The following is a 57,671-nucleotide window of genomic DNA, read 5'->3' on the forward strand; positions in this document are numbered from 1 at the left end:
TATTGCGGACCCGTCCTCGCGATTGGGTTCGCGGCCCAGTTTCTTCGACTTCCGGATCTTAGATGGGCGCGCGTGCTGAAAATGGCCCTGTGGACTATCGGTTGGCTGGCGTGGTTCGGCGGGGGCATCTTGTCTTTCGGGCACGCCCTGTCATAGATTGAAGGGCGCCTTCCTCCACCTGTCAGCAAAGGATTACTTTCATGGGCGCCATCTCGCCAGTCCCAACAGCATTCCGCAGGTGCGCCGTCGCGCTTTTTCTGACCTTCTTCGCCGCGCCGACCCACGCCCAGATCACCTCGGGCGTGGGCGAGGCGGGCGGCGCTCCGGTGCTGATGATCAACGGCGCGGCCCATCCCGGCGCTTCGTACATGACCTATGTGGGCGTGGGCGATCCGGCGAAACCGAGCGCGCAGTTGACGCGCTATGTGAACGGCTTCGGCGGCGCGGGCTGTGATTTCTTCACCTTCGTGATCGACCTTGGCGGACTCTATGGCTATACCCCCACGGTGTGGCCGGAGCCGGATCGCTTCGATTTCACCTACTTGGATGCGTCCGCGCGGGCGGTGTTGGCGGCGGGCGGGCCGGAGGCGAAGTTGATGATCCAGTTGTACATGGACACGCCGGCGTGGTGGTCCGCGCAACACCCGGAGGAGCTGCTGCGCCTGAGCAATGGCGAGACGACCTTCGGCGAGAAGCTCTTCGCCCTGCCGCGCCCGGGGGAGCTGCCCTCCATCGCGTCGGACGTGTGGCGTGCCGACATGAAGCGGGTCATCGAGGTGCTCATCGATCACGTGGCGCAGTCCGACTATGGCGCGCGGGTCATCGGCTATCAAGTGACGGGGCAGAAGACGCAGGAGTGGTATCACTGGAGCATGAACACGCCCGAGCTGGGGGATTACTCCGCGCCGATGGTGAAGGCGTGGCGCGGGTGGCTCCGGGCCCGCTATGGCACGGACGAGGCCCTGCACGCCGCGTGGCACCAACCCGATGCGACGCTGGACACGGCGGCCATCCCCACGAAGGAGGAGCGCTACGGCGCGGCGGACGCGACGTTCCGCGATCCGGTGAAGGAGGCCCATGTCATCGATTTCCACCGATTCTGGTCGGACATCATGGCGGACACCATCGCGTACTTTGCGGGGGTGGTGAAAGAGAAGACGGGTCACACAAAAGTGGTCGGGGGCTTCTACGCCTATTCCTTCGAATTTGCCGAGCTCGCGGAAGACGCGGGGCACCTGGCCCTGGGCAGGCTGATGGAATGCCCGGACCTCGATTTCATCATGGCGCCCGCGAGCTACCACCGGCGCAACCTGAAAGGTGGCCAGAGCTGCTTCCGCGCGCCGCTGCTCTCGCTGCGCCAGCACGGGAAACTCTTCTGGAACGACTTTGACCCGGCGAGCTTCAAGATCCTCGACAAGGACAAGGCCGCGCTGGCCCCGTGGATCGATGTGCTCGCGGTGACGGACACAGCGGAGGAGTTCACATGGATGATGGGCCGGGAGCTGGGCAATGCCCTGGCCAACGGCGTGAACATGGCCTGGTTCGACCTTCACGGCGGCTACTACGACGACCCGACGATCCTGGCGCACGTGGCCAAGCAGCGGAAGATCCGCGAGGCGGCCCTCGGGCGGGATCGGCGATCCACCGCGCAGATCCTCGTGGTCTTCGATGAAGACTCCATGCACTACCTGAAGTTTCGCGATCCACTCGTGCGCAAGGTGCTCATCGAGCAGCTCGCCGAACTGCCCTTCGTCGCGCCTTATGATTCCATGCTCCTTTCCGATCTCGGGCGCGTGGACCCGGCGCAATACAAGCTCGTGATCATGGCCAATACCTTCAAGCTCGACCGCCCCCAGCGCGATGTGCTGTCCCAGACGATTCTTCGCGATGGGCGAACAGTGCTGTGGCTCTATGCGCCGGGTTATTTCGCCGAGCCGGGCACACCGGGAAGCGCAGCGGCGATGGAGGCCCTCACGGGCATCCCGATAGTATCCGTCACCGCCGATCAGGTCGTCGCGGCGCCCCTTCTGGCCAGCGGCGCCTCGGTGGAGATTCCGCCCATGCAGGGCCAGCAATTCGCGGCGCAGGCAGCCGACGGTACCGTGGCCGTGGTGGGTAACGCGGGCCGGGAAGGCTGGCGCTCGGTCTATTCGAGTCGCGTCCCTCTGCCCGCGACCTACCTGCGCGAAATCGCCTCGGCGGCCGGAGTACACCTCTACAGCGACAACCCGAAGGATCAGGTCTACGCCAGCGGCGCGTGGCTGACCCTGGCTGCAAGCGGGGATGCCGGGCCGAGAACCATTCGCCTCCGCACACCGGCCACGGTGCGCGATGCCTATACTGGCGCGGAGATCGCGACGGGCGCCAGCGAGTTCACGGCGGACTTCAAGCCCTGGGAAGTGCGGTTGTTTGAGCTGGAGTAGGAGCGTACCCTGCGGCGATACACTCTCAATTACCTCAAGCCAGTCCTCGAGGATCTTTGTTTGAGCGTGGTTCAGGGGAAAAAGTTATTTAACCTCAAAGGACGCAAACAGAACGATAATAAGTCCTCCTTTGCACCCTCTAAGTTCTTTGTGGTTCAGGTTTTCGTATTGCCGCGAACAACGCTTGGAAGAATTCTCCGGTAAAGCCGAAAAGAACGCTCGAACCAGGTGACTCGAATCTCAACGATGCAGGGTCCGCGCTACCCTATTCCGGCAGCGACTTGAAACCCACATACCATACCAGAACCGCGACAAGCTGCCACGAAACAAAAAGTATTCCCCACAACGCAAGTATTCCCCCAACTCGCTCAAAGATGTCCGGTGACGGTAGGCCGAGTAACAGCAACAATAGATCGTTGGCGGCCGCCGATATGAGCAGGATAATGGACAGGTAAAAACCAATGCGAGATTGGCGGTACGCCCACGCCACACCAAGCAGGGGAACTTGGATCAGGGGGAGAATTGATGCCCCCGCGCCACCACCCCAACCGTGGCCAGCCCCGGTCAATCCAGCCCCCATCAGACCCAGGACACAGCTATACGTGAAGCCAACCACGGCTAGTATCAGGGCGCGGGGCCAGATGGCTCCCGGCCAGACTTTGTATTCATCGGGATTGTAGGCTGCGTTTTTTGCCGGGGAATCTAATTCGGGGGCCTCATCATTCGCAGGATTCATATTATCGCGTGCCTTCATAAAGTATGGTGGGGGCCTTTTGTCGCTTATCAAATGATAGTTGAAATTGCTCCGGCAATTCGAGCATTCGAGTTGGTACCGCATTCGAAAACATCCTCACCCCTGCGTTATCCTGTTGCCCGGCACGATACCGCGTCACCAGGCGGCTCGAGTTACCCTGAGCACCGTACCCCGTCGCTTAACGTGACCAGGAAAATCCGCATGCAGAAGATCGCTCGCCCCCGTATGGACCGCCGCCAATTTTTTGCTTACGCCGCCCTGGCCTCGGCGGGGCTTGTAACCGTTTCGGCCCGCGCCGATGCCCGGTCGAATATGCTCATCATCCCCACCGACCAGTAGTGGGCGGGGGACTCGTCGGGCAGCAGGGCGGCGTGTACAGTTCACATTTGTAGGCATGGTGGAGAATCGGCTACTCTAAAACCGCACGGGCGAGCGGCTCGCCCGGAGTATGACCGCTTCAACCAACAAAAGGGGTATTCCCATGGCTGACAAAGAACTCGAAAAGGAAATGAAGGCGCTCGCGAAGGAGATTATGGACTACACGAATAAGAAGCTTGCCCAGATGGAAAAGAATCTGGTTGCCTATATCGACAAGAAGGCCGATGGCAAGTAAGGGACGCGTCGATCCATCGTTGCTCACGACGGCTTCACGTTGGCGTCGCGCCATGCGTGCAGGCGGAGGCCGCTGTCCCGAAATCTAGATCGAAAGGCATTGTGATGGCCAACAAAGAACTGGAAAAAGAGCTCAAAGAATTGTTTAAAGAGATCATGGATATGGTCAACACCAAGTCCGCCACGTTAGAGAAGAGTATCGTCAAGTACGCAGACAAAAAGCTCGGCAAATAGGAAACGCTGGGCGCACAGCCCACAGATCCGTACTTTTCGGCAACGGACTCACGCGCGCCTCCCCCTGGGCGAAGTATGCTTTTCGTGTCCGGCTGTCGGACGTGTCCCCGGAAGTTTGTTTCATGCTGGCGGCAAACGAAGATTTCCCAGTTCCGGCGGGCGAGGCCCTCTTTCCTTGCCGGGCCCAATTCTTGATTCCCAGTGCCATTTCTGGCAAAGTATGGCGGTTTTCCCGCCGTGACTGGCGAGCTATACGTGGGCCCAACCACGGTGAAGCGGCGGGTCCTTTCCCAATGCCGTTCGCCTGGGCGCCCTGAACATTTGCTGATTTGATCCCTTTTTTTACCGTGGGATGGCAATCAGGCGGCCCCCCTGCCGCCCGTGCGCCCTCCCGGAGGCCGTGACCCATGCAACAGACGCCCCTGCACGACAGCTACGCCCAGTATGGCGCGAAGGTCGTGGATTTCCACGGCTGGGCGCTCCCGGTCCAATTTGCGGGCATCATCGAAGAACACCTCCACACCCGCTCGAAAGCCGGGCTTTTCGACTGTTCCCACATGGGCGAATTCGTCTTGAAGGGGGCTGAGGCGATCGCCGCCTTCGACCGCTTTGTGTTCAGCGATATGATCAACCTCCGCCTCGGTCTCTGCCGCTACAGCGCGATTTTGAACGAACAAGGCGGTGTAATCGACGACTGCGTGGGCCTGAAACTGGCCGATGACGAACTTTACCTCGTGACCAATGCCGGCCCCCTCGATGAGGTCCACGCCCTTATCGGTTCCATTCCGGGCGTGGAAAACGTGAGCGACGCTACGGCGAAAATCGACATTCAGGGCCCCCTGGCGCGGGATATCATGCTCGCGAGCGGCTTTGAGGCCGTCGGCCCCCTGAAATACTGGAACGGCGCCCGCATGACCTGGGAAGGCCAGGAGATCGTGGTCACCCGTGCGGGCTACACCGGCGAAGTGGGCTATGAGATCTTCGTACCCAATGCCCTGGCCGTGCCGCTCTGGGAGCGCCTGGCCGCCCACCCCGACGTGGCCTGCTGCGGCCTGGGCGCGCGCGACACCCTGCGCACCGAGGTGGGCTACCCCCTCAATGGCGAAGATCTGGCTCCGGACAAGTCCCCCCTGGAGTCCGGCATGGACCGTATGGTCAAGTGGGACAAAGACTTCGTGGGCAAGGCCGCCCTGGAAGCCCAGCGGGACAAGGGCGATCACACGGTGCTGACCGCCATCAAATCAATGGACCGCCGCGCCCCGCGTCATGGCTTCGAGATCAAGCACAACGGCGAAGTCGTCGGCAAGGTCACCAGCGGCACCTTCGGCCCCAGTGTGGGTGTCGGCGTGGGCCTCGCGGATCTCCCGAAGTCCCTGTCGGAGCCCGGAATCGCCCTGACGGCGGGCCCGCGCGACCTGCCCATTGAGACGGCCCCCCTGCCGATTTACGCCGCGGGAACGTGCCGGAAAGTATTTTAAGAGCGAACCATGAAAAATGCGCTTGCCAAGGGGGAATAGCGCCATGGTAGTATCCAAGCACCGAATGCATTCAACGGCCCCGGTCGGGTTCTCGCACCCGGCCCTGCCTGAAATATCGTCGAAAAGCGGAGAATGAATGACCATGAACCCAGAAAACCTCAGGTACACCGAAGAGCACGAATGGATTGCCGAACTGAACGGCCAGTATGTGGTCGGCATCACGGACTTTGCCCAGTCCCAGTTGGGCGACATCACCTATGTGGAACTCCCTGAGGTCGGGCGGGTTATCGAGGCCAGCGAAGAAGCCGCCGTGGTGGAATCCGTCAAGGCCGCGAGCGATATCTATGCGCCCGTGTCCGGTCGGATTTCCGAGGTAAACGACGCTCTGGAATCCCGCCCCGAGCTGGTCAACAAAGACCCCTACGGCGAAGGCTGGTTCTTCAAGCTCAACGAAGTCGATATCATCGAGTTCGACGCGCTGATGGATATCTCCGCCTACCGGACCTACGTGGAATCCTGCTCCTGATAAAGCGGGACTTTCTCCCCGAGTACCTTCCCATCCCTATTGTTCACGGCACAGGCGCGCTGCGGCGCCTGACCGTATCACCCACCCGCCGTCCTGCTGGACGGCTGCGGCCCGCTCCCCTGGACCGGCCCGCGCAGGAGCTTGTAATTTCATGAGTTGGATCCCCGCAACCGAAGCCGACCAGCGGGAAATGCTGGCGGCCATCGGGGTTGATTCCGTCGAGGCGCTCTTTGGCAGCATTCCCGCAGCCCTGCGCATGAAGTCCTGGGATATCCCCGCGGGCATGTCGGAAATGGCGGTGCGCAATCACGTCGCGTCGCTGGCCGGTCAAAACCGCGTGGACCACACCTCCTTTCTCGGCGGTGGCTACTATGACCACTATATCCCGGCGGCGGTGGATGCCCTTTCGGGCCGTAGCGAGTTCTACACAGCCTACACGCCCTACCAGCCTGAAACTTCTCAGGGGACGCTCCAGAGCATCTATGAGTACCAATCGGCCATGTGTCGCCTGACGGGTATGGAATTCGCCAACGCGTCGTTGTACGACGGCGGCACGGCGGTATTCGAAGCGGCGACGATGTCGGTCCGCATCGCTCGGAAAAACAAGATCGTGGTTCATCCCTCGTTGAACCCGGTCTACCGGAAAATGCTTGAAACCCACGCCGCCAATCTGGAACTCGACATCGTCACCGGCGACGACCCGACGGACGCCGCCTGTGTGATCGTGCAGAATCCCAGCTTCCTCGGCACCGTGGCGGATTTCACCGATCTGGCGGCAAAATGCCACGCCGCCGGTGCGTTGCTCGTGGTTTCTTTCTACCCGGTTTCTCTGGGCCTGCTGAAGACACCGGGCGAGATGGGCGCGGATATCGCCATCGCCGAAGGCCAGTCCCTCGGCTTGCCCCTCGGTTTCGGCGGCCCCTACCTCGGCATCATGGCGACGCGCAAGGATCACGTGCGCAAGATGCCCGGACGTATTGCGGGCGAGACCCAGGATAAGGACGGACGGCGCGGTTTCGTGCTCACCTTGCAGGCGCGCGAACAGCACATCCGCCGCACCAAGGCCATGTCCAACATTTGCTCGAACCAGGCCCTGTGTGCGCTCCGCGCCCTGATTCACCTCTCCCTCTGGGGCAAAGAAGGCTTCAAAGACGTGGCCATCGCGTGTCATTCCAAGGCGGAGTACCTGAAGAAGCAGCTTGGCTTCGCCACGATTCTCAACGAGGGCCCGACCTTCAACGAGTTCGCCGTACGCCTTCCGAAGAGCGCCCGCACGGTTGCCGCTGCGATGCTCGACGCCGGTTTTGTCGCCGGTCTGCCTCTGGCCGATGTAGGCGCGGGTGAAGAGAACGACCTGCTCATCGCGGTCACCGAAAAGCGCACGAAAGAAGAAATAGACGCCTTCGCCAAGGCGCTGGAGACCGCGTCATGCAGTTGATTTACGAAAAGTCCAAGCCCGGTCGCCGCGCCATCACGCTGGACGCGCTGGACGTGCCCCAGAGCAGTCTTCCCGCCGATCTCTGCCGCAAGGAAGACGCCGCACTCCCGGAAATGGCCGAAATCGATGTGGTGCGTCACTTCACCCACCTGTCCCAGCGCAACGTGGGCATCGACGACACCTTTTACCCGCTCGGCTCGTGCACGATGAAGTACAACCCGAAGATTGCCGAAGTGGCGGCTGCCGAACCGGGCATGGCGCGTCTCCACCCCCACTTTTCGTCTAGCTCGGTCTATGAAGGCAACGTCCAGGGCGCCTATGCGCTGATCTATGAGCTGGAGCGCCAGCTCGCGGAAGTCGCGGGCATGAAGGCCGCCAGCCTCCAGCCCATCGCGGGGGCCCACGGCGAATTGACCGGCACGCTGCTCATGGCGGCCTATCACAAGGACAAGGGCAACGCCCACAAAGACACGATCATCATCCCCGACAACGCCCACGGCACCAATCCCGCCAGCGCGGTGATGGCGGGTTTCAAAGTCGTTGAAATCCCGTCGGACGTGGACGGCACGATCCACTTGGACACCTTTGAAAAGGCCCTTACGGACAACGTGGCCGGCATCATGATGACCTGCCCGAATACCCACGGCCTCTTTGAGAAAGATGTAGCCAGGATCGCGGCCCTCGCCCACTCGAAGGACGCCCTGCTCTACTACGACGGCGCAAACCTGAACGCAATCGTGGGCCAGTGTCGCCCTGGCGATCTCGGCTTCGACGTAATGCACTACAATCTGCACAAGACCTTCGCCACACCCCATGGCATGGGCGGACCCGGCTGCGGACCCGTGGGCGTGGGTGAGCGCCTCCTGCCCTACCTCCCCGGACCTCGGGTCGTGAAGGCGGAGGGGGGCTTCACGCTGGCCGCGCCGGAAAAGAGTATCGGACGCGTGGCCGCCTTCTTTGGCAACTTCCTTATCGCCGTGCGCGCCTATGCCTACCTGCGCCACTACGGCGATGCGGGCCTCAAGGAAGTCAGCCGCAACGCCGTGCTCAATGCCAACTACATCTACGCGAAGCTGAAGCACGCCTACAAGCCCGCCTTCCCCGGCAATTTCATGCACGAGTGCATCTTCAGCGCCACGCCCCAGGCCGATTTGGGCGTTCACGCCATCGACATCGCGAAAGCCCTCCTCGACATGGGCTACCACGCGCCCACGATTTATTTCCCGCTTACGGTCAAAGAGTGCATCATGATCGAGCCCACGGAAACAGAGTCGAAGGAAACGCTGGACGCCTTCTGCGACGCCATGCTGCTGATCGCGGAAAAGGCCAAGAGCGATCCCGAAAGCCTGAACGCCGCCCCGGTGACGACGCCCGTGGGTCGCCTGGACGAGGTAAAGGCCGCAAAAGACCTGAACTGCGCGTGTTTGTAAGAAGAAGATTGGACGGATAGGACCGATAGGACCGATTTTATCGCCCCCATCAGTCCTATCCGTCGTATCGGTCCTGGAAGTCCCGCCCATGCGCCTGATCCACTACAGCCACCCCGACCCCGCAACGAACCTTGCGCTCGAAGAGGTGCTGCTGGACGAAGTTGAGCAGGGGCGCCAGCCCGACACGCTGCGCTTCTGGGAGAGCCCCGTCCCTTTCGTGGTATTGGGAACGGCCCAGGTGCTCGCGGAGGAGGTCAACGAGCCCCACTGCGTGGCCGATGGCGTGCCCATCATGCGGCGCTGTACGGCGGGCGGCTGCGTGCTCCAGGGGCCCGGCTCCTTCAACTACGCGTTATTCCTGACCTACGAGTCCTTTCCCGAGGTGGCCTCCCTCCACGCCTCCTACCGCTTCATCCTGGGCAAGGTCTGCGCCGCCCTGGCCACGCTGGGCATCGAAGCATCCCACCAGGGCATTTCCGATATCGCCATCGGCGGCTTGAAGGTTTCGGGCAACGCCCAGCGTCGTCGTCGCCGCGCCCTGCTCCACCACGGCACCCTCCTCTACCGTGCCGATGCCGCCGCCATCAGCCGCTACATCCGCGAACCCGCCGATCGCCCCGACTACCGGGGCGCCCGGCGTCATGACGAATTCGTGACGTCGCTGCCCACCCAGCCGGAGCCCCTGGCACGGGCCTTGAGCGCGACCTGCGGCCCCGTGGAGACTTCCACCCTCACACCGGATGAAATGAGTCGAGGGGAAGCCCTGGCACGGGAAAAATACGGCCAAGTTCATTGGATCCGGCGTCGCTAATCGGGCTTTTCCCGCAGGATTGCCCAGGAAGTTTCAGGACCGCTCAGAATTCGTCTTTATCGCATTTGATTGACGGATTGCCCCCCCCTTTGCTACCATCCCTATGTGGCAAAATCTGCATACAGTCCAGCAAAACGATTCGCCGCCGCCCTCATTGTCGGGGCGGTTCTTGGCGCCGTTTCCGGGACCGTGATCAAGAGCACGACCGCCCTGCGGGAAGCCCCATCGACACCGCCCGGCGACACCGAAAATCCTGAAACGGGGGGCGCCCCGGCGGCTCCCGAATCGGTCGAGAGCGGGGCGGCCTGGCAGTATGCACTGGCCTGCCGCGAAGGAAACTGGGCGAAGGTGGTGGAGTTGACCTACTGGATGAAAGATCGCCTGAACTTTGTGCTCGAAACCGACGGCGCCGGCGCGGTGCCCGCCGAGAAAGACCGGCTCATGGATGAGTTGGGATTGCGCACGGTCGCGGACAATCGCCTGGTGGACGAGGGCGTGGAAGATCAGTACGTATTCTCGCCGGGCTCCGAGATCGCCTATGAATCGGTGGATTCGGGGCGGGACGATCTGGATGGGCCCGTGGCGCGCCGCACCTGGCTTAAGGTGACTTACCCCGCGCGGGAGAAGGCGCTGCTGGACAAGGACGGCCTGCCCATCCGTTCGCTGCGGGTGGGAATTAACGTGTCCACCGATGGGCACGTCCTTAAAGGGAACGTTATTGGCAATCTGGACATTGATTGGGAGTCCATCATGTACGATTGGCCGCTACGATAAGGAAAACTGCCATGCCCCTAGCAAGCTGTGGACGATGCGGAAAAATGTTCAATAAGGTCACGGCCAACGTGTGCTCCGCCTGTGTGGAGGCCGAGGAACTGGACTACGAGAAGATCCGCGATGTCATCGCCCAGAACGAGAACATGAACGCCGAACAGGTCGCCGAAGCCGCGGAGGTGGACGTAGCCGTGGTGCGCCGCATCATCGGCGAAGGCCGCGTCGCCATGGTCAGCCTGGGCGAAGTGCCCAAGTGCGGCAAGTGTGGCGCGCCCGCCATCAGTATCACCAAGAAGCTCTGCCAGGCCTGCCTGGAGCGCCTGAATGCGGAAGTGTCCAAGGCCCAGTCCCAGATCAAGCTCGACAAGAAAAAAGAGGTCCAGATCGGCGCATACGACAACAGCGCGCGCAAGGCCTTCGAGGCCAAGCGCAAGTAGCCTGCGTTGCGCATGGCGACGCCGTCATGCTCCGGTTGTGAGCCTGTTGGAAGGTAGCATAGCATGACAAATAGAGATAAGGTTGGCGCGGCTGTTATGATTGGGCTGTTCGCGATTTTTTTCGCGGTACTCTACTGGACCATCAAGCCGCCCGCGAGCAGCCCCGGTAGCTTCAAGAACAATGTCATTATCGAGCAGCGCGTCAAGAATCTGAATAAATAGCCGGTAACCTCCCCAAATGCCCCTGAAACCCTACGCCATAGCCGGGCGATTTATCGCGCTGGCCCTGTTTTCCTGCCTGCTTTGCGCCCGAATGGCCTGGGGCGATGAGCAGAAGATCGACGTGACCCGAAACGGCGTCACGACCACGCTCGTGCTCCCGGAGTATACGAGCCAGGGCGTTCCCTATGCCTCGCTCGCCGATCTGGCGCGGCAATTGGGCGGCACGACGGAGGTGGACGCGGCCCGCGCAGCCATGCAACTGGGCGAGACCCGGGCGGAAGTGGGTCTGAACGACGTGGCCGTCCAGCGCGGTGGCGAGTCCTTTTCCCTCATTCATCCCGTCCTTCCCTATCAAAACGACGCCCTCATCGCCATGTCCGATGTGGTCCGTTTCCTTCGGGAAGGTTACGGCATGGGTACGCCCGAGAATCCGCCCGCGACTTCGGCCCTCGCCATGCCCGCCGAGGAAGCGCCCCTCGATTCGGTGGCCCCCGAAGCCCCCTCGACATCCCCCCTGCCCGAATCCGAACTCATGGAGGCGGCGGACCTGGAATCCATCGCCCCCGCGTCCGACACCCTGGAAGACGCCCCCCTGGAGTCGGTGGCGCCCGTCGCCGCCGCGCCCGAGCCCATGCCCAGCGGGATTGCCGTCGTGGCGATTGATCCGGGCCACGGCGGTGAAGACACGGGCGTCGTCGGCGCCACGGGGTTGACCGAGAAGGATGTGTGCCTCGCCATCGCTTCCGGCGTCAGCCGCATCCTGGTTGAAAAATATGGCCTCGCCACCGTGCTCACCCGGGAGGGCGACGAGGTGCGCACCGCACAGAATCGCGCCGACACGCTGGGCAGCCGCCGAGCGGGACTGGTCGTGAGTATCCATGTCGGCGCGAGCTACGCGGCGGAGGCGGTGGGACCGGCGCTGTTCGCACACTCGGCGGCGGGCGCGTCCCGAGCCTCCCTCGGTGTGGCCCGCACCCTTTCCGAAACCGTCGCGGGCGTCTCCGCCCCTTCTACCCCGATCGTCCATGAGGCGGCGCTGGGCCTCCTTCGCGGAAGCACCATTCCCGGCGTGCTGGTGGAGGTCGGCAACCTGGCGAATCCGATTGAGGAAGCCCGCCTGGCCGACCCCCAATACCAGGAACAACTGGCGGCGGCCCTGGCCGCCGGCATCAACCAGGCCCTTGGACGGCCCGAACCCGGGGGAGCCGCGCAATGAGCCGGAACTTTCGCATGACCGTCATTCAGAAATTCGTCCTCTCGATTTGGGCGATAGGCACGTTGATATTGCTCTTCGTGGTTGTATTGCTGGTGCGGGAAATTGCCGCGAACGGCCGCGACCCCATCGGGGCCTTCCAACTGGCCGAAGAACCCCAGGCCGAGCGGGCCCCCGCCGCGCGGACAACCTCCGTGGGAACACGCGAGGTGAGCCTTTATTTTTCGTCGCCGGATGGGCGCAGCCTCACCACGGAAAAACGGGTGCTGGCTTTTTCAAACGCCACGGTGGAGAACTGCAAGGCCGTGCTGGACGCCCTCATTGAGGGACCCCAGACCGGCGGAAGCCCGATCCTCCCGAAGACGGTCAAGGTCAAGTCCCTCTTTCTGCTCGAAGGGGGCGAACTGGTCATCAATTTCTCCCGCGAACTCCAGTCCGAGCATGCGCGATTCAGCAGCGCCGCCCTGGAAAGTCTGATGGTCCAGGGAATAGTTCAGTCCGTGGCGCAGGCCGCGGTACACGAAGGAGAAGGGCCCCGGGTCAGCCGGGTCCGCTTCCTGATCGAGGATGCCCCGCCCACCGAGGCCTTTCCCGCCCACATTGATTTGGACGAGCCCGTGGCGCCCGACGCGCGCTGGCTCACCGCCCAGAATTGAGTGCAAACCATGGTTGAACATCAGGCGGCTGTGGGGGTTTTCGATTCCGGCGTGGGCGGACTTACCGTGGTGCGGCAGATTGAAGCGCGTCTGCCCCGGGAGTCTATTTTCTACCTTGGCGACACCGCGCGGGTGCCCTATGGCACCAAGTCACCCGATACGGTGGTGCGCTATGCCCGTTCCTGCGCCCACATACTGGTGTCGCGCGAGATCAAACTGCTTGTCGTGGCCTGCAATACCGCCTCGGCCTTCGCCCTGGATGTGCTGCGCGAGGACCTCGACATCCCCGTTCTCGGCGTCATCGAGCCCGGCGCGCTCGCGGCGGTCCGCGCCACGCGGAACGGCCGTATCGGCGTAATCGGTACCGCGGGCACGGTGCGCAGCGGTCGCTATGCCGAAACCATCCACGCACTGGATGGGGACCTCGTTGTCGTCAGTCAACCCTGCCCCCTCTTCGTGCCCCTCGCCGAGGAAGGCTGGACCCATGGCGACATTCCCCTTTCCATCGCCCGCGCCTACCTGGAGCCACTCTTGCAGCAGGGGATCGACACCCTCGTCCTCGGATGTACCCACTATCCCCTCTTGAAGGACGTCATCGCCCAGGCCGCGGGGGACGGAATCACGCTCGTGGACAGCGCGGATGAAACCGCCGCCGTCGTCCAGCACACCCTCGACGGAATGGGACGGCTCGGGACCACGCCCCTCATTCCCCAATTCCGATACTTTGTTACCGACGCGCCGGAGATGTTCATGCTGGTTGGGCAGCGATTCCTGGGCCACGCGCTCCAGGAAACCGAATGGGTGGATTTCTGATGGCCGCGAAATCCACACCTTCGTTCATGTACTACATCGTCTCGGTGCTCGCCCTGTCCTCACTGCTGGCAATCACCGGACTCCTTGCCGTGAACTTCTGGCTCTCGCGGCCCGTCAACCTGGAGGGAGAGACCGACCGGCTGGCCGATGTGCTGGAGGACGCCCTCCAGGATAATTTCGTGCCCAGCAGGAATATTGCCCGTGACGCGGCCCTGCCGGAGTTTCTGGAGCGCGACGGGACGGAAACCCACTGGAGCTTTCACAGCTTCAATGTCACCTTGCCGCCCCACGTAAAGAGTGAAACGCTGCGGGACGAGTTGCGCAAGAAGATGAGCGAGTACTTCGTGAAACTTGTCGAGGAGGAGAAGCAGGAGGTGACGGATTACGAACGCTTCTCGCTCTATTTCGACAATTTCGCCTTCGCAACGGTCACGCTGATTCCCGAGAAGCCGAACACCGCGAGCTCTTACCGCAGCGACCTGCGCAACAGCAGCCAGCAACTGGCCGATCTGGTGGAGGGCGAGCTGGCGAGCTTGAGCCTGAATCCGCCCCACACCCGCGCGGACGCCATGGAGCAGCAGGACCTGAACTCCCAGTGGCTCTACACCTATTTCAACGCCCAACTCCCCCCTGGAATGACCCTGGGCGAGCTCAAGGAGCGCCTGGAGTCGCGCATGACCCTGCCCGACGTGCTCTTCAGCACGGACGTGCCGCGCGACCCGCCGGTCAACCTGCTGCTCAGTATCGGCGGCAAACCCTGTGTCGGAATCGCCTGTACCCTGGTCCCCGCCCCGGAGAAGCCCGCGGCCCCCGAGTCCGTCTCGCTGGAGGGCGTGCTGGACGACGGTATAACCGGCAGTGAGCCGGACGAGTCGCTGGATGAGCCCTCGGGCACACCCGATATGGTGGTCAGCCCTGTGGTAGTCCCGCCCGCACCGGCACCCGCCACAACACCCCCGCCGGAGACGCCCGCGCCGGTGCCGCCGACCAAAGAGGCCCCCGCGCCAAAAGCTGTCGCGCCTGTAGCGTCTCCCGAGCCCCAGCCCAGCGCGTCCCTGTTGCCCGGCGCGTCGGTCCGGCTGGCGATCCTCATCGATGATGGAGGGAACAACCGGTCCCATGGCGACCGCATACTGGCGCTGGACAATCGGCTGACGCTGGCCATTCTGCCGAACACGCCCTTCGCGGCGGAGATCGCGGAAGAAGGGGCCCAGAAGGGCTTCGAGATCATGCTCCACATGCCCATGGAAACGGACAGCCCGACGGTCCAGTCCGTTCCCGGCACGGTGTTTACCCGGATGGAAAAGGAAGAGATCCAGAAACTGACCAATGCCGCGATCGACCAGATCCCTCACGTGGTGGGCATCAACAATCACACCGGTTCCAAGTTCACTTCGGACCGGGAAAAAATGGGCTACGTGCTGGAAGTCCTGCAAAGTCGAGGACTATATTTCATCGACAGCGTTACCATCCATACGACCGTGGCCTTTGACGTCGCCCGGGAAATGGGCGTGCCCTCGGGAAGGCGCGATGTTTTTCTGGACGATTCAACCGACCTGGCCAGTGTGCGCCGACAATTTGCCATCCTGCTGGAGACAGCCCAGGAAGAGGGGACGGCCATCGGCATCGGCCATTTTCAATGTCCCGCCACCGCAAAAGTACTGGCGGAGGAAATACCCAAACTTGCGGAAGCCGGCATCGAGCTGGTCCACGCTTCGGAACTGATGCAATGAGTGTTATCCTCGGAATCGAATCCTCCTGCGACGAGACGGGCATCGCCATCGTGCGGGACGGCCGGGAAGTCCTGGCCAACGTAATTGCCTCCCAAATCGACATCCACAAAGTCTTCGGTGGCGTCGTGCCCGAAATCGCTTCGCGCCAGCACACCAAAGTCATTTCTCAGTTGGTGAAACAGGTGATGGACGAGGCCGGGGTCCCGATTGATGCCATCGCGGCGACTCAGGGCCCCGGCCTGATGGGCTCGCTGCTGGTCGGCCTGAGCTTTGCCAAGGCGCTGGCTTATAGCTGGAAGCTGCCCTTCATTCCCGTGCACCATATCGAAGGCCACCTCTTCTCGGCCTTCCTGGGCGAGAAGGCGCCGGAGTTTCCCTTTCTGGCCCTGGTGGTCAGCGGCGGGCACACCCAGATCATCCAGTGCGACCGCCCCCACCACTATCGCATCCTCGGCACGACGCGCGACGACGCCGTGGGCGAATCCTTCGACAAGGTGGCGCGCCTCCTCGACCTGCCCTACCCCGGCGGGCCCAGCATTCAGAAAGCCGCCGCCCAGGGCGACCCGACCGCGTACGATTTCCCCCGGGCCATGCGCAACAAGGCCGGGTTGGAATTCAGCTACAGCGGCCTCAAGACGGCGGTGCTCTACGCCATGCAGGACGGCGCGGCCAATGTCGCCGACATCGCGGCAAGCTTCCAGGCCGCGGCCATCGACATTCTACTGATTAAGGTGAAGCAGGCGATCCAGCAGACCAACGCCCAGCGCCTGGTCGTGGCGGGCGGTGTGGCGGCGAACCAGTTGCTCCGCGAACGGGTAACGGCGGAGCTGGGTATCGAAGTGTTCATGCCCCCCTTCAAGTACTGCATCGACAACGGCGCCATGATCGCCGCCGCCGGTGACAGCCTGTTCAAACACGGTAAATTCGGCGATTTCACCATGACCCCGAGCCCGAGCCTCGCACTGTAGTGCCTCCGCTACAATAAGAAGCGCGCCAGCACGGTCACGGGGACTGTACTGGCGCGATTTTGTTTCTTCATCCAGAAGGCTTAGAAATACACCACCGTCGACATGTAGATCGTGTGCTGCTCCACATCCGCGTCGGTACCGAAGAGCCCGAAGGTGTCGTCGCGTGCGTTGTCGCCGAATCGGTAGACGTACGCCAGGTCGAGGTTGATCCGGTCTTTCACCAGCACGCCCGCGCCAAGGGAGAAGCCAAAGAAATCGTTCGGATCGCCATCGCCCTTCTTACTCTTCCCGTTGACGCCCACGCCGTACCAGAGGTCCTTGCGGCCGCCGGAAGGCTCGGGATCATAGAAGAGACCGGCGCGCAAGCTGGGCAGGAAATCCTGCTTGGGCTTGGCGTCATTCACGAACACATATTCCGCGCCGAGGCGCACGGTGTAGGTGGGGTCGATCTCGCTGAGGTTCTTGTTCAGACCTGTGACGCCGGAAGTGCGGCGGAAGGCCCGGCGCGTGCTTTCGGGATCGAGCACTTCAAACTGATCCCAGTCGCGCCGCGTTATGTCGAAGGAGACGGTCAACTTGTCGTTTGGGAAGCGGTAGGCCGCGCCCAGACCGAAGGCGCTGGGAAAGGTGTACTCCTTCTTTCGCTTGTCGCCGCCGGTCCCGATGAGGGAGCCGCTGGCCAGGCGCACGCCCTGCTCGTAGTTCACATCCGCGCTCCACTTGGTGTGGTACACGGCACCCACGCTCCAGCGTTCGCTGGGCTTGTATAGCAGGCCGATGGTGAAGTTGTGTCCTTTGAAATCCGTGAAGTCCTCGTCGATCTGGGTCACACTGAAGGGAAGCGCGGAACTGTTGAAGAAGGTCCGCTGCCGGATGTTGTTCCGGGTCTTCCATTCGTTGTCCGGGAGGATGTCCTGGTCGTAGATGTTGGCCACGACCCCCATGGAGAGTTTGTCGGTGATTTCAAAACCGAAGGCGGGCGAGAGCGAACTCAGGCCGCCGCGCTGGCTGTAGTCGTATTTCGCGGCGAGGTTGACGATGCCGCCGGCCGCCGCACCCACGTCCGTGTAGCGGAAGTCGAGGTCGCGGTCGAAATCGTACTGCTTCAAGATATTGAGGCTCACCACCAGATTCCGGCCCGCGATGGTGCGGGGGATCGGGTAGACAAAGCTCCCGTAGTTGATCTCGTTGAAGTTGACCGTGTTCTCGAAGTTCAGTCCGCGGTGGGACGAGGAACTGAAGTCCTCCGTGTTGCTCTTGAAGCTGTACACGAGGGACAGTTCGGGCCGCTCCAACTGGGTCAGACCGCCGGGATTCCACGAGGCCGCCGTGGCGTCGTCCGCGATGGCGATGAACGCGCTGCCCATGCCGAGTGCGCGGGCGCCGCTGCCGACCACGTTGGGCGACGAGTTGATTTCCAACTGGGCCCAGGCCGCACACGGCGCCAGGCTCAACGCCAGGCTACATAGTAATTGCAGGCATGCCTTGTTCAATCGTGGCACCCTCCTCTCCGGTTTGAACCTGCTGCGCCTTGACGCCGCTGCCCAGGAAACTCAAGATGCGACCGCGACCGACCGGCACGAACTCGCCGGGCTCAAGCACTTCGCCCGTGGTTTCGTCTTTCCAGGGTTCTTCTTCCTTCACGAAGAGGAAATAGGCCCCTTCCTGAACCTCGTCTTCCTTGGTCCAGTTTACGAGCACATCGGTGCCGCGCACCGAGGTGACTTCGCCGGAAAGGCGCGGGTAGCGGGCGGACAACTGCTCGGAAAGGGCCTTGCAGGCCGCTTCGATCTTCGCGGTATCGTTCTTGTCGTCGATGAAGGAGTCGAGCGTGGCGATCAGGTCGGAAGTCTCCGCGTCGATCAGCCGCGCCTTGATTTCCAGGCCGGCCTGGTCGTGGGGGAAGACGTCGGCCACGAGGAACACGAAGGCGTTCGTCAGCTTGCCCAGCGCCAGCGCTTCATTTGGATCGGCCAGGGCCGCCGAAAGCTGCTGCTCGGTGAGCACGTCCTGCAGGCGCGTGCGATCCACCACGCGGAAGCGATCCGCCGCCAGAATCTGGGCTTCGGTCGTAAGGCGCAGGTTGTCGGTCACACCCGCGTCGAGATTGGCGCCTGCAAAGGCCAGCACCGCCACGGGCATGCGCGATTCCTTGGAGCTCAGCTCCACGGGGCGCACGTCCACGTCGAAGGTCTGGGTATATTTCTTTCCGCTCTCGTCGGTCGCTTCGATGTTCACCGCGACTTTGGATTCACCCTCGGCGCTGGTCTCGATGGGCAGGCGGCGGTTGAAGCTTTCCTTCGGCGCGCCCGTGAGTTCGTCGACCGGCGTGCCGTTGATGGAGAGCGAGGTCACTTTGGACTGGGTCACCACTTCGCCGGAAACGCGCAGGGTCCGGTTGTGGCGGTAGGGCTGATCGGGCTTGGGCGACTTGAGGCGAATCTCGCCACCTTCGGCGGGCGCGGGTTCGTCCACGGCGAAGGTTAAATCCAGCAGCGGCAAACCGGCGGCGCTGGCGTATTGCAGCAGTTCCGGGTGCTTCTGCTTCAGAAGCCACAGCTTGGCTTCGGCGGATTCCGGGTCACCCTGGAAAACCTTGATGGCGGAGCGGGTTTCGTTGCCCGCCACGTCGCGCGCCGCCAGGACGAAGGTGTTTTCACCGGCGGCCAGGGGAAGCTCGGAATTGAAGTCCACCTTCGGGGAGCCGGGGGCCTCCTTAACGACCTTCTGGTCGACCGCCACGGAAACCACGCCGTTCTTGTCGACGGTGGATCCCTCCAGAATAACGGTGCCGTGGTCGGTGACGGTAGGTTCGATAGGTGAGAAGACGCCGATGGTCGGTCCGGTCAGGTCAACCGTGACCTCCACTTCTTTCTTCACTTCCTTCTCGGAAAGGTCTTTCGCGGCAACTTCGATTTTGTGGGTGCCTTCGTCCAGCACCACTTCCTTCTTCGCCGCCAGGGTTTCTCCGGACTCCGTTGCGCCGCGCTGGTAGACCTTTTCGGCGTTTACAGTCACTTCCGAGACGCCGGTGTCGTCTTTCGTGTCCACTTCAAAGGTCAACTCGCGCGTCGAGATAACGGCGCCTTTTTCAGCGATGGGTGCGGGCGCGGGCTTCGCAGGTGCGGGGGCCGGAGCTTCGGGCTTGGCGGGTTCAGGCGATGCGGGGGCTTCGGGCTTGGCGGGTTCGGGGGCCGGTGCCGGCGCCGGCAACGCCGCCTGGGCAATCTGCGCGGGGGCAACCACCATGGCCAACTCGGGCTCGGTGCTGTCCGTTACCGCGCCCTTGGCGATCTTCTCGCGCCGTACCAGATCCAGATAGTAGTGGGCGCGTTCGGTGTCCACTTGATCCAGGGAGGTCTTCAGGGCGGCTTCAGCAGCCTCGAGGTTGCCCAGGTGGAATTCGACGATACCCAACTCGCGGTTGGGGAAATATTCCACGAAGTGCAGGCCGTAGGTGCGGGCGCGCCAACTGTCCTCCGAGCGGCCCTCCAGCGCCTTCTCCAGGTCAGCTTTCGCCTCGGCGTAGAACTTGCCCGCGAGGTAGGAACTGCCCCGCTCGGCATAGCCCCACCAGGTGCTGCGGAAATTGCCCTTCGTCGTGCCGTAGGTTTCGCCGTCTTCGCCTTGGCGGGCGCTCTGCTCCGCCGCGCAGCCGCCGAGGATCAATCCCACTACGAGGGTAGCCAGTAATTTCTTAGCCATGCATCATCCCACCTTCCCGAATAAGGTTAATCCTAGCATAAGCAGGAATCCTTGTAAACTAATTAACACCCTGCTGCGCTGCCTTACACCACGGATAGTGTACCGCACGAAGGTCCATTTCGGCGACATACAATTTAGTCTGGAGTCTGGAGTCTGGAGTCTGGAGTCTGGAGTCTGGAGTCTGGAGTCTGGAGTCTGGAGTCTGGAGTCTGGAGGGTGAACCCAGCAGGGTGTCAACTATCAACTTTCAACTATCAATTGTCAACTGTCAACTATCAACTATCAACCGCCCATTGTCAACTATTGACTTGCGCACCGTAACTGCCCCAAAATCAACATGGAGAAACCGTCTGCCATTTCCCACGCCAATCTTCAGGAGACTTTCATCGTGAAAAAGGACCGAAACCTGCTTTTCGGCATGCTGGCCGTATCCATGAAGAAGGTCCGTCCCGATAAACTTGCGGAATTGGCCCGCCAGACCCAGTCCGGCGAGGAAGGAGACCTGGGCCAGAGCCTGGTGGACGCCGGACTCATTTCGCGCGCGGACAAAGAGCAATTGGACAGTCTGGTGGAGATGTCCCTGAAGGAACACGACGGGGACGCCTCGGCGACCATTCAGGATTTCGGGAAGAATCCAGAGAAGATAACCACCATGGTGGACTCGCTGGACGACTTTCTGGACGCTTTTGATCGCAATGCGGCGAAGCAGGCCGGCGCCAGCCGGGGCGAAACGCCCCCCGATTCCCTTCTGGGCGACGTGGCGACCGACGGCTCGGCGACCGCGAACCTCCCCGTAGAGTTGGACTCCCTGCTCGAACCGGGCGATGTGGCCCGGACCCGTATCACCCACTCCGGCAACACCGGTGACCGGGGCAGTGTGGGCGATATCGCCCGGGGCGACGCGCCCGACTCCTTTTTTGAGTCCCTGGGCAGCCCGGCGACCCAGATTATGTCTCCCGTTCAGGCGGCGGCGGAGTTGGACGAGTCCCAGATTGTGCCCGCCGTCGCGGAACATCGGGGCCGCTATGAAACCATCCGCGAATTCGCCAAGGGCGGCATGGGCCAGATTACACTGGTGCACGACACCCATCTGGGGCGCGATGTGGCGCTGAAGCAGTTGCTCCAGCGCAATATCCTCCCCGAGACCCGGCCGGGCGCGCCCACCACAGCGATTTTGACCATCCCTATCATCGCGCGCTTCCTGCAGGAAGCCCGAATCACCGGCCAGTTGGAGCATCCGTCGATCATTCCGGTCTACGAGCTCGGCTATCGCGCCGACGGCAGCCTCTATTACACCATGAAGCTGATCCGCGGCCAGTCCATGCACGATTTCCTGAAGGATGCCAAGGATATCCGGGATCGCATGACCTTGCTCCCCCACTTCCTGAACCTGTGCCAGGCCATCAGCTACGCCCACAGCCGGGGCGTGATCCATCGCGACCTGAAGCCCATGAACATCATGATCGGCGAGTTCGGTGAAACCGTGCTCATCGACTGGGGCATTGCCAAGGTCAAGGGCGAAGACGACATCCACGCGAAAGGCATGCAAGAAACCTTCCACGCCATGCGCGTGAGCAGCACGGAAGCCACGGCCAAGACCATGTACGGCCAGACCATCGGCTCACCCTATTTCATGCCCGCCGAACAGGCCATGGGCCGCACCGACCTCATCGACGAGCGCTCCGACATCTACTCCCTCGGGGCGGTGCTCTACGTGATCCTCACGGGCCAGATGCCCTACGCGGGCAACAACGTTCGCGAGTTCATGGGCAAAGTCGGCCAGATGGAGCCGCGCCCCGTGCGCGAACTCGAGCCCATGGCGCCGCCGGAACTTGCCGCCGTGGTAAAGAGGGCCATGGCGCTGGTGCCGGAGAACCGATATCAGTCCGCCAAGGAACTGACCTCGGAAATTGAAAAGTTCATTTCGGGTGGCCAGGTCAGCGCCTACGACTACAGCATGGTGGAAATTGCCAAACGCTATTACAAGAAGCACAAGACGAGGATCAATACGCTCGCGGGTGCGGCCGTGGTGCTGCTTGCGTTGGGCGTCTGGTCATATTTCAGCATTCGGGCCCAGAAGAACATTGCGCAGGCGAACGAAATTGAAGCCAAGAGACAAGAAGGCATTGCAAAGGAAAACGAAGCAGAGGCCGTCAAACAGACTGAAATAGCCGTATCCGAAAAGGAACGGGCCCAGCAACAGCTCTACTACGCCAACATCGCCAACACGAAGTTCAACATCAACGAACAGCAGATGGCCAAGGCCCGCGAGCTTCTGGCAAGCTGCGAGCCCGCCAGCCTCCGTCAGTGGGAATGGGGCCACCTCCAGGCCGAAACCCACGCCGACCTCATGACCCTGAACCGTGGCGGGCGCTTTACCGCCTTTACCGCCGACGGAGCGGGGCTGCTCACCGCCACGCCGCGCGGCACGTTGTCCCTCCATGACGTGGCCACGGGCGAAATACTCCATGAGTTCGTGAATCGCGCGGGGAACGGTACCGCCGTGGCCGCCAGCGCCGATGTCTCCCGCATCGCCATCCGCGGCGACAAGGCCGTCCAAGTTTGGGACGTGAACTCAAGAGAGGAAATCCTCCGCTACGACGAAGTTCGGGAAACGTCGGACCGTCATCACCTGGCCCTTTCCGCCAATGGCAAATACGTGGCCGCGCTGAACGCAACCGACTCCAACCGGGCCTTCACCGCCCGCGTGTGGGATGTGGACAACAAGGCGGTCGTGCTGGAAGTGGAAGGATGTCAACTCGCCGGGTTCAGCACCTTCTTCAGCCCCGACGGTTCGCTGCTCTTCATAGCGCGGCACTTTATGACCGAAGATCTGAAGCGAGAGCGCCTCTTCGAGGTCTACAGCATCCCCTCGGGCGAAGTGGAGGGCACCTACAAAATCCCCGCCGAGAGCGCGGTCTCCTACCACACGGGCGCCTTCAGTCCGGACAATTCGATCCTGGCCCTGGGCACGGAAGATCAACTGGAACTGTGGGACCCAGCGTCTCTCAAGTCGCCAAAGAGCACCTATTCGGATCTGCGCTTCTACTCGCCCGATCTGATCACCTTCAGCCCCGATGGCAAGTACCTGGCGGGCTGCACCAACGACGGACATCTGGTCGTGGTCGAGGCCGCAACGGCCAAGGAATACCGGCTGGAAAAAGCGCACGAAGATATCATCCGCAGCGTCCGCTTCAGCCCCGATGGCAAACGACTGGCCAGTGTCTCGGATGATCGTACCCTGCGCCTTTGGTCCGTGCCCGAACTGCGGCCCATCCGCACCTTCCGCGGCCATGACAATTCAATCTACACCCTGGGCTTCAGCGCGGACGGTCTCCGCCTGGCCACTTCTTCGCCCCAGGACAGCATCGCGAAGATCTGGGACCTTAGCGCCGACCTGGAATTTGCCCCGTCGGAAATTCCCGCGTTCGCCACCGTAACCTACCACGCTGGCACGGGGCTGGTAGCGGGCAGTGGTCAGACCGAAATCTTCGTGTGGGACGCGCGCACCGGACACCGACGCCACTCCCTGGCCGCCCACGGCGACCCCGCAAAAGCCATCGAATTCAACACCGCCGGTACGCTCCTCGCCTCCGCCGGTAGAGAGGGTGATGGCGATACCCTCCGCGTGTGGGATCTGGCAACGGGCGAATTGAAGTATACCGTGCCGACGGCCCAGACCAAGAGCGACGCCATCTGGTTTACGGCGGGCGATACGCAGATGCTGCTGAAGTCCGGCACGACCCTGGCGCGGGTGGACCTCGCTTCGGGGACCACCACGCCGCTCTTCGCCGAGGGTTCGCCTCTGGCGGGAAAAGCCTTCCAGATTGTGGAGGTGAACAACGCTGGCACACACCTCGCGGCAACGTTCAAGGCTGAGGCCGGGAACACGCAGACGGCCGTCTACGCGGCCCTCACGGGAGATGACGCGCCGGTGACCCTGGACATTCCGGACACGATTGGCGCGCGAGCCTTTTTCACCCCCACGGAGGGCGAGTTGCTTATCAGTCAGGTCGATCCGAAATCTGAGGGGGAAGGCGGTGGGCCCGGAATCGGATCGAGCAGCCTCAGCCGCTGGAAAGTCTCCGACAATTCCCGCACCGAACCGGTGCGCGCCCATGCCGACCGCGTCAACGCGCTCGCCTTTTCGCCGAGTGGCTCTCAGTTTGCCACAGCAAGCCAGGACGGGACCGCCGTCGTGTGGAAAAGTAGTGATCTGACTCCGTCGGCCACGCTTCGGGGACACTCGGGCGCCGTGCAGGCGGTCGCCTTCAGCCCGGACGGCAACCGCGTTGTAACCGGGGGTTTTGACAGGACCTTCAAAATCTTTGACGTGACCACCGGTGTGCAGATATTGACCCTGAACAATGCGGGCGTAACGGCGAACATCCAGGTGGGCCAGCCCCAGCAGATCGCCTTCAGCGCCGACGGACTGCAACTGGCCACCATCACGAAACCGCCGGTCTCCCCCATGATTTTGCACGCATTCTCCACGAACATGGCGGACTACCCGACCGTCGAGGGGAAAACGACTGACGCGGAGTCGAATTCCGCCGCAACCGACGCCAAGTTGGATTCGGCGCTGAGTTCAACCGACATCACGATTCGCACGGCTGCGGAAAGCGCGATAGAGACCGCGCAACTCGAAAAACAAATGGAAGCCTATAAGCGCCAATACTGGCGCAAGTAGTGGCCTCACGGGGCCGCATGGACACAGCCGGGGCGTGCGCCGCGGCGCAAGGAGGATTACCCCATGATTAAGGATCGAATGGTACGCGTGAAGCTCAAGAAGAGCTTCCACGAGCAGCGCCCCCTGTCGTATGTGGGCAAGGTTACCGCGTTCAACGACTACTGGGTCGCCATGGAGGCCACGGGCATCATGGTGGCGCGCAACCAGCCAAACAATATCCAGATCGACAAGCACAGGAACGCGGCGATCATCCCGCGCGACAACATTGAATCCATCATAATCCTGCCCGACAATTTCGACGTGAAGAATATTAAAATCACGACCGAGGGGCAGCAGATGCAGATGGTGGTGCCTGGCGCCGCGAACGTGTACATTGGCGAGATGGGCGAAGGCTGAGCCTTCGGGCCCGGCAGACCGGAGGATTGTTACCCCATGAAGCGAATCTTGAATCAACCGATCGCCCGCGTCGCATGCGCTTTGCTGGTGACCCTGTACCTCGGCGGCTGCGGGGAGTCCGTGATGGAGGAAGTCACGGAGACCGCAATCGAGGCCGGCATGCCCGATGGCTCCAATGTGGAAATTAACAAGGACGGGGGCAATATCAAGATTGATACCCCCGATGGTTCGGTAAACATGCAGACGGGTGAGTCGGTGGCCCTGCCGGCGAACTTCCCCCCGGACCTGCCCGTGCCGGAAGGCATCACCTGGCAGATGGTCCAGTCCTCGCAGGCGGACGGAAAGGACATGCTCATTGTCCAGGGCTCCGTCCCGTCACCTCTGGACACCGTGGCCTCCTCGGTGCGGGCGAAACTGGCGGAACAGAGCTGGGAAACCGTGAGTACCTTCAGTGAGGCGGGCAAGATGGAGATGCTCTCCTTCAAGAAGGGTGAACGCGTGTTGAGCGTGTCCATCTCGACGGACGGCGATGCGACCCAGGTGTTGTATTCCGTGCAGTAGGGTTTGATTTTGATAACGCCGCCCCGTGGCTGTCACGGGGCGGCTTTTTTGTTTATGGGTCTTATGGGTCTTATGGGTCTTATGGGACTTATGGGACTTATGGGACTTATCGGTTCTATGGGTCCTTTGGGTCCTATGGGTCCTATGGGTCCTTTGGGTGTTATTGTCCCTGATCGGCTGTGCCCATTCGTTATAGAGGAAACCCCTGGCGGGCTTGGGGTATTACACCTCGATAGCCTCGGTGTCGGCGGCGCGCATCCGCCCGTCGGCAACCTTGCCGAGCCTGACATAGAGGCCGAGGCCATGTGTATATACCAGAAAGTACTGCGGCGTATGCGGTGGCAGAATATGCATGGGCCGGGTATGAGCAGTTCAGAATAACCTTTTTAGAAAGTAAGTGAATACCATGTTAGCCGTACAGAAAGACACCCGAAGATTCACTCGTATCGCCTTTAGCCTGCCGGTCCGGTTCCACGATGGAACGGGAACGTTGAGTGAGGCGACCGTAACCAACGTGAGCTATGGCGGGCTTACCATGACGCTGGGCCGCTATCTCAAGCCCCAGACCGTCGTACGTATCCCCGTGTCCCTGGGCGACCGGCAGATCTCCTTTCCCGCCACGGTGGCGTGGTGCCTGCCCGATCCAAGCAGCGAGACGTTTCGCGCGGGTCTCCACGCCGATCACGGCGGGAAGCACACGATGGCCATCCTGTCGAGCTGGGTGCTTGACGCCTTCAAGGAAGACGCCGGAGATTTCGAATAGGGTCGGCCTTGCGCAGCCCGGATAACAAACGCCCGGCCGCCTCGCAGTGAGGCGACCGGGCGATTTCTTTGAACACAGGCGTGGCGCGGTTCAGGCGCTACCGGCAACGGGATTGGTGCTTAACTGGGCGATCTCGCCGCCGGACTCGAAGTCCCACAGGACCACACTGCCCGTCCAGGTGCCGCCGACGACCTTCTTGTTCTGGCCAAAACAGGCGGCGTAGACCCAGTCGCCGGGCCCGGCGAAGGATTTCTGCTCTTTGCCGTCCTGCGACCAGACTTTGGTGGTCTGGTCGGCGCCGGCGGTAATGATCAGGCCATCGGCGTTGATGTCCACATAGAGCGCGGCCTTGGAATGGGCCGCGAAGCTGCGGATGCGGGTGTATTTCCACGTGTCCCAGAGCTGCACCGTGCCATCGTCGCCTACGGAGGCCATGATCGCGGAATCGGCGGTGTAGGCCAGGGCGTTGATCCCGCCTTCATGGCCGCGGAGCTGTTCCACTTCGCGCCCGTTGGCCGCCTGCCACACGTACATGCCGCCCGCCCGATCCGCGGTCGTAAGAATCTCGCCATCGGGCGTGAACTTCACGGCCTGGATCCAGTCGTTGTGCTTCTCCATGGCGAAGAGCTCTTCGCGCGTTTCGGTGGAATAGACGCGCACCTTCTTATTCGGGCCGCCCAGCGCAATCATCCGGTGATCCGGGCTGATGTCCGCCGCGAGCACGGTGTCGTAGTACTCGCCGTAGGTGCCGACGCGTTCGCCGGTCTTAATGTTCCACAGCACGGCGATGCCCGTGTCACCCTCTTGACCACCGGCGGCGAGCAGCATCTCGCCGTTGACGCTGAAAGTCAGGGTAAAAACGTCACCTTCCGGGAAGGGCAGCGCGCCCAGCAAGGCGTTGGTGTCGGTCTGGTAGAGAAGGACCTGGCGATCACCCCCCACCGCCATCAGGGGCGAGCGGGGGCTCGTGTCCACGGCCCGGGCCACCACACCGCGACCAGGCAGGGCATGGGGCGCGGCCAGGGCCACTTCGGGCATGGGCGGAGGGCCGTCGAAACTCGCGGCCACGAAGGCCTCGCCCGCCGCCTTGGCTTCTTCTTTCTTCGCCATGCGCTTGGCCGTGCCGTCGGCGGGTGCGCCATCGGCAATCCACTTGCGCAGCACTTCGATCTGCTCGGGGGTAAGGGGATCGCCGGAAGGCGGCATGATCGGCTCTTCGGACTGCATGACCAGGTTGATCAGGCGGCTGGCGCCGGGATCTCCCGCCGTCAAGATGGGGCCGGAACTACCGCCAGCCATGGTGGTGGCGTGGGATGCGAGGTTGAGCCCGCCCTTGGAGGTATCGGCGTTGTGGCATTTGAAACAGCGGGCTTCCAGAATGGGTTTGACGTGCTCCGCGTAGCTCGTCACGGGGGAGGTGTCCTCCGCGGGCGCGGCGGCCATCATGGCCTCGCCTTCGGCCGGTGCCGGGGCGGGCGCGGGGGCTGCGGCCATGGCCTCGGTCGGCGCGGCGGCGGGGTCCATATTGAACTTATCGGCCAGGGCCTTGGCCTGCACCAGAATGGCGTTGACGCGCGACTCCAGATCGGCCGCCTGGGCGGTGAGCGCTTCGGATTTCTTGCGCAGTTCGGCGGCTTCCTGGTCCTGCTGGGCCGAGGTGGCCTTCATGGCCTGAATGTAGTTGGCCAGGGCGGCGGGATCCTGCGCGAGCAGTTGATCCAGCACGGCGTCAATGGACGGGGCCGCTTCCTGGGCGCGGGCGGCGGGTACGGAAACCAGGGACAGCGCGGCGCAAAGCACCAGGCGGAGCCCCAGGTTTAGTCGCGTGATTTTCATCGGTACATCCTGTTCATTACATCGTTCAAGGTCGAAGATTCCTGAAAGAATTCAGCGTCAGCCCGCCGGGGCCGCTTCCGGCGCCGGGGCGGGCGCCGCTTCCGCCGCGGGTGCGGGCGCGGCCTCCGCAGGGGCCGGGGCCATCGCCTGGGCCAGGGTGCCGATGAATTTCTCAATGGTCTCGACGCGCGTCTTCACGGCGGCGGATTGGGCTTCGAGCTCCGCCGCACGGGCCGTAGCGGCTTCCGCCTCAGCCTTCAGCGCGCCGATCTGGGCCTTGAGCTGCTCCACATGGGCAATCAACTGGTCCGGCCCGATTTTGGCCAGATCGGCGAGGACCGTTTCCACGCTGGGCGCGGGCGGCGCCGCGGCTTCGGGAGCCGGAGCCGCTTCCGGCGCGGGTGCGGGCGCCGGCGCGGCGGCGTCTTCCGCCATCACGGGCAGGACCATCAGGCCGAGGCCGAGGGCCGCAATCGCGATATATCGTGTCTTCATTGCGTGTACTCCTTAAAATCAGTCGGGACATTTCCCAACAAGCATCAACCTGATTCAGGCTCAGTTACGGTCACCCAAGCTCTTCGGAATTCGAAGATTCATGGGTTTCGGTCGGCCCTAGTGATTAAAGATAAATTCCTTCGAGTTCAACATGCTCCAGAACACGTCTTCCAGGGCTTCGCGCTTGTTCTCGGCATTGCCCACGTAGGTATTCAGCGTGGCCTTTTCCTCTTCCGTGGGGGTGCGGGATACCGCCGCCATGTAGAGCTTGTCGATAATCTGGTCCGGGGGCGTTTCCGCCGCCAGCAGAGAATCCAGCAAGCCGCCCTGACCCTTGATGGCGCTGTTGATGGTATCGCCATTGATCAGGTGAAGGGACTGGGCCAGATTGGGTTCGCCGCGACGCTCGCAGGTGCACACGGTCTCGCGCAGCGGCCGGCCGAATACTTCGAGGAAGTACACGCCGCTGTTGCCGCCGGCAACCTGGACGGCGCGGGCGCCCTTGGGCAGATTGGCGAACTTCACATCATTTCCGGTGACCTTTACGATGGCGTCCAGCATCTGCTCGGAAGTCAAACGGCGCACCTGCGCGTGGGAGAAATTCCGGGCGTCATTGTTTTCCGGCTCACGGGGCTGGGTGGACATCTGGTAGGTGTAGGAGTTGCAGATGTCGCGCACCAACTGGCGGAGATCGTACTTGTAGGCGATCATCTTTGTGCCGAGCTCTTCCAGGAGCTTCGGGTTCGTCGGCGGGTTGGTCACGCGCACGTCGTCCGGTGGATCGATGATGCCCGCGCCGAGGAAATGGGCCCACACGCGGTTTGCGAGATTCTTGGCGAACCAGGGATTCTCGGGCGAGGTGATCCACTCGGCCAGCACGGCGCGTCGGTCGCGACCGGCGATGTCGGGCACGGCGCCGCCGAGGAACTTGGGCGCCATGTTCTGCTTCGTGTTCAGGTGCTGCACTTCGCCGCCGCCCCGGTTGAAGATGATGGATTCCCGGGGATCGCTGGAAGCCTTCCGGCCCACCTGCGCGAAGAAGGCGGAGAAGGAATAGTAGTCGTCCATGGTCCACCGTTCGAAGGGGTGGTTATGGCACTGGGCGCACTTGAGCTGGATGCCCAGGAAGACCTGGGAAACGTTTTCCGCGATTACGAGGGGATCCTGCTCGATGACGTAGAAATTGGCGGCGGGATTGGTGAAATTACCGCCTTCGGCGCTGAGCAGTTCGCGGACGAGCTCGTCCATTGGCGTGTTCGACATGATGGCCTGGCGCAGCCAGTCGTTGTAGCGGTGCATGCCTTTCCGGTCGAGCACGTTGGGGATCTCGGCTACCCGCAACACTTCGGCCCACTTCATGGCCCAGAGCTCTGAGAATTCAGGGCGTTCCAGCAGGGTATCGATCAACTTTGCCCGTTTCGCGGGGTCGGCATCGGCGAGGAACGCCTGGGTCTCGTCCAGCGTGGGAATCGTACCGAGGATATCGACATAGGCCCGACGCACAAAGACTTCATCGCTGCAAAGTTCCGCCGGGGGAATGCGGAGCTTCTTGAGCTTATCAAAGACGAAGGTGTCCACGTAGTTGTGCTCGGCCACGTCGGGCCAGTTCACCGTGGCGCCCTGATCGACCACGATGGCCTTGGACACGACGGCGAAGGTGCCGTAGCGCGCCATGACGTAGACCTCGCCCTTGTTTCCGGCCGTGGAGAGACCGGCGGGATTCACCGCGAGGGTGAGTTCGTCGCTGGAGCTGATGACGGCGGAATCCGTGACGTCGCGGGTGGAGCCGTCGTTGTAGTCGGCCATGACCACGAAGCGCTGATTGGATCCGGCGCCTTCGAGCACGGCCTCACTGGGGTAGATTTGGATGTTGGCCAGCTTTGGCAGTTCCTGGGGATCGGGCAGAGTGCCTTCTTTGATCCACTGGAGCATGGGCTCGTAAAGGCCGTCGCCCGGCTTGATGGCCGTGCCGCCTTCATGATCCACCGCGCCCATGGGCTTGAGGAGCATGAGGCTTTCTTCAGGCAGCGCGGCGTTGATACGGCGGCTGCTCTGGGCGCGGGTCAGGCTGATGTAATCGTATTGGGGATCGAAGCCGAAAAGGCTCAGGCGGAATCCGTTCTTGCCGGAGGCGCTGCCGTGGCAGCCGCCGGAGTTGCAGCCGGCGCGCATGAGCGCCGGCATGACATCGTTTCCGAAGGTGGTCGCGGGAACAAGCGCGGCATTCTTGACCTTTACCGGCACCTGCACGCTCTGGTCACCGTGGGTCACGGTGATGGTCGTCTCGCCATCGCCGAGGGCCCGCAGCTTGAGGTTTTCACCCCAGGCCGCGATATTCTCCGCGCCGAAGGTGACCTGAATCTGGGGGGTCACGTCCAGAGTCACGCCGTCGGGCCGTGTCACCACGGCAACAAGTCGCTCGAAATCGTGGGCGTTGTCCAGCGAAACCTGGCTGGGATACACCGCCAACTGCTGGGCCGCCGCCGCCAGGGGCATCGCGAAGGCCGCGCCGCACCAGAGGATCCAATTCTTGCGCATCATATCCATTCGATTCCTGTCTGATTTTTCACTACCGTACTGAATTTCATGACCGCGTGCTTCGCCGATCACGTGGCCGGGAAGCGCGTCTTTCGCACGGGGGCGGCCGGTGCGCCTTCAACGGGCGGGGGTGGCGGCGGTGCGGCGGCCTGGAGTGTGGCGGGCAGTGGCTCATAGACCTTCAGGGCTCCGGCCCCGCCGCGGTGAATCACTTCACCCGCGCCGTTGTTGATGATGGTATCCACCAGAAGCCCTTCAAATTTTCCGACGGGCGCTTCGGGGGTAACGTTGATGGTGAACTTGAGTTCGGTCGTGTCTTTGGTAAAGGGCAGCGGATCCACCGTGATGCCGTTGGGCAGGCCAAGAATCTGCGCCTGGAAGGTGCCCTCGTAGGGCACTTTCTGCTCGACGGTCACAATCATCTCCACGGGCTTGCCTTTTTCCGTCTCCACGGAGGCTACGTTGAAGTTCACCCAGGGGTCCTGCACTTCCACGGGCGCGGGCGCCGTGCACAACTCGTATCCGCCACCGACGGCCGCCACGAAGAGTTCGTGGACCTGGATCGCCGTGCCGGGGCGCACTTCAAGCCGGATCTGGGTCTCGGTCTGGTCCGGAGCAATCTGGGCGGTGCCGCCGCCCATGCCGCCGGGCAGCCAGGGGAAGCGCAGGTCGATGGGACCATTGAATCCCTCGGCCCGCGTGGCCTTGACCGTGAGCATGCGGTAGGTGTTGATAACGGTGGGGACCGGCGGCGGAACCAGCTCCACGCTGAAGGGGGCGGGCTCGCTCACCGCGACGGCGAGTTTGTCCACCATGCGACCAAAGAAGGTCGTGTCGTTGTTGCCCTGAATCAAGCGCACTTCCTGCTCCAGTCCGCCATTGAGGGTACTGCCCTCCTGCTGGAGCGTTCCGCGCACATCCACGAGGGAACCGGCGGTCGCCGCTTCGGGGGTGGCGTGTAGAATGATGGGGAGCAGCGATTGGCCCGCGGGAATGACGGGCGTGCTGGCGGTGACGCCCTCGGGCAGCCCGAGCAACTCCACCTTGATGGGGCCGTCGAAGTCCTGCCGGGACACGTTGGCCAGGAGATAGGCGTGGTTGTTTTTCGGGACAACGGAGCTGACCGGTCGATTTTCCAGGAGACTCAAGGTCAGCGCGGGCTCCACGGCGGTGGCTTCGATCCGATAGGAGAAGGTGTCGCCGCCACGGTTCAAGTGATCGCGCACGGAGACCAGATAGGCGCCATCGGCGGGCAGGGTAACGCGCACCTTGCTGTCCACGGCGGCCGCGTCATCATCCGCGGCGAGGGTGCCCCCGTCGGGGTTGTGTACCACGAGGACACTGTCCAGGGGAGAGCCCAGGGCGCGCGCCCAGGTGCGTACGTCCAGCACTTGACCGGCCTTGCCGTCGAACTTGAAGAAGTCCACATCGCCTTCGGCGCCGATGACGCCGTCAAAAGCCCCGGCGGCTGTGCCGGGGGTGGCCTCGGCCACGGCGTTGTTCGGCTCGACTTCCACCACCCCCGGGAGGGTGGTCGCCCTGAAGGGCAGGCTGGTGGGGGCGATGCCGGCCTCCGTCATGGCGGCAAGCTGGATCACGCCATGGGTGTTTTCAGGCACTTTGACGGTCTGGGGCGCCGTTCCCGAATCACCCAGCCAGGTAAGCTGCACTTCGGAGCCGGGCGCGCCGCCCAGCGGGGAAACGGCGAGGGGCCGGGGAAATTGGCCTATGTGGAGCCGGTAATAGAAATTGCCGCCGCCGCCGTAGGCCGCTTCGCTCACCACGATCTGGTGTTTGCCGGTCTCGGTCGAGGTATAGACGAAACCCGCATCCTGCTTGAAGAGCTGGGTATCGTCCGCCGATACCCGTTCGTGGCCCTCGGGTCCGAAGAGGCGCAGCTTGGGATCAAACAACGTATCGCCGAGGCGGAGGGCCTCGACTTCCACGGCGATGCGATCACCGGGGTTGAGCGTTACGGCGAAGTAATCCACGTCTTCCGAGGTAACCACGCCATTGATGGTGGTGCCCATGGCGATATCGGCGGACTCTTCCGGCTTGTTGTTCGGCTCGGCCTCCTGAATTTCCTTCAGGGCGCCGACGCTGATCACCTTGAGAATGGACACGCCGGTTTTCGTGCGGACCCGGATTCCGTGGGAACCCACGGGGCAATCGGGCGCGACGCGCAGCACGGCTTTGGCGGCTTTGCCATCTTCCTGGGGCGTTATGGACACCATCTCGATACCCGTGTCGTGAAACAGGATATCGACGGCGTCCGCCAGGCTGTCGCCGACGAGCGTCACCTCCGTTTCCGCGCCGCGGGGAATACCGCGCGGCATGATGGTGACGAGATTGGGCGCGATGGCGCCCGCCACGAAACTGAACAGGATACTGCCCAGAATCGCGAGGATATGGAATTGATGCTTGCGCATATCAGTACTTCCGATCGGCACGGGCCGTTACTTCCTCAGACGATATTCTGGATGACGCTGCCGCCCCGGATAATATCGATGGGGCGGTTGCCGGCGCTCATGAGGCGCTCGCTGGGATCGATGCCGAGCTGGGTGTATATGGTGGCGCCGAGATCATTGGGCGTCACAATGTTGTCGGTGGGCTCGGTGCCCTGGGCATTGGTGGCGCCGTGGATAATGCCGCCCTTGATGCCGCCGCCGGCGAGGGCCACGCTGAAGGCCTTTGGCCAGTGATCGCGGCCGCCGTCCTTGTTCAACTTGGCCGTGCGGCCGAATTCCGTGGCCAGAATGACCATCGTGGACTGGAGCAGGCCGCGGCGATCAAGATCCCGAATAAGGGTGGAAAGTCCCTGGTCGATGGAGGGGAACTGACCTTCCATGGCCCGCTTGATCCCGATGTGCATGTCCCATCCGCCGTCGCTGACGGTGATGAAACGCGCGCCGCCCTCGACGAGACGGCGGGCCAGCAACAGGCGCTGGCCGAAAGCGTGGCGACCGTATTCATCGCGGATCTCCGCCGGTTCGGCATCGATATTGAAAGCCTCGCGGGCATCCTGGGAACTGATGAGGGAGTAGGCGCGCTGGTAGTAGGAGTTCATGGCCTCCAGGGCGTCGCTCTTTTCGAGGGCGTTGAAGTGGCTGTCCACGGACGCCAGCAGGCTCTTGCGCTTTTCCATGCGCTCGGGGGTCACGCCCTCGGGCAGATTCAGGTCGCGCACTTTGAAGCCGTTGGTGGCCGGTTCGCCGCCCACGGAAAAGGCGCCATAGGCCGAGCTCAGGTAACCCGTGCCGTAGTAGGGAATGTCCGCCATGGGGATACTGACATAGGGGGGGATGTTGTTTCTGGAGCCCAGCTTGTGGGAGATGACGGAGCCAAAGCTGGGGTACTGGATGGCGGGGCTGGGGCGGTAGCCCGTGAGCATGTTGTGCTGGCCGCGCTCGTGGGCCGCTTCGCCATGGCTCATGGAACGAATGACGGTCATCTTGTCCGCCACCTGCGCCAGGCGCTGGAGCTGGCCGCCAAAGTACTCGCCGGTATTCGTTTGAACCGATCCCAGCTCGCCCCGATATTCGATGGGGGCGTAGGGTTTGGGATCAAAAGTATCGATATGGGTCATGCCGCCCGACAGGAAGATGAAGATGGCGGATTGGGCTTTGGGCACGATACCCGCCGCGGCTTCCTGGGCCTGAAGCTGGAAATAGTCGCCCAGAGTAAGCCCCAGTCCACCCAGGACGCCCACCTTCAGGAAGGCACGGCGGCTCGGACCAGCGCAGGGTTGGGTGACGGGTGTTTCACTGCTTGTCCGGAGAATGTTGGGGGAAAACTGCTTAATCATGAAAGTATCATCCTCATAAAAACCGTTGGGGGTAGGACACTTAACTCACATTTGATCCGAAACGGAACGTTCCAAACATCCGGACCTTGACATGCCATCCACAGTCCGCAGACTTCCCGATTGCGGGCCCGATCAACATCGAACCAAGCCTGCGCGCACTTAAAGTACGACGGGCGTTGCACTTGCAACACCTACACCACGCCTGTGTCTGGGTTATAGTCTCGCCATATCGTATGTTTATCCCCGCAACAGGCAAAAAGTTTCCTGCGGGAGAAAAAAATGATGGGTGGATTCCCGGGTCCCCCGACTCGGCGCGGAAATCCCACTGGAGGTTAAAGCAGTTCCCGAATCGCGTCCAGGAGCTCTTCGCACCGGAATGGCTTGCGAAAGGTGCGACTTGCGCCCAGCTTGAGGGCTGCGGGCAGAAAATCGGTGCCGATGGTCCGGGACCCTCCGGATACCGCGATGATCTTGGGGGGATCTTTCTCCTTGCGAAAGGCCATGAGGGTTTCCAGGCCCTCTTTTCCGGGCATGAGGAGGTCCAGAATGATCAGATCCACTTTGATGGATCGCGTAACTTGTAGCGCGGCCTCTCCCTCTTCCGCTTCAGAGACCAGATAGCCATTCTGTTGCAACTTGGCAGTGAGCATGGCCCGGACTTGGGGCTCGTCGTCAACAACGAGTATATGACTCATTCCTCGATCCAATCTCTCAATATTTTGTGCCCCGGGAACAGCGGCGCGAATTCAATCGCCCACCCCCAAGTCGCATTGCCCATCGTAGTGAGTATACCATGAATTCTGTTCCATTCGAAAAATTTCCGGTCCCGAATCCGGGGACCTACGTGCCAAACTCAGAACCAGGCGGTCCATTGCCGGATATGGAGGGCTTCCACGACCCCCGGCGTGGCCAGCGCGGCGGCAAAACCGGTGGGCACTTCGAGGGGATAGAGGCGCCAGGGTGTCCGGGCCCATTCGGGCAGATCGATCTGGATCACCTCCGCCTTTCCCGGGGCCACGACCACGGAGAACTTGTCCAGCGGCGTGGCCAGCCCGGTGCCCCACGCTTTGAGGAGCGCCTCTTTGCTGGACCAGCACTGGTAAAAGGCGGGACATTGCTGTGCTTCGGGGAGGGCCATTAATTGCGCCCGCTCGGCTTCCGAGAAAAAGCGTCGGGCGATAGGCAGTAGATCGCGGGACTCCTTAACGGCTTCAAGATCGACCCCAACGGTGTCGAAGCCCGCGACGGCGCAGAGCGCCCTTGAGGCGCTGTGCGACAGATTGAACGCGAAGGGTGTCGCCGCCGCGCAGGGGGCCAGGGCCGGTTTCCCCTGGGTGCAGTAAGTAAATTCAATGGACTCGGGCGCCTGAGAAAGATAGCGCCCCAGCAATAAGCGCAGCCGCGCACGGCCGACGATGAAGCGTTCGCGGTGGATCTCGCGAATGAGGCGTGCGGCACGCTTCTGTTCCTCCCGGTTCAGCAGCGCACGGTAGCGGTCCATGTCCTCCGCCGGGGCATCCAGGTCGAAGTGCCAGAGGTGTACCTCGCCGGGGCCCGGGCGCGTCAGTGTACTGCGGTCCTGGTACTCACTCACGATGGGCAACCTCGGAAACCGCACGCTCTGTCAGGGTCTGGAGGGCATCGGAGTCGTGAAAGCCGAAGGTGCGGCTGAGGACGCGCCCGCGCGGGTCCAATATCACGAATGCCGGCACGGCCGCAACGTCGTAGCGCTGGCCGACCCAGGGGAACTGGTCGATATCGACCTTCACTGGAACAAGGCTTTCCAGGGCAGATGCGAGATTGGGGTCTCCGAAGCTGTCCCGCTCTACTCGCCGACAGATGTTGCACCAGGCGGCTGTGACATAAAGAAAGACGGGCTTCTCCTCACGGCGTGCGGCTTCGAGCGCGAGCGGCAGGGAGTCTCGCCAGGGGATGGGTGGACCCGGCTCGGGACGGCATGCCGTCGCGAGGACCAGCATGGCGAGGGCCGCCATGGTGTTGCGGTGGTGGTGTCCCATAAACCGCGTGTTTTCCTGCCCGTGGGGCTGATGCGGGTGCATTACAGAAAGGCCCGCCCCCCGGACTGGGGAGCGGACCTCGGATTTCTACGCTACATTGCGGGGCCGGTCATCCCGTGTAGGGATTGGCCGTAAACGGCGAGGTGCCGTAGATACGGCCCATGTAGTCCGCAAAAAGAAGAGTAATGAAAATGACCAGCCACAGGAAGCCGGCACTCGCGAAGATGCGCGTCAGGTTGGTGCCGTATTTCACGTGCATGAAGAACATGACGATCAGGGACACCTTCGTGAAGGCGATCATGAGGGCGATGATCAGGTTCGCGAGGGGATTGATGTGCATGTAGTATGCGGCAATCGTCAGGAACATGAAGGCCATCAGGGCGATAAGGACCTGCGAGTAGGTGCGCGGCGTTACGATGTGGTGTTGGGACATGCTCTTAATACTTTCCTTGGTGGTTCAAGCCGGCGATCAGGTGACGAGATAGAACATGGGGAACAGGAAAACCCAGACGATATCGACAAAGTGCCAGTACAAGCCGAAGAAGAGGATCGGCATGTAGCGCTTGGGACCGAACTTGTTCATCTTCGCCATGACCATGAGTACGGCGAGGATGCCGAAGCCGATGATCATGTGGAAGGCGTGCATTCCGGTCATGACGTAATAGAGGAAGAAGAACAACTCCGAGTGGCCCTGTTCCGGGAAGGAAGCCAAGGTCGGGTAGTGATGAGGATCGGGATGCCAGAGCGAGCCCGGGAAGACCCCGTACGCGATCTTGGGACCCCACTCAAACTGGAGCTTGATGGCCACGAAGGCGAGACCGAGCACCATGGTGGCGCCGAGGCACCGGAAGAGCCACTTGCTGTTGCCCACCTGGCAATAGTACACGCCCATGGCCATGGTGAAACTGCTCAGGAGCAGGATGATGGTATTGATCGCGCCGATACCCCAGCTCAACTGGGCGCTTCCATTCACGAAGGCGTCGAAGTACATGTACCGATAGACGGAGTAGGCCATGAAGAGCCCGCCGAAGAACATGACTTCCTGGGCCAGGAAGAGCCACATGCCCAGCGTGCAGGATTCTTCCTGCTGCTCGATGGTCTCAAAATGGTGCGCCAAATACGGATTGTGTTCGGCGTTCGCGTGTGCACTAGACACTGAGCGTTTCCTCCCCGGTGTAGGCGTAGGCGCCCTTGGTTACGACCGGCGTTTCATGAAAGTTATGGGCATCCGGCGGCGAGGTGCATACCTCCCACTCCAATCCGCGGGCGCCCCAGGGATTGCTTCCGGCGTCCTTGCCGTAGAGCAGGGACCAGCCGAAATAGAATACAGGAATTACGAAGCCGAGGCCGAGGACGCTGGCGCCGGCGGTCGAGAGTACGTTGAGCACTTGGAAGTCCGGGTGGTAGGAGTGGTAGCGACGGGGCATGCCCAGCCAGCCGACCAGGAACTGGGGGAAGAAGGTGCAGTTGAAACCGACGAAGACCAGGATCGCGCAGAGGCTCGCAATGGTCTGGGGATACATCTTGCCGGTAATCTTCGGCCAGTAGAAGTGCAGGCCGGACAGGTAGGCCATGGTCATGCCGCCCACCATCACGTAGTGGAAGTGGGCAACCACGAAGTAGGTGTCGTGCAGGGGCACGTCCATGCCGGTGGAGCCGAGGAAGAGTCCGGTGCCGCCGCCGATGGCGAAGAGGCCGATGAAGCCGATGGCGTAGATCATGGGGGTCGCCCAGACGACGTTGCCCTTGTAGAGGGTCGCCGTCCAGTTGAAGATCTTGATGGCCGACGGCACGGCGACCAGCATGGTCAGAAGGGAGAAGACCAGGTTGGAGTACATGGCCTGGCCGCTGACGTACATGTGGTGACCCCAGACGAGGAAACCGATGATGGCGATGGCCACGCTGGAGAAGGCGATGAACTCATAGCCAAACACGCGGTTGCGGGAGAAGCAGGCGATGATTTCGCTGATGACGCCCATGCCGGGGAGGATCATGATATACACGGCCGGATGGGAGTAGAACCAGAACATGTGCTGGAAGAGCACCGGGTCGCCGCCGAGGGCCGGATCGAAGATACCGACGCCCCAGATGCGCTCGACGCCCGCCAGGAAGACGGTGATGGCGAGGACCGGCGTGCCGAGAATCTGAATCACGCTGGTCGCGTAGTGGGCCCAGATGAAAAGGGGCAGACGGAACCAGGTGAGTCCGGGCGCGCGCATCTTGTGAATGGTCACGATGAAGTTCAGACCGGTGAGAATCGAGGAGAAACCGGTGATGAAAACCAGCATGGCCGCGAGGAACACATGGGTGTTCGCGTAGGACGTACTGAGGGGGGTGTAGAAGGTCCAGCCCGTGTCCAGACCGCCGAGCACGATGATGATCACGCCCAGTGTTCCGCCGCACATGAAGATGTACCAGCTTGCCAGGTTCAGCTTCGGAAAGGCCACGTCTTTCGCGCCTATCTGAAGCGGAATCAAGAAGTTGCCCAACACCGCCGGAATGGACGGAATCAGGAAGAAGAAGATCATCACCACCCCATGGAGCGTGAAGAACTTGTTGTAGGTGTCGGCCTGGAGAAAATCCCCTTCCGGTGTGAGGAGCTCGATGCGGAAAATGGTCGCAAAGGCGCCGCCGACCAGGAAGAAGATACTGATGGAAATCAGATACATGATACCGATGCGCTTGTGGTCCACGGAGAGGAGCCATGAAGCGACGGTCTGCTTCCAGTTAAGGTAGTTTATTTCCGGGCGCGAATGATCCCGTGGGGGGATTTCCGCGCCATCAACCACGATGTGTTCCATGTTGGCCATTCCGTTACTGTTGTTCGTCGCTTAGGGACTTGATATACGCAATAAGGTTAAGAATGTCTTCGTCGTTCAGGTTCGGGAAGCTCGGCATGAGGGGCGCGAAGCCGTCCACAACCTTCTTCGACGGGGACATAATGGATTCACGCAGGTACTCTTCGTCGGCGATCTGAGTTTCTCCGCCGCGGAGCTTGACCTCGTGTCCGTAGACGTTGGTCAGGAGCGGGCCCCGGCTGGCTGCGCCGGCGTCGTGGCAGGTAATGCAGCCCATCTGCTGGAACAGCGTTTCCCCGGCCTGAACCGGGGTAACCGGCGGGCCGCCCTGGAGCCATTCCTGGTAATCATCCTGCGACATGACCGTGACGGTTCCGCCCATGAGGGAGTGCTCGGTGCCGCAGTACTCGGCGCAGAAGATGGGGAAGGTGCCGATCTTGGTGGCTTCAAACCACATATCCGTGTACTTCGCGGGGAGGGCGTCCTGCTTCACGCGGAATGCGGGGATGTAGAAGTCGTGAAGCACGTCCTGGGAAGTCATGGTGATCTTCACCGGCTTGCCGACCGGAACGTGGAGTTCGTTGACCTCGCGACGCCCGTTGGAGTGCTGGATTTTCCACATCCACTGCTTGCCCATGACGTTGATGTCGAGGGTGTTCTCGGGAATGTTTCGATAGTCGAAATAGAGGATGGCGCCCCAGGCGAAGATCACGAGGGCGAGCACGGCGGGGATGGCGCTCCAGAGGAGCTCCAGCTTCATGTTCTCCACGTGCTCCGACTTGCGACCCGGTTCAGCCTTGAACTTGATGCCCAGGAGGATCAGTACGGCCGTGACACCCACGGTGAAAATACTCACGAAGGCGGCCAGCGAGTAGAACAAGAGGTCTACATTGGGAGCGAAGGTCGATGCTTGCTCTGGTATTATGGAAAAATTCATGGCTAACCTGTTATCACCCTAACGGTTTTTGGGTTTCTGACACTTTATACGCTACCAGACAACCCCGCGGGGGTCGGCGTCTGGGCATCTAATCCCATGCTGAGTTTCCGGGCACGGCCCGCGCGAACATAGTTCACCACCCAGAAGGCCACGAGGGCGGCGACGGTGGCCATTCCTCCGAGGCGCACGGCGCTCATGATCATGAGCCCGTAGGTACCATGGGTGGGGTCGTAGTAGTAGCAGAGCAGCGAGGGCTGCTTCAGGTACTGTCCGATGGTCTCCACGCCGGCGATTTCCAGGGCGGTCCGCAGATTCTGCGGGATATATTCGATGCCGAGATAGTAGCTGGAAACTTTCCCCTTCGGGGTCAGGATCATGATGCCGCTATCGTGGGCGTATTGTTTCGTCGTCTCGTCGTAGTAATAGCGGAAGCCCACGGTCTCCGCCAGCGTTTCGATCTGCTCTTTGTCGCCGGTGAGGAAGCGCCAGTGTTCCGGCGCATTCTCCTGCTGGAGCATATCGAGATAGTTCGTCTTCTTCTCCGTCGCCAGGTCGCCCCGCTCGTTGGGGTCGATGCTTACCGTAATGACCTTGTAGTCTCTTCCGAGCTGAAAATCCTCGGGCTGACCGTCTATGCCGGATACCATTCCGTTGAGCACTAGCGTGCACAGCATCGGGCAACCGTAGTAAACCAGCGACAGTACCACGGGCTCGCCGCCGAAGAGATCGCCCAGTCGGACTGGCTGATCCTTCTCGTCGCGGAACATGAGGTCCATGGGGACCTGCATTCCGAGGTTCTGCTGTATCTTGATGTCCTCGAAGCGGCCTGCGGGGTTGGGCCCCCGAAATCCGATGGGATCGAGTTCGTAATCCTTTACTTCCCCCTTTGCGGCTTCCTGGGCCGACGCGCCCGCACCGGTTCCCAGGGCGATGGCGAGGGCCATCAGGCTCCGCATGGCCACGCGCCGCAAGGCGGCTGGCCCACTATGTCCGGCGGGGGCGCTCATGGCTGCGCGGGCGCGGCCGGGGCGGCCGGAGCCTCCGCAGCAACCTGCGGGGTCTGGCGGTAGGGCACTTTGCCCTCGGCCACCAGCGCCATGGCGCGATCAACGGGAATGTGAACCCGCTCCATGCCTGGCTCGGCGCTGAGTACGCCATAGGACGCTACCTGATGCTGGTTCTGCTCGTCGATCTTTATGCGGTCCGCGACGGGGTCGCCCTGGAGGTGGGGCTCCGCGGGAACCTGCACGCCGGGCGTGGCCAGATTCGACGCGGGGGTGGTATCCAGGGGCTGCCGGGACTGGTTAAAGCCGCGGATGACCATGACGATCACAACGCAAGCTCCGAACATGAGGATCATGAGGGCGATGAATGCCGTCACGATAATGCGGGCGTGCATATCGGTGACTTCATAGCCTTCTTTGATACTCGCTTCGTTATTCTGGGGCGCGGCATTATGCATGGCTGTGGGCCTTATCTTTGAGGAACATCAGTTCTTCGCGCGGATCCTGCTGGGGCAGGATGGGGCGCTTCTTAAGTTCGTTGAAGAACACCCAGAGCCAGAGGCCGCCGATACCGGCAACCGCGCCCAGGGAGCAAATGATGGTGAAGACATTCAAGGTGCTGTGATTGTTCTCGAAGGACGGCGCGATGTTCCAGTACATGTCCACGAAGCGGGTGGCCAGCACGTAGATTGCGATTCTGCGCAGCGTCACCGGGTTGGTCTTGTTCTGGCGCATGAGGAGCCGCCACATGGGGGTGAACCACACGAAGGCGATCAGGAAAACCGTCATGGCGGTAAGTCCGCCGCCGGAACGGTCGATGTACCAGCGAATTTCTTCGGGCAGGTTGCCGTTCCAGATGATGAGGAAGGGCGAGAACGACAGGTAGGACCAGAAGATGGTGAAGCCGAGCATGAAGTTGCCGAAGTGGTGGTAGATCTTCGAGCTGATCTTGTGGCTCAGGGGGCCTTCGTTGGACAGGAAGGTCAGCATGATGACGCAGAAGCACATCATGCTCAGGGCGTACCCGGCGATCATCCACGCACCGTATATGGTGGAGAAAAAGGTCGGGTCGGTGGACATGCCCCAGTGCGTGGCGGCAAAGGTCATGGAGACCACGTAGATCACGCATCCGAAGCCGGCGACGACCTTCTGCTTCTTGATCAATCCGGGGTCGCCCGTGCGATCAAGATCCAGGGACCACTTGTTGTAAAGCGTCGCCAGGGTCAGCCAGAGACCGAAGTAAATGAAGTAGCAGAGCACGAACATGTTGAAGTTCAGGAAGCCGTGCTTCAGGTGCGACATGTGGGCGATGTATTCATTTTCCGGCAGCGCCAGGAAGGCCTCGTTCGCCCAGGGGAAAATGGTGGAGAACTTCGCCCCGCCGAACAGGATGGGCATGCCGATGAAGAACAGGAACCACAGGGTCCGCGAGCAGGCCTCGGCGATGCGCTGGGCGACAAAGCTCCAACTGCCGCCGCAGAGGTGGTGCAGCATGACGAGCCCGAGGCCGCTGATGCCCAGGCCGAAGACGAGCAGATAGCCGATGAGCAAGCCCTGGAAGACGGCGCCCGAGAAGAGGCCGAGGAGGAGCGTGACCGCGAAACCTCCCGCGGCGACCACGAGGGCCTTCCCCTGGATGGTCTTGATTTTAGCGAGTTGTGCGTCAGTGAGCATTGGATTCCGCCGTGTGGTGTTCTACTGCTTCCGGCTGGGGTTGCAGTGCCTTTTCCAATTCCAGTTGATCCGCCTGCTCCAGACTGCCCTTGGGCACGTTCTGGCTGTATTGCAGGGCCCGGATGTAGGCAACGATGGCCCAGCGATCTTCCGCGGATACGCGCGCATTATAGCTGTACATGCGGCCAAAACCGTTCTTGATCACGTCGACGATGTAGCCGTCTTCCACTTCGCGCAGGCGATCAATGTGGTAGGAGGCCGCCGCCGGGAAGCCGCGCTGGGTGACGACGCCGTTGCCGTAGCCGCCTTCGCCGTGACAGGGGGTGCAGATGGCGTCGTAACGCTCCCGGCCACGCTTGAGCAGCTCCAGGTCAACTTTGAAGTAGTTGTCCGCCTTGAGGACGCCGCCTTCCTTGCCGGTCCAGAAGGCTTCGTCCAGCACGCCGGGCACGTGCTCCTGGCCGGTGAGGGCCGCGAACACGGGGGCGTTCCACTTGCGGAGCTTGCCTTCATAGGGCACCGTGTTTTCCACGGGCATCCGGTCGGCGGCGTTGTCGGCGAAGAAATCGTTCTTCTGCAGCGCGGTGAACTTGGGCTGGTTCCACATGTCCGGGTGGCAGCCCAGCAGGGCAAAGCTGTAAACCGCGGCCAGAGCCAGCATGGCTTTGCCTGGAACCCAGAAGCGGGGCGCCGTGATGTTCTTGGATGGTTTCATCAGTTCCAACTTATGTGTCCGCAACCGGCCTATCCGGTTGCCGTGGTTCAGGGTTATTATTCCATGACTTCCGACACTTCCACGGGGCCGAGGCCCTGAAGGAAGGTCTTGGTCTGGACAGCGTCGTACTGGGCGTCGGCCCGCTCGATGCAAAGGAAGAATCCGTCGCTCGATGCGCGCTCGAAACGCTTCGCATTAAAGATCGGGTGATGGGGGCGCGGCAGGCCGTTGAGCAGCAGCATGCTGCCCAGGGCCGAGAAGCCCGCGAACAGAATGGTCAGCTCGAAAGTAATGGGCATGAAGGACGGCCAGCTCAGGTCGGGCTTGCCGCCGATGCTGTAGGGGTAGTGGAGCACCGAGGCGATGTACTGCATGCCGAAGCCGGTGCAGGTGCCGGTGAGTCCGCCGCAAAGGGTGAAGAAGGAGACGGCGGTCTTCCGCACGCCCATGGCCTCGGCCAGGCCGTGGATGGGGTAGGGAGAATAGGCGTCCATGGTGCGGTATCCCGCTTCATGGGCCTTGGTCGTCGCCTTCAACAACGTATCGGGATCGTCAAATTCCGCGATCAGGCCGTAGACTTCCGGCGCGTTGTTTTCGTGTCCGTGTGCTGACATATCGTATGTTCGTCCTAAATTTTATACGTGGAAGAATCGGTATCGTGGAGGGCGTCTATCGAATCTCGCCCTTGTCAAGCTGGTGCTGCTGCACGCGCAATTCGAAGATGGTGATCATGGGCAGGAACTTCACAAAGAGGCTCAGCATGAAGAGGAAGAGCCCGATGGAGCCCACATAAGCGGCCCAGTCGAATACCGTGCCGGCGTACTCGCCCCAGGCCGCAGGCAGGTAGTCGCGCGTAAGGCTGGTGACGACGATAACGTAGCGTTCGAGCCACATGCCGATGTTCACGATGATCGTCACGACAAAGAGCGGTGCCGGGTTGGTGCGGACCCACTTGAACCACAGGAACTGGGGGGTGAGCGCGTTGCAGAAGAGCAGCGCGGTGTAGGCCCACCAGTAGGGACCGAAGGCGCGGTTGTACATCATGAAGCGTTCGTAGTCGCTGCCGGAGTACCAGGCGAAGAAGGCTTCGCAGCAGTAGCCGTAGAACACCACCAGGCCGGTGGCCAGCATGACCTTGGCCATGTTGTCCAGGTGGCGCGTGGTGATGAAATCCGTCATGCCGAACCAGATGCGGACCGGAATCATGATGGTAAGCACCATGGCGAAGCCGGAATAGATGGCGCCGGCCACGAAGTAGGGCGGGAAGATGGTGGTGTGCCAGCCCGGAATCACGGACACGGCGAAGTCGAAGGATACGATGGTGTGCACCGAGACCACCAGCGGGGCGGACATGCCGCCGAGGAGGAGGTAGGCCGCCTCATAGCGGAACCAGTGCCGGGCGGAGCCGCGCCAGCCCAGGGCGAAGAGGCCGTAGATCATGCGGCCGAGGCCGGGCTTGCTGCGATCGCGCAGGGTGGCCAGATCGGGGATGAGGCCCGTGAACCAGAAGAGAAGGGACACGGTGAAGTAGGTGGAGATGGCGAACACGTCCCACAGCAGGGGGCTGCGGAACTGGGGCCACAGCGCCATGGTGTTGGGCAGGGGGAAGATGAAGAAAATGGCCCAGGGCCGGCCCACGTGAATCAGGGGGAAGATGCCCGCGCACATAACGGCGAAAAGGGTCATGGCTTCCGCGAAGCGGTTGATGGCGGTTCGCCAGTCCTGATTAAAGAGGAGCAGGATGGCGGAGATGAGGGTTCCGGCGTGGCCGATACCGATCCACCAGACGAGGTTCACGATGGCGAAACCCCAGCCTACCGGGTTGTTGATGCCCCAGAGGCCCAAGCCCTCCCAGAAGAGGTAGGCGGTGCTTGCGCCGAGGATACTGAGGAGCGCCAGACCCAGCGTAATAACGCCGTACCACGGCTTGGGCATGGGCTTCTCAAGAATCACATCGGAAATGGCGGCCGATATGGATTCAAAGGTGTGGCCCGGCTGCGCCAGCGGCGCAACCACCTGGAGGGCGGGCGGTATGTGCTTTGCTTCAACACTCATGATTCTGATTAGTGCTCCGCGGTATGGGCTTCTGGTTTTGCCAGATTGGGGTGTACGTTTTTCAGTTGCGCCAGATAGGTGGTGCGGGGGCGCGTCCCGATATCGGCGAGCAGGCCGTAGTCACGGGGATTCTGCTTGCGCAGCGACACACGGCTCTGGGGATCATTGATGTTGCCGAAGTCGATGGCCTGCGAGGGGCACGCGGACTGGCACGCGGTCTGGAATTCGCCGTCTTTGATCTGGCGGCCTTCGCGCTTGGCTTCGATACGCGCCTTGTTGATGCGCTGCACGCAGAAGGTGCACTTTTCCATGACGCCGCGGCTGCGGACGGTCACGTTGGGGTTGCGCATCATCTTGAGCTGGGGCGCGTCCTGGCCTTCGCGGATCTGATAGTGGAAGAAGTTGAAGCGGCGCACCTTGTAGGGGCAGTTGTTCGCGCAGTAACGGGTGCCCACGCAGCGGTTGTAGGCCATGTCGTTCAGGCCTTCCTTGCTGTGCTGGGTCGCGCCCACGGGGCAGACCGGCTCGCAGGGCGCGTTTTCGCACTGCATGCAGGGAATGGGCTGGTGCACCACTTCCACGGCCGGGCTGGCGACGTCGCCTTTGAAGTAGCGGTCGACGCGGATCCAGTGCATCTCGCGGCCGTTGCTCACTTCCTTCTTGCCGACGATGGGGATATTGTTCTCGGCCTGGCAGGCGATGGTGCAGACCGCGCAACCGTTGCAGCGGTTCAGGTCGATCGTCATGCCCCAGGCATACCCCGCCCAATCCTTTTCATCGGGATTGTACAGCGTGATTTCGCGGCCGGGCGCTTCGTGGCCCAGCTTCTTGGCGAACTCGGGATCGTGCTTGAACGCTTCAAGCGTGGTGGCGCGGATCAGGTGACGGTCTTCCGCCTTCTGCGCCTGCTCGATGTGGCTCTGCTCGATGTTGTTGTGCTCTTCGGTGCGCGCCAGCACGTAGGTGCGGCCCGTGGCGTTCAGGCTGGCGCCGGTCACGAACCAGGGCGACGCGGCGGTCTGGAGCGCGTAGGCGTTGAAGCCGCGATCCTTGCCGATGGCGCCGACGGTCTGGCGGCCATAACCCAGGTGCACCGTGGCCACATCTTCGGGCTGGCCGTAGAGCAGGGTGACGGCCGCGCGCACTTCCGTGCTCAGGCCTTCATACTGGATGAGAACCACATCTTCCTGCTTCAGTTTCAGCTTGGAGGCCGTTTTCGGGTGCAGGTGGACGGCGTTGTCCCAGGTCAGATTGGTGAGGGGTTTCGGAAGCTCCTGAAGCCAGCCGTTGTTCGCGTGGCGGCCGTCGCCCGCGCGGGCATCGAGGCGGAACACGAGATCCAGCCCCTTCTGGGCGGGAATGGCGGCTTCTTCGCCGAAGGCGAGTTTGTGGGTGACGGCTTTGGGCGCGTAGGCGGAACCTTCCACGAGGCCCTTGGCCAGCGCGGCCTTCCAGGCGGTTTCCGAATCCACGCCGTTGGCGTTGATCCATGCGCCGTGGACGAGGTCATAGTCCGTGGATGCTTCATCGCCCAGCAGGAGCGAAAGTATCTCCACCGCGCTCTTGCTGTTGTACAGCGGGCGAATCAGGGGCTGGACCACGGACATGGTGCCGTCGAAGGCCCGGAGATCGCCCCAGGCTTCAAGGTAGTGGGACTCGGGGACGACCCAGTGGCAGTGGTCGGATGTTTCGTTCTGCTGGGAGGCAAGATGGACGCGAAGGGTCGCCTTTTCCAAGGCCTCGCCAAACTTCAGATCCGCCGGGGTGCTGTAGATCGGGTTGCCGCCCAGAATGACCAACAGCGCAATGCCGCCGGCGTTCAGGGACTCCACAAGCTTGGCCACGGACTGGCGCTGGTCGACCGGGCGCGCCTCGGGGGAGGCGATATAGGTCACCAGGCCGGATTCAACGGCGCCCAGGGCGGCGTTGATGGCGTGGGCCAGCGAGTGAACCACGGGAGGCTGGGCGTCGCCCGCAACGACCACCGCGCCGCCTTTGTGGGCGGCGAGATCTTCGAGCACGGCGGCAAGCCACTCGGCGGGGAGGGCCGCGACATTGTCACCATTGGCGACGACACCGGCAACCCCCAGGTTCTGGGCGATTGCGCGGGCCAGGGTTTCCACATGGGGGTAGCGCAGGCGGATGGCGTGGTCGGCCGCGGAGCCCGTCAGGGTCGGCGTACATTCGGCCACGTAGAGACGACTCATTTCGTCGTGGGCGAAGCCTTCACGGGCTTCATAATCCGGGGCATCGGCCGTCGCGGAGGCCGCGCGGGTGATGGAGAAGTCGCGGGAATAACGAACGTGCGCCGGCCCCTCTTCCAGGAAATTGGCGTCCAGGGAGAGCACGACTTTGGCTTTCTTGAAGTTGATCACCGGTGTGACAAACTCGCCGAAGGCGTCGAAGGCGCCGACCCGGGCGTTGTTGCCGCCCATGGGATCGTGCTGGAACCACTGGGCGCTCGGATAGATGGCCAGCAGCTTCTCCATCTGCTTGGCGATGGTGGGCGACGTGATTGTCTCCGTCAGGATGGCCAGACTGGCGCCCTGAACGGCGTCCACGCCCTGCATGGCCTTGCCGATTTCCGCGACGAACTGGTTCCACGTGGCCATGGTGCCGACGTGAGCAATGCTCTCCAGGCGATCGGGGGAGTACAAATCCAGAATGGAGGCCTGGGCGTAGATGCTGGAGGAACCCAGCGAAGCCGGGTGCCCGACCAACCCTTCAATTTTCGTGGGGCGGCCTTCGTAGCTCGTGGCCACGGCGCCCAGGGCAAAACCCGCCTCGGGCACGGCGGTCGCATAGTACCCGAATTGACCCGCCACCGCGTCTTCCGGCGGCTTGACGTAGGGGACGATCTTTTCTTCCGGCTGGCGCGCGCAGCTTGTGAGGCCGGCCATCATCATGGACGCACCCATGACCTTCATGAAATTGCGGCGACCGGTGGCATCGAGGGTGCCGGCGTCTTCAGACGGGAACTCACGGTGCTTTTCGGAATCCAGGGCGATAGCACCGTTGAATTCGGCAGCATGCCGCCAGTAGGCCGGAGCGCTGTGTCCCGGCGTGGAAGCGTTGGCCTCCCGGCCGCTCAAAGTAGCGTTTAAGTGCTTTGGGCTCATGATGTTTCCCATAATTAACGGTGACAGATGGAACAGTTGCTGAGCTGTTCGACGTTGATCTTGTACTCTTCCACCAGGGCTTTGCCCGCTTCGAGCTGATCGTGGGGCGCGGCCCAGTCGACGTCGAAGACCTTGTCTTTCGGGCGGATAAACTTCTCCGGCGCCCGGTGGCACTCAAGGCACCACGACATGTGGAGCGTCTTCACCTTGCGGGTCAACCGCTGCTCCTGGATATCACCGTGGCAGGTTGTGCACCCCATGCCCTTGGCCACGTGAATAGAGTGGTCGAAGTAGACGAAATCGGGAAGGTCATAGACGCGCGTCCACTCCAGAGGCTTGCCGGTCTTCCAGCTTTCATGAACCGGCTGGAGCATGGGCGCATCCGCGAGCACCTGCGAGTGACAGGTCATGCAGGTTTCCGTGGGGGGCACGTTGGCCACGCCGCTCTTCTCCACCGTCGTGTGGCAGTAACGGCAATCAATGCCGTTGGCGCCCACGTGTCGCTGGTGACTGAAGGGAATGGGCTGCTCCTTGTTTATGTTCACCTGCGTGACGACGGGAGACCGGTACAGTGCGGAGGCGAGAAGCGTTATGACAACCGCCCCCAGTACACCGCCAACAATACTGGCTCGGGCAAGCACATTGGCGCTGCGATGAAAAACTTGAGCCACGAAAACATTCCTTTTCTACCGTGGGCCTGAAGGACGGCGCTACACCCGTGGTCAACTCCGTCCATCCTGGGCTCGTGGTTGGTTAAGAACCAAAAATAAGTCTGGTTATGCGTCCGGAATAAATTACGTTCCAGTGTTTGTTTCTGTCCTCCGGTATGGGGAGGAGGACGGGCGCGAAATAAAAAAAGAAGCCCACTCGCGGGAGGTCGGCGCAGAAACGCCGCCCGAAACGAAACAGGGATCCCTTAATTCTCAACTACCAGTCGTTACCAACTCGCGCGGTTATCTTGGTCGATATCCGCTAGACTCAAACGCGCTCCCGCCATCTGCACCGTGGCGCCTACTCATTTTCCCGATGGTTCGGCGGCGCAGAACGGCGTATTTATACACCTTCGCCGGGGGCGGAATCAACCCAGGGACTTCAAATTTCCTTGTTCTTCGGCGCGAATTTTCGTTCAGCATGCTGAGCCGCAATCGGCCGGATTCGCCCCCGCCGCCACGAATTTCCCTCGCGGGCGGGCGACGGCTCCGGGGGCGCACGCCACCGATGGCCGCGACTCCGGTTTCACCCGCAAAAACAGGACCTTGAACGCGTCGCCTTGCACTGTTCTGCTAGTACTTCCCCCCTCTCCTTTGCTCCCATGCCGCTGAGATCGTGTGCTAGCGTGGAACGGCGCATAGACGCCACGCCGCACGTGGGTGCTCCGCGACGGGCGATTTCCCGCCCGGGGCGCGCGATACAATTTTTGGGGGTGCAAAGCTTGACTGGGCCCGGCGATTTTTGGCATGATTGCATCTGTTTTGATCGTAGACACCCCGTGCGGGCACAGGTAGGCTTTTTTTGGGATCCGCAGCAGCGAATTTCTTCGTCTGTCGCTTTTTGCAGCCCCTGTGCGATACACAAGACTATCGGAGCTTTCTTACGAGCTATGGCATCCGTATCCCTGCTTGAATCCGTTGCACAGCATGAAAAGTCCCTGATGGCGGATCTGGAACGCGCCCGGGAAGAGGCGCGCCAGATTATCGATACGGCGCACCTGGACGGCGCGACCACCCTTCAGGAAACCAACGTGAAGCTGGAGGCCGATATCGCGGTGCTCCGCCGCGACGCGGCGCAGGCGCGGGAGGAGGTGCGGATAGCCATCCAGAAGGCGACCGCCGAGAAAGTTGAAGCAATTCGCAGCGAGTCCGCCGGCCGAACCCCTCAGGTTCGCGCGGAATTGCTGGCGCGCATCCTTCCCAACGTAGACTTATAGGAAGAGGCCTGAATTATGATTTCCCCAATGGATCGGGTTGAGATTGTGTGTCTTCGCTCCGAGCTGCCCGCCATGGTGCCGGCGCTCCAGGAGCAGGGCGTGCTCCATGTGGAAGAAGTTTCCCTCGCGCTGGAGAACCACCCCGGATTTCTGCACCGCGTGCACCTTCCGGAAGCGGAGAAGCGGGAACTTTCCGAGCTGGAGGCGCTTGAGACGCTCCTGAAAGAGGCCGCCCCGCTGCTTTCCGGCAGCCCTGCGCAGGATGCCGTCGCCTCGGCCGCGGCCGGGCTGCGCGAAAGCGCCATCCCCGACCGACTGAAGTCCGCCCGGGCCTGGCACCGGAATCTCCGGACCCTTCACCGGCGCAAGCTCAATATTCAAGACGACATGACGGTGATCAAGAATTACGGCCGTCTGGTCGAGTCCATCACCCCCCTGCTTATTACGAATGGCGCCATATTGGGCGAAACGGCCCGGGCCATCATCCTGGAGGGCTACGACGCGGAATCGCTGGACGCCCTCAAACGGGACATTGTCAACGCCGTGAGCGCCTCCTGCGGCGCGGTGAGCCAGAAGCTGGACCGGAACAAACTCTGCCTGATCGTCACCCACCCCGCCGACAAGGGCGAGGCGTTGGGTGATTTCCTGGCGGCGCGCGGCATCAAGGTGCTGACGAGCCCGGATCAAGAGGCGCGCGGCGCTTCGGTGGATGAGGTGATGCGCAAGATCGGATCCCGCATTGCCGAAATGCAGGCGGATCTCGATGCCGTTCTGTCGGAACTGCAGGCGTTTACGGCCCAGGAAGGCGCCAAGCTGGTTGCCCTCCAGAAGATGGTCTCCGATCGTATCGCCCAACTGCGCGTGGTGGATTCTTTCGCCCAGAGCGAGATGGTGGGCGTCATTCAGGGCTGGGTCCCCAGCGAGTCCTATGGCAAGCTGGTGGCGTCGATTAAGGAAAAGTTCGGCGACAAGGCCGTGGTGGGTCATATGGATCACCACGACATTGAACACAAGCGCGTTCCCACGAAATTGAAAAACCATCCTTTAATCCAGCCCTTCGAGCTCATCATGAAGCTGATGAAGCCTGCTACCTATGGCGGTTTCGACCCGACGTGGCTCGTTGCGGTTTCCTTTATTCTGTTTTACGGCTTCGTTCTGGGCGATGCGGGCTACGGCGCTATCCTGGTGGCTATCGGCCTCTGGGGCAAGGCCAAATGGGGCCACATCAAGCCCGTACGCGACGGCATGACCATTTTCACCTGGATGGGCGTCTCTTCGGTGGTCTTCGGTATCATTTATTGGGAGATATTCGGGGCGCTGGTGGAGGATATGGTAGGTGACTACTCCCTTTTCCACCGGGCGCACCACACGGACGCGCTGCTCTACCTTGCCATCCTTTTCGGCGCGATTCATATCCCCCTGTGCCTGATTCTGGGCATCAAGGAAGGTTATGCCCACGGCCATCACAAGCACGCCGAGGAAAAACTGGGCATGCTGCTGGGCCTCGCCGCCCTCCCCGTCGCGCTGGGTTCCGCCGCCACGGGCTTTGTACTGGGTTTCCTGATTGCGGCGGCCCTCTTCGGTGCGGGCCTGTACTTCCTGTGGCGCAGCATGGGCGCGATGGCGGCGATGGGCGTCATGGAAATCATCGGCCTTACGGCGAACATCTTCTCCTACAGCCGCCTGATGGCGCTGGGCCTTGTGTCCATCGCCTTTGCGGAAATTGCCAACGCCCTCCCCGAAATGCTGGGCGGCGGCACGATCGGCATTGTCATCGGGATTCCCATGGCGGTAGCGGTCCACGCACTCAATATCTTCATTGGCGTATTCAGTCCAACGATCCATTCGTTGCGGCTTAATTTTGTTGAGTTCTTGCCGAAGTTCTACGAAGCTGAAGGCAGAAGTTACGAACCCTTTAGAAAGGAAATGGTATGGTAATGAGTTCCACACTTCGCAAAGCAATGCTGCTTTCCGCCATCGTTCTGGCGGTCATGAGCGTCTGCGCTCCGTTCGCAATGGCCCAGGAGCACGCGGAAGGCGCTTCCGCGACCGCCAACACGTCGGTCGGTGAAGGCATCCGGGTTGCGGGTATCGCGATTGCGGCGGGCATTGCCCTCGCCGGCGCGGCGCTCGGCACGGGCCGTGCACAGGCTTCCATCGGTGCGGGTGGTACGGGCGCGCTGGCTGAAAAGCCCGAGCTGTTCACCAACGTGCTGATCCTGGTGGCCCTTCCCGAAACTATCGTTGTTCTCGGTTTCGTTATCGGCTTCCTGATTCTGGGCAATATCTAGGTTTGTGTGGAGCGGCGCCCCCGTGGCGCCCCTCTTTCACTTGCCCTCAGGAGGCCGCCGGCCAGCCGGCGAAAGCACCTATGGAAAAAACACCACTACTGGATCTGATGTCAGCGCAAATCGCGGCGCAGCGCAACGAAGTGTTGCAGGCTGCCCGCGACGAGGCGGTGGCGATCCGACAGAACGCCCAGGAACGGGCGGAACAGCGCCGGAAGGACAGCCTTGCCGCCGCGGAGAGCGAACTCGCGTCCATCGCGCGCCGCTCTCGCGAGCGCGTGGAGGCCGAGGCCCACATGGTGACGCTGACCACGAAGGACTCCATCACCAACGAGGTGCTGGGGGAAGTGTCGGCGGAACTGGCCGCGATTGCGGCGGGTCCCACCTTTCCGGGAATTCTGGATGCCCTCCTCGCCGAGTTAATGGCGGAAGCGCCGTCCGATGTGGTGGTTCTGGCTCCCCCGGCCCATGTGGATCATTGCCGTCGCTGGCTTGAATCCAACGGCCGTCCGGGCCTGCCGGTGGAACCGCTTGCATCGCTGAAGGATGGTGTCGCCGTACAAGACCCGGGCAAGAAGTTTCGTTTTACCAATACCCTGACGGCGCGCTTCAACAAGCACGAGGGCGAGTTGCGGAAGCTTTCGCTGAACCGACTCTTCCCCTCGTCCAACGCGGGCGGAGAAGCTTGAACATGGCCGACATGGATCCTTTTGTACTGCACTTCAACGCGCGGGTGCACGGCATGAAGCGCGAGCTGTTTTCCAACACGTCCATCGACGGTTTTCTGGATCAGGGTGACCTGGCCCGATTTCTTGAGGCGCTGCTGGATTCGGCCTATCGCACGGAAATGGCCGAAGCCCTCACCCGCTATCAGGGTGCGGACGCGGTTGAAGAAGCGGCGTCCCGCAACCTGGTTGCCACCTTCCAGACCCTCCTGAGCCGCTCCCACGGCGAGTTCCGGGAGCTGGTCCAGATTTTCCTCGCCCGTTGGGACCTGATGGCGGTCAAATCCCTGATCCGCTGCCGGCACCACGGCGTCGACGGCCCCGTAATGGGCGCGGCCCTGATTCCCGGGCCCACGCTCACCCCGCCGCTGCTGGCGGAGTTCAGCCAGCTCGATTCCATGGAATCGCTGGTGGCCGCCCTGAGCGGCTGGAACCGGAACCTGTGCGGATGCCTCCGCAAGGCCCTTCCGGCCTATCACGAGACGGGCAGCCTCTCCGAGCTCGAAGAGGCGCTGGACCGCGCCTACTTTGTAGACACGGTGGCCCGGCTCAAGACCGCTGAGGATGACGACAGCCGCATGCTGCGCGCCCAGCTCCAGTCGGAAATCGACCGCATCAACCTGCGGACGGTCTTCCAGCATATCGACACGAAGGGCGAACTGGGCGAGAGCCTGGACAGCCGTTTTCTCAGTCAGGGTTCACTGCCCAAGTCCCTGTTGCGCCAGATGGCGTCCAGCTCGGACCCGGCGGCGGCCATGGCCCACCTGGCGCGCACGCGGTACAGCAGCCTGGTGGAAGAATTGTACCAGTTGCTCCAGACCGGTCGTTTCTCGCCGATGGAGCGCTTCTTCGAGCGCGTCTTGATGAAGAATGTACGCCAGAGCGCGCGGAACAATGTGTTCGGCATCGGCGTGATGATGGACTATGTTTGGATGAAGTACAACGAGGTGATCAACCTCCGCCTCATCGCGCGGGGACTTGCCGGCAATCTGCCGGCGGGCCGCGTCCGCGACGAGCTGTACTCCGTCTGACCGCAAACCCGTGAGTACGGGCGGCCGCGCGGGCAACCGGCGGCCGCCGGAACGATACAAGGAAAAGGATGACCATGGCTTCAAAGGTTGTAGCACTCGCCAACGGCCAGGCAGCCCTTCAGGTAGGCTTGACGGGCGTGCCCGTGGAAGAGGTATTTGATGTGTCGGCCGTGGAGAATCGCCTGGCCGAGCTGATGTCCTCCGATGCCAAAGTGGTCATCGTAAACGAAGAGTTCAAGGATCAGTTTTCGGAGTGGTTCCAGGGCCGTCTCGCCCGCCACAACACTTTGCCGCTGATCATCTTCTGCCCTTCGTTTGCCGAGGAAGACGCGGGCACGCTGGAGTATATCAACTCCATCGTCCGGCCCGCGGTTGGTTTTGAAATTCGTCTGGACTAGAACGTTTACCCTTAAAATTACCTGATCATTGGCGCGGGTTGCCCGGAAACTGCCGGGCGATCCAAAGCGTTTTCACACGATGGTGAACTGCAACGCCGGCGGGCTTGACCCGCGGCTGCCGCCCCCCGGGCTGCACTGGCGATGCTGGCATCAGGCAACCGATAGTAGGAGAATCAAATGGCGGTGACGGAACAACATATCGTCGGAAAGCTCGTCCGAATCGCCGGGCCGATGATTGAGGCCGAAGGCATGCTCGGGGTCTCCATGGGTGAGATCCTGACCGTTGGTAAATTGGGCCTGATGGGCGAAGTGATTCGTATCGAGGGCGACAAGATTTATGCGCAGGTGTTTGAAAGCACCGAAGGCATGTTTCTCGGCGAGGAAGTCGTGGCCACGGGCGTGCCCCTGGCCGTCGAACTCGGACCGGGCCTGCTCGGCGCCACCTTCGACGGCATCCAGCGCCCCCTCATCACGCTCCAGCAGTCTTCGGGCGACTTCATCGGCCGCGGTATCACCGCCGTGGCCCTCGATCGCACCAAGAAATGGTCCTTCACGCCCGTGGCCAAGGTCGGCCAGGACGTCAAGGGCGGCGACATCCTGGGCACGGTCCCGGAAACGATCGCCATCGAGCACAAGATTCTGGTGCCCCCGCACGTGAACGGCAAGATCGCCTGGATGCAGTCCGCGGGCGATTACACGGTGGAAGAGGTGATCGCGCGCCTGGAAGACGGCACCGAGATCCGGATGATGCACAAGTCGCCCGTGAAGCAGTCGCGCCCGGTGCACAAGGTGCTTCCCCCCGCCGAGCCCTTCCTCACCCGCCAGCGCGTGCTCGACATGCTCTTCCCCATCGCCAAGGGCGGCTCGGCCATCGTGCCGGGCGGTTTCGGCGCGGGCAAGACCGTGGTGGAACAGAGCATGTCCAAATACTCGAACGCACAGATCATCGTGTACGTGGGTTGCGGCGAGCGCGGCAATGAAATGGCCGAAGTGCTGACCGAATTCCCCGAGCTGGTCGACCCAAACACGGGCGACTCGCTGATGAACCGCACCATCCTGGTCGTGAACACGTCCAACATGCCGGTGGCCGCGCGCGACGCGTCGGTGTACACGGGCATGACCCTGGCCGAATACTATCGCGACATGGGCTACGATGTGGCGCTGATGGCCGACTCCACCTCGCGCTGGGCCGAAGCGCTCCGCGAAATTTCTTCCCGCCTGGAGGAAATGCCGGGTGAAGAAGGTTACCCGACCTACCTCTCCGAGCGCATTTCCGCGTTCTACGAACGCTGCGGCAACGTCATCTGCGCGGGCTCCGAAGCCACGACGGACAAGCCCCGCCGGGGATCGCTCACCGCGGTGGGCGCCGTGTCCCCCGCCGGCGGCGACTTCTCCGAGCCGGTTACGCAGACCTCCATGCGCGTGTCCGGCGCCCTCTGGGCCCTGGATTCGGCCCTGGCCTACCGCCGCCACTACCCCAGCGTAAACTGGAACCGCTCCTTCACCCTGTACTTCGAGGGGCTCAAGGATTGGTTTGACCAGAACGCCCCCGCCGGCTGGAACATGCGCCGCCAGCAGGCCGCCACGCTCCTGCAGCGTGAAACGGAACTTCAGGACATCGTACAGCTCGTCGGCCCCGACGCGCTTCAGGACATGGAACGTCTGGTGCTTGAA

The 57,671-nt window shown here is 62.0% G+C and carries 50 protein-coding genes (2 of these 50 cut by a window edge); 27 read left to right on the forward strand and 23 right to left on the reverse strand.

Annotation, left to right across the window (positions count from 1 at the left end; genetic code table 11):
• Both JNK74_12075 and JNK74_12080 read left to right on the forward strand, forming a co-directional pair.
• Positions 1–156, forward strand: partial view of a hypothetical protein gene (locus JNK74_12075; GenBank protein ID MBL7646915.1) — the end only. 222 nt of this gene lie to the left of the window's left edge; 156 of the gene's 378 nt are visible here — the last part of the coding sequence; the start codon falls outside the window, past its left edge; its stop codon occupies positions 154–156.
• Between the two features lie 44 nt (positions 157–200).
• Entirely contained in the window at positions 201–2,423 is a 2,223-nt protein-coding gene (locus tag JNK74_12080; GenBank protein ID MBL7646916.1) for a beta-galactosidase, read from the forward strand.
• 265 nt (positions 2,424–2,688) lie between these two features.
• Here the strand turns inward: JNK74_12080 and JNK74_12085 are convergent, their stop codons facing one another.
• The gene (locus JNK74_12085) at positions 2,689–3,261 is read right to left on the reverse strand and encodes a hypothetical protein (protein MBL7646917.1); all 573 of its coding nucleotides are present in this window, start codon (positions 3,259–3,261) and stop codon (positions 2,689–2,691) included.
• A 117-nt stretch (positions 3,262–3,378) separates the two neighbouring features.
• Here JNK74_12085 and JNK74_12090 point away from each other — a divergent pair, with 117 nt between their 5' ends.
• From JNK74_12090 to tsaD, 14 genes are all read left to right on the forward strand, one after another.
• Entirely contained in the window at positions 3,379–3,516 is a 138-nt protein-coding gene (locus JNK74_12090) for a hypothetical protein (protein ID MBL7646918.1), read from the forward strand.
• Positions 3,517–4,430: 914 nt separating this feature from the next.
• Positions 4,431–5,501, forward strand: a complete 1,071-nt coding sequence (gene gcvT, locus JNK74_12095; GenBank protein MBL7646919.1) for a glycine cleavage system aminomethyltransferase GcvT — start codon at positions 4,431–4,433, stop codon at positions 5,499–5,501.
• 142 nt (positions 5,502–5,643) lie between these two features.
• Positions 5,644–6,027, forward strand: coding sequence for a glycine cleavage system protein GcvH (gene gcvH, locus JNK74_12100; protein ID MBL7646920.1), 384 nt, complete (start codon positions 5,644–5,646; stop codon positions 6,025–6,027).
• A 151-nt stretch (positions 6,028–6,178) separates the two neighbouring features.
• Positions 6,179–7,465 carry an aminomethyl-transferring glycine dehydrogenase subunit GcvPA gene (gcvPA, locus tag JNK74_12105; GenBank protein MBL7646921.1) on the forward strand — a complete coding sequence of 429 codons (1,287 nt, stop codon included), beginning with the start codon at positions 6,179–6,181 and terminating at the stop codon, positions 7,463–7,465.
• Positions 7,456–8,895 (forward strand): aminomethyl-transferring glycine dehydrogenase subunit GcvPB, encoded by a 1,440-nt coding sequence (gene gcvPB, locus JNK74_12110; GenBank protein MBL7646922.1) that lies wholly within the window; start codon positions 7,456–7,458, stop codon positions 8,893–8,895. The genes gcvPA and gcvPB overlap by 10 nt, the downstream gene beginning before the upstream one ends.
• Before the next feature lie 88 nt (positions 8,896–8,983).
• Positions 8,984–9,706, forward strand: coding sequence for a lipoate--protein ligase family protein (locus JNK74_12115; GenBank protein ID MBL7646923.1), 723 nt, complete (start codon positions 8,984–8,986; stop codon positions 9,704–9,706).
• Between the two features lie 189 nt (positions 9,707–9,895).
• Positions 9,896–10,480 carry a hypothetical protein gene (locus tag JNK74_12120; protein ID MBL7646924.1) on the forward strand — a complete coding sequence of 195 codons (585 nt, stop codon included), beginning with the start codon at positions 9,896–9,898 and terminating at the stop codon, positions 10,478–10,480.
• Between the two features lie 11 nt (positions 10,481–10,491).
• Positions 10,492–10,914 (forward strand): hypothetical protein, encoded by a 423-nt coding sequence (locus tag JNK74_12125; protein ID MBL7646925.1) that lies wholly within the window; start codon positions 10,492–10,494, stop codon positions 10,912–10,914.
• A gap of 63 nt (positions 10,915–10,977) precedes the next feature.
• Positions 10,978–11,136 carry a hypothetical protein gene (locus tag JNK74_12130; protein MBL7646926.1) on the forward strand — a complete coding sequence of 53 codons (159 nt, stop codon included), beginning with the start codon at positions 10,978–10,980 and terminating at the stop codon, positions 11,134–11,136.
• Positions 11,137–11,152: 16 nt separating this feature from the next.
• A complete protein-coding gene (locus JNK74_12135; GenBank protein ID MBL7646927.1) occupies positions 11,153–12,352 on the forward strand; it encodes an N-acetylmuramoyl-L-alanine amidase in 1,200 nt (399 codons plus the stop codon).
• The gene (locus JNK74_12140) at positions 12,349–13,005 is read left to right on the forward strand and encodes a GerMN domain-containing protein (GenBank protein MBL7646928.1); all 657 of its coding nucleotides are present in this window, start codon (positions 12,349–12,351) and stop codon (positions 13,003–13,005) included. Before JNK74_12135 ends, JNK74_12140 begins: the two co-directional genes overlap by 4 nt.
• Before the next feature lie 9 nt (positions 13,006–13,014).
• On the forward strand, positions 13,015–13,818 hold the full coding sequence (locus tag JNK74_12145) for a glutamate racemase (GenBank protein ID MBL7646929.1): 804 nt from the start codon (positions 13,015–13,017) through the stop codon (positions 13,816–13,818).
• On the forward strand, positions 13,803–15,551 hold the full coding sequence (locus tag JNK74_12150) for a divergent polysaccharide deacetylase family protein (GenBank protein MBL7646930.1): 1,749 nt from the start codon (positions 13,803–13,805) through the stop codon (positions 15,549–15,551). Before JNK74_12145 ends, JNK74_12150 begins: the two co-directional genes overlap by 16 nt.
• Positions 15,548–16,519 (forward strand): tRNA (adenosine(37)-N6)-threonylcarbamoyltransferase complex transferase subunit TsaD, encoded by a 972-nt coding sequence (gene tsaD, locus JNK74_12155; protein MBL7646931.1) that lies wholly within the window; start codon positions 15,548–15,550, stop codon positions 16,517–16,519. Before JNK74_12150 ends, tsaD begins: the two co-directional genes overlap by 4 nt.
• An 80-nt stretch (positions 16,520–16,599) precedes the next feature.
• Here the strand turns inward: tsaD and JNK74_12160 are convergent, their stop codons facing one another.
• Entirely contained in the window at positions 16,600–18,012 is a 1,413-nt protein-coding gene (locus tag JNK74_12160; protein MBL7646932.1) for an outer membrane protein transport protein, read from the reverse strand.
• A complete protein-coding gene (locus JNK74_12165) occupies positions 17,981–20,224 on the reverse strand; it encodes a hypothetical protein (GenBank protein MBL7646933.1) in 2,244 nt (747 codons plus the stop codon). The genes JNK74_12160 and JNK74_12165 overlap by 32 nt, the downstream gene beginning before the upstream one ends.
• A 388-nt stretch (positions 20,225–20,612) precedes the next feature.
• Here JNK74_12165 and JNK74_12170 point away from each other — a divergent pair, with 388 nt between their 5' ends.
• From JNK74_12170 to JNK74_12185, 4 genes are all read left to right on the forward strand, one after another.
• Positions 20,613–24,914 carry a protein kinase gene (locus JNK74_12170; protein MBL7646934.1) on the forward strand — a complete coding sequence of 1,434 codons (4,302 nt, stop codon included), beginning with the start codon at positions 20,613–20,615 and terminating at the stop codon, positions 24,912–24,914.
• A gap of 63 nt (positions 24,915–24,977) precedes the next feature.
• Positions 24,978–25,310: a hypothetical protein gene (locus tag JNK74_12175; protein ID MBL7646935.1), complete on the forward strand. Its 333-nt coding sequence runs from the start codon at positions 24,978–24,980 to the stop codon at positions 25,308–25,310.
• A 36-nt stretch (positions 25,311–25,346) separates the two neighbouring features.
• Complete coding sequence (locus JNK74_12180; protein ID MBL7646936.1) at positions 25,347–25,871, forward strand: hypothetical protein; 525 nt, start codon at positions 25,347–25,349, stop codon at positions 25,869–25,871.
• A gap of 406 nt (positions 25,872–26,277) precedes the next feature.
• A complete protein-coding gene (locus tag JNK74_12185; GenBank protein ID MBL7646937.1) occupies positions 26,278–26,634 on the forward strand; it encodes a PilZ domain-containing protein in 357 nt (118 codons plus the stop codon).
• Between the two features lie 90 nt (positions 26,635–26,724).
• Here JNK74_12185 and JNK74_12190 read toward each other — a convergent pair whose 3' ends face one another.
• The 20 genes from JNK74_12190 to JNK74_12285 all read right to left on the reverse strand — a co-directional run bounded on the left by JNK74_12190 (position 26,725) and on the right by JNK74_12285 (position 50,299).
• Complete coding sequence (locus JNK74_12190) at positions 26,725–28,470, reverse strand: hypothetical protein (GenBank protein MBL7646938.1); 1,746 nt, start codon at positions 28,468–28,470, stop codon at positions 26,725–26,727.
• A gap of 57 nt (positions 28,471–28,527) precedes the next feature.
• Entirely contained in the window at positions 28,528–28,965 is a 438-nt protein-coding gene (locus tag JNK74_12195) for a hypothetical protein (protein MBL7646939.1), read from the reverse strand.
• A gap of 117 nt (positions 28,966–29,082) precedes the next feature.
• Positions 29,083–31,503 carry a DUF1549 domain-containing protein gene (locus JNK74_12200; GenBank protein MBL7646940.1) on the reverse strand — a complete coding sequence of 807 codons (2,421 nt, stop codon included), beginning with the start codon at positions 31,501–31,503 and terminating at the stop codon, positions 29,083–29,085.
• A 68-nt stretch (positions 31,504–31,571) separates the two neighbouring features.
• On the reverse strand, positions 31,572–33,932 hold the full coding sequence (locus JNK74_12205; protein MBL7646941.1) for a pre-peptidase C-terminal domain-containing protein: 2,361 nt from the start codon (positions 33,930–33,932) through the stop codon (positions 31,572–31,574).
• Between the two features lie 35 nt (positions 33,933–33,967).
• Positions 33,968–35,308: a DUF1501 domain-containing protein gene (locus JNK74_12210; GenBank protein MBL7646942.1), complete on the reverse strand. Its 1,341-nt coding sequence runs from the start codon at positions 35,306–35,308 to the stop codon at positions 33,968–33,970.
• A 332-nt stretch (positions 35,309–35,640) separates the two neighbouring features.
• Positions 35,641–36,003, reverse strand: a complete 363-nt coding sequence (locus tag JNK74_12215) for a response regulator (GenBank protein MBL7646943.1) — start codon at positions 36,001–36,003, stop codon at positions 35,641–35,643.
• Between the two features lie 158 nt (positions 36,004–36,161).
• Complete coding sequence (locus JNK74_12220; GenBank protein ID MBL7646944.1) at positions 36,162–36,902, reverse strand: 4'-phosphopantetheinyl transferase superfamily protein; 741 nt, start codon at positions 36,900–36,902, stop codon at positions 36,162–36,164.
• Positions 36,895–37,326, reverse strand: coding sequence for a DUF255 domain-containing protein (locus tag JNK74_12225; GenBank protein MBL7646945.1), 432 nt, complete (start codon positions 37,324–37,326; stop codon positions 36,895–36,897). Before JNK74_12225 ends, JNK74_12220 begins: the two co-directional genes overlap by 8 nt.
• A 109-nt stretch (positions 37,327–37,435) precedes the next feature.
• Entirely contained in the window at positions 37,436–37,759 is a 324-nt protein-coding gene (locus tag JNK74_12230; GenBank protein ID MBL7646946.1) for a cytochrome C oxidase subunit IV family protein, read from the reverse strand.
• A gap of 36 nt (positions 37,760–37,795) precedes the next feature.
• Positions 37,796–38,482: a cytochrome c oxidase subunit 3 gene (locus JNK74_12235; protein MBL7646947.1), complete on the reverse strand. Its 687-nt coding sequence runs from the start codon at positions 38,480–38,482 to the stop codon at positions 37,796–37,798.
• Complete coding sequence (locus tag JNK74_12240; protein ID MBL7646948.1) at positions 38,475–40,127, reverse strand: cbb3-type cytochrome c oxidase subunit I; 1,653 nt, start codon at positions 40,125–40,127, stop codon at positions 38,475–38,477. Before JNK74_12240 ends, JNK74_12235 begins: the two co-directional genes overlap by 8 nt.
• A 13-nt stretch (positions 40,128–40,140) precedes the next feature.
• On the reverse strand, positions 40,141–41,061 hold the full coding sequence (gene coxB, locus JNK74_12245) for a cytochrome c oxidase subunit II (protein MBL7646949.1): 921 nt from the start codon (positions 41,059–41,061) through the stop codon (positions 40,141–40,143).
• A 44-nt stretch (positions 41,062–41,105) separates the two neighbouring features.
• Positions 41,106–42,017: an SCO family protein gene (locus tag JNK74_12250; GenBank protein ID MBL7646950.1), complete on the reverse strand. Its 912-nt coding sequence runs from the start codon at positions 42,015–42,017 to the stop codon at positions 41,106–41,108.
• A 47-nt stretch (positions 42,018–42,064) separates the two neighbouring features.
• Positions 42,065–42,523: a hypothetical protein gene (locus JNK74_12255; protein ID MBL7646951.1), complete on the reverse strand. Its 459-nt coding sequence runs from the start codon at positions 42,521–42,523 to the stop codon at positions 42,065–42,067.
• Positions 42,516–43,739: a hypothetical protein gene (locus JNK74_12260; GenBank protein ID MBL7646952.1), complete on the reverse strand. Its 1,224-nt coding sequence runs from the start codon at positions 43,737–43,739 to the stop codon at positions 42,516–42,518. Before JNK74_12260 ends, JNK74_12255 begins: the two co-directional genes overlap by 8 nt.
• On the reverse strand, positions 43,729–44,277 hold the full coding sequence (locus JNK74_12265; GenBank protein ID MBL7646953.1) for a cytochrome c: 549 nt from the start codon (positions 44,275–44,277) through the stop codon (positions 43,729–43,731). Before JNK74_12265 ends, JNK74_12260 begins: the two co-directional genes overlap by 11 nt.
• A 233-nt stretch (positions 44,278–44,510) precedes the next feature.
• On the reverse strand, positions 44,511–45,068 hold the full coding sequence (locus JNK74_12270; protein MBL7646954.1) for a DUF3341 domain-containing protein: 558 nt from the start codon (positions 45,066–45,068) through the stop codon (positions 44,511–44,513).
• Between the two features lie 55 nt (positions 45,069–45,123).
• A complete protein-coding gene (nrfD, locus tag JNK74_12275; protein ID MBL7646955.1) occupies positions 45,124–46,509 on the reverse strand; it encodes a polysulfide reductase NrfD in 1,386 nt (461 codons plus the stop codon).
• Positions 46,510–46,517: 8 nt separating this feature from the next.
• Positions 46,518–49,628, reverse strand: coding sequence for a Fe-S-cluster-containing hydrogenase (locus JNK74_12280; GenBank protein ID MBL7646956.1), 3,111 nt, complete (start codon positions 49,626–49,628; stop codon positions 46,518–46,520).
• Between the two features lie 14 nt (positions 49,629–49,642).
• Positions 49,643–50,299, reverse strand: a complete 657-nt coding sequence (locus tag JNK74_12285) for a cytochrome c3 family protein (protein ID MBL7646957.1) — start codon at positions 50,297–50,299, stop codon at positions 49,643–49,645.
• Positions 50,300–51,228: 929 nt separating this feature from the next.
• Between JNK74_12285 and JNK74_12290 the strand changes: the two genes are divergently transcribed.
• From JNK74_12290 to JNK74_12320, 7 genes are all read left to right on the forward strand, one after another.
• Positions 51,229–51,555, forward strand: a complete 327-nt coding sequence (locus JNK74_12290; protein MBL7646958.1) for a hypothetical protein — start codon at positions 51,229–51,231, stop codon at positions 51,553–51,555.
• Positions 51,556–51,570: 15 nt separating this feature from the next.
• Positions 51,571–53,493: a hypothetical protein gene (locus JNK74_12295; protein MBL7646959.1), complete on the forward strand. Its 1,923-nt coding sequence runs from the start codon at positions 51,571–51,573 to the stop codon at positions 53,491–53,493.
• Between the two features lie 77 nt (positions 53,494–53,570).
• Positions 53,571–53,846 carry a hypothetical protein gene (locus tag JNK74_12300; protein ID MBL7646960.1) on the forward strand — a complete coding sequence of 92 codons (276 nt, stop codon included), beginning with the start codon at positions 53,571–53,573 and terminating at the stop codon, positions 53,844–53,846.
• A gap of 107 nt (positions 53,847–53,953) precedes the next feature.
• Positions 53,954–54,532 (forward strand): hypothetical protein, encoded by a 579-nt coding sequence (locus tag JNK74_12305; protein ID MBL7646961.1) that lies wholly within the window; start codon positions 53,954–53,956, stop codon positions 54,530–54,532.
• Between the two features lie 2 nt (positions 54,533–54,534).
• Positions 54,535–55,599 carry a V-type ATPase subunit gene (locus JNK74_12310; GenBank protein MBL7646962.1) on the forward strand — a complete coding sequence of 355 codons (1,065 nt, stop codon included), beginning with the start codon at positions 54,535–54,537 and terminating at the stop codon, positions 55,597–55,599.
• Between the two features lie 74 nt (positions 55,600–55,673).
• A complete protein-coding gene (locus tag JNK74_12315; GenBank protein MBL7646963.1) occupies positions 55,674–55,997 on the forward strand; it encodes a hypothetical protein in 324 nt (107 codons plus the stop codon).
• A gap of 177 nt (positions 55,998–56,174) precedes the next feature.
• A protein-coding gene (locus tag JNK74_12320; protein MBL7646964.1) for a V-type ATP synthase subunit A crosses the window boundary here: on the forward strand, positions 56,175–57,671 show its 5' portion. 288 nt of this gene lie beyond the right edge of the window; only the first 1,497 of its 1,785 coding nucleotides appear in the window; it begins with the start codon at positions 56,175–56,177; the stop codon falls past the right edge of the window.

Source organism: Candidatus Hydrogenedentota bacterium (assembly GCA_016791475.1).
Taxonomy (GTDB): Bacteria; Hydrogenedentota; Hydrogenedentia; order Hydrogenedentales; family JAEUWI01; genus JAEUWI01.

Bases quoted from the DNA above. Each gene is read 5' to 3' on its own strand.
- JNK74_12080 (MBL7646916.1), top strand. From the start codon at position 201: ATGGGCGCCATCTCGCCAGTCCCAACAGCATTCCGCAGGTGCGCCGTC.
- JNK74_12085 (MBL7646917.1), bottom strand. From the start codon at position 3,261: ATGCGGTACCAACTCGAATGCTCGAATTGCCGGAGCAATTTCAACTAT.
- JNK74_12090 (MBL7646918.1), top strand. From the start codon at position 3,379: ATGCAGAAGATCGCTCGCCCCCGTATGGACCGCCGCCAATTTTTTGCT.
- gcvT (MBL7646919.1), top strand. From the start codon at position 4,431: ATGCAACAGACGCCCCTGCACGACAGCTACGCCCAGTATGGCGCGAAG.
- gcvH (MBL7646920.1), top strand. From the start codon at position 5,644: ATGAACCCAGAAAACCTCAGGTACACCGAAGAGCACGAATGGATTGCC.
- gcvPA (MBL7646921.1), top strand. From the start codon at position 6,179: ATGAGTTGGATCCCCGCAACCGAAGCCGACCAGCGGGAAATGCTGGCG.
- gcvPB (MBL7646922.1), top strand. From the start codon at position 7,456: ATGCAGTTGATTTACGAAAAGTCCAAGCCCGGTCGCCGCGCCATCACG.
- JNK74_12115 (MBL7646923.1), top strand. From the start codon at position 8,984: ATGCGCCTGATCCACTACAGCCACCCCGACCCCGCAACGAACCTTGCG.
- JNK74_12125 (MBL7646925.1), top strand. From the start codon at position 10,492: ATGCCCCTAGCAAGCTGTGGACGATGCGGAAAAATGTTCAATAAGGTC.
- JNK74_12130 (MBL7646926.1), top strand. From the start codon at position 10,978: ATGACAAATAGAGATAAGGTTGGCGCGGCTGTTATGATTGGGCTGTTC.
- JNK74_12135 (MBL7646927.1), top strand. From the start codon at position 11,153: ATGCCCCTGAAACCCTACGCCATAGCCGGGCGATTTATCGCGCTGGCC.
- JNK74_12140 (MBL7646928.1), top strand. From the start codon at position 12,349: ATGAGCCGGAACTTTCGCATGACCGTCATTCAGAAATTCGTCCTCTCG.
- JNK74_12145 (MBL7646929.1), top strand. From the start codon at position 13,015: ATGGTTGAACATCAGGCGGCTGTGGGGGTTTTCGATTCCGGCGTGGGC.
- JNK74_12150 (MBL7646930.1), top strand. From the start codon at position 13,803: ATGGGTGGATTTCTGATGGCCGCGAAATCCACACCTTCGTTCATGTAC.
- tsaD (MBL7646931.1), top strand. From the start codon at position 15,548: ATGAGTGTTATCCTCGGAATCGAATCCTCCTGCGACGAGACGGGCATC.
- JNK74_12165 (MBL7646933.1), bottom strand. From the start codon at position 20,224: ATGGCTAAGAAATTACTGGCTACCCTCGTAGTGGGATTGATCCTCGGC.
- JNK74_12175 (MBL7646935.1), top strand. From the start codon at position 24,978: ATGATTAAGGATCGAATGGTACGCGTGAAGCTCAAGAAGAGCTTCCAC.
- JNK74_12180 (MBL7646936.1), top strand. From the start codon at position 25,347: ATGAAGCGAATCTTGAATCAACCGATCGCCCGCGTCGCATGCGCTTTG.
- JNK74_12185 (MBL7646937.1), top strand. From the start codon at position 26,278: ATGTTAGCCGTACAGAAAGACACCCGAAGATTCACTCGTATCGCCTTT.
- JNK74_12190 (MBL7646938.1), bottom strand. From the start codon at position 28,470: ATGAAAATCACGCGACTAAACCTGGGGCTCCGCCTGGTGCTTTGCGCC.
- JNK74_12195 (MBL7646939.1), bottom strand. From the start codon at position 28,965: ATGAAGACACGATATATCGCGATTGCGGCCCTCGGCCTCGGCCTGATG.
- JNK74_12200 (MBL7646940.1), bottom strand. From the start codon at position 31,503: ATGCGCAAGAATTGGATCCTCTGGTGCGGCGCGGCCTTCGCGATGCCC.
- JNK74_12205 (MBL7646941.1), bottom strand. From the start codon at position 33,932: ATGCGCAAGCATCAATTCCATATCCTCGCGATTCTGGGCAGTATCCTG.
- JNK74_12210 (MBL7646942.1), bottom strand. From the start codon at position 35,308: ATGATTAAGCAGTTTTCCCCCAACATTCTCCGGACAAGCAGTGAAACA.
- JNK74_12215 (MBL7646943.1), bottom strand. From the start codon at position 36,003: ATGAGTCATATACTCGTTGTTGACGACGAGCCCCAAGTCCGGGCCATG.
- JNK74_12225 (MBL7646945.1), bottom strand. From the start codon at position 37,326: ATGGGACACCACCACCGCAACACCATGGCGGCCCTCGCCATGCTGGTC.
- JNK74_12230 (MBL7646946.1), bottom strand. From the start codon at position 37,759: ATGTCCCAACACCACATCGTAACGCCGCGCACCTACTCGCAGGTCCTT.
- JNK74_12240 (MBL7646948.1), bottom strand. From the start codon at position 40,127: ATGGAACACATCGTGGTTGATGGCGCGGAAATCCCCCCACGGGATCAT.
- coxB (MBL7646949.1), bottom strand. From the start codon at position 41,061: ATGAATTTTTCCATAATACCAGAGCAAGCATCGACCTTCGCTCCCAAT.
- JNK74_12250 (MBL7646950.1), bottom strand. From the start codon at position 42,017: ATGCGGAGCCTGATGGCCCTCGCCATCGCCCTGGGAACCGGTGCGGGC.
- JNK74_12255 (MBL7646951.1), bottom strand. From the start codon at position 42,523: ATGCATAATGCCGCGCCCCAGAATAACGAAGCGAGTATCAAAGAAGGC.
- JNK74_12260 (MBL7646952.1), bottom strand. From the start codon at position 43,739: ATGCTCACTGACGCACAACTCGCTAAAATCAAGACCATCCAGGGGAAG.
- JNK74_12265 (MBL7646953.1), bottom strand. From the start codon at position 44,277: ATGCCCGTGGAAAACACGGTGCCCTATGAAGGCAAGCTCCGCAAGTGG.
- JNK74_12270 (MBL7646954.1), bottom strand. From the start codon at position 45,068: ATGTCAGCACACGGACACGAAAACAACGCGCCGGAAGTCTACGGCCTG.
- nrfD (MBL7646955.1), bottom strand. From the start codon at position 46,509: ATGAGTGTTGAAGCAAAGCACATACCGCCCGCCCTCCAGGTGGTTGCG.
- JNK74_12280 (MBL7646956.1), bottom strand. From the start codon at position 49,628: ATGAGCCCAAAGCACTTAAACGCTACTTTGAGCGGCCGGGAGGCCAAC.
- JNK74_12290 (MBL7646958.1), top strand. From the start codon at position 51,229: ATGGCATCCGTATCCCTGCTTGAATCCGTTGCACAGCATGAAAAGTCC.
- JNK74_12295 (MBL7646959.1), top strand. From the start codon at position 51,571: ATGATTTCCCCAATGGATCGGGTTGAGATTGTGTGTCTTCGCTCCGAG.
- JNK74_12300 (MBL7646960.1), top strand. From the start codon at position 53,571: ATGGCCCAGGAGCACGCGGAAGGCGCTTCCGCGACCGCCAACACGTCG.
- JNK74_12305 (MBL7646961.1), top strand. From the start codon at position 53,954: ATGTCAGCGCAAATCGCGGCGCAGCGCAACGAAGTGTTGCAGGCTGCC.
- JNK74_12310 (MBL7646962.1), top strand. From the start codon at position 54,535: ATGGCCGACATGGATCCTTTTGTACTGCACTTCAACGCGCGGGTGCAC.
- JNK74_12315 (MBL7646963.1), top strand. From the start codon at position 55,674: ATGGCTTCAAAGGTTGTAGCACTCGCCAACGGCCAGGCAGCCCTTCAG.